The sequence below is a fragment of the Cupriavidus mimosae genome, assembly GCF_023952485.1.
In the GTDB taxonomy this organism is placed as follows: Bacteria; Pseudomonadota; Gammaproteobacteria; order Burkholderiales; family Burkholderiaceae; genus Cupriavidus; species Cupriavidus taiwanensis_C.
The window spans coordinates 1-56,660 of sequence record NZ_JALHRY010000011.1; the positions used below are offsets into that span (position 1 = coordinate 1).

Annotated in this window: 49 protein-coding genes (1 of these 49 running past the window's edge); 20 read left to right on the forward strand and 29 right to left on the reverse strand. The window is 67.8% G+C overall.

Features of this window, described 5'->3' with window-relative positions; genetic code table 11:
• Positions 1 to 188: 188 nt before the first annotated feature.
• The gene (locus MKD50_RS20040; RefSeq protein WP_115706122.1) at positions 189 to 1,325 is read right to left on the reverse strand and encodes an HPP family protein; all 1,137 of its coding nucleotides are present in this window, start codon (positions 1,323 to 1,325) and stop codon (positions 189 to 191) included.
• A gap of 140 nt (positions 1,326 to 1,465) precedes the next feature.
• Here MKD50_RS20040 and MKD50_RS20045 point away from each other — a divergent pair, with 140 nt between their 5' ends.
• A complete protein-coding gene (locus MKD50_RS20045; protein ID WP_240073825.1) occupies positions 1,466 to 3,223 on the forward strand; it encodes a chloride channel protein in 1,758 nt (585 codons plus the stop codon).
• Positions 3,224 to 3,244: 21 nt separating this feature from the next.
• On the opposite strand, the gene MKD50_RS20050 is transcribed toward MKD50_RS20045, so the two are convergent.
• On the reverse strand, positions 3,245 to 3,664 hold the full coding sequence (locus MKD50_RS20050; RefSeq protein ID WP_115706124.1) for an Lrp/AsnC family transcriptional regulator: 420 nt from the start codon (positions 3,662 to 3,664) through the stop codon (positions 3,245 to 3,247).
• Between the two features lie 177 nt (positions 3,665 to 3,841).
• On the opposite strand from MKD50_RS20050, the gene MKD50_RS20055 reads away from it, so the two are divergent.
• Complete coding sequence (locus tag MKD50_RS20055) at positions 3,842 to 4,720, forward strand: dimethylarginine dimethylaminohydrolase family protein (protein WP_240073826.1); 879 nt, start codon at positions 3,842 to 3,844, stop codon at positions 4,718 to 4,720.
• Between the two features lie 16 nt (positions 4,721 to 4,736).
• Entirely contained in the window at positions 4,737 to 5,822 is a 1,086-nt protein-coding gene (gene ocd / locus MKD50_RS20060; protein WP_115706126.1) for an ornithine cyclodeaminase, read from the forward strand.
• Between the two features lie 16 nt (positions 5,823 to 5,838).
• Here ocd and MKD50_RS20065 read toward each other — a convergent pair whose 3' ends face one another.
• From MKD50_RS20065 to MKD50_RS20105, 9 genes are all read right to left on the reverse strand, one after another.
• Positions 5,839 to 6,435, reverse strand: a complete 597-nt coding sequence (locus tag MKD50_RS20065; protein WP_115679566.1) for a helix-turn-helix domain-containing protein — start codon at positions 6,433 to 6,435, stop codon at positions 5,839 to 5,841.
• Positions 6,436 to 6,849: 414 nt separating this feature from the next.
• Positions 6,850 to 8,169, reverse strand: coding sequence for a sigma-54-dependent transcriptional regulator (locus tag MKD50_RS20070; RefSeq protein WP_115706127.1), 1,320 nt, complete (start codon positions 8,167 to 8,169; stop codon positions 6,850 to 6,852).
• A complete protein-coding gene (locus tag MKD50_RS20075) occupies positions 8,159 to 10,129 on the reverse strand; it encodes a sensor histidine kinase (RefSeq protein WP_252668398.1) in 1,971 nt (656 codons plus the stop codon). The genes MKD50_RS20070 and MKD50_RS20075 overlap by 11 nt, the downstream gene beginning before the upstream one ends.
• A 166-nt stretch (positions 10,130 to 10,295) precedes the next feature.
• A complete protein-coding gene (locus tag MKD50_RS20080; RefSeq protein WP_240073829.1) occupies positions 10,296 to 11,606 on the reverse strand; it encodes a dicarboxylate/amino acid:cation symporter in 1,311 nt (436 codons plus the stop codon).
• Between the two features lie 519 nt (positions 11,607 to 12,125).
• Positions 12,126 to 13,118 carry a formimidoylglutamase gene (gene hutG / locus MKD50_RS20085; RefSeq protein ID WP_252668400.1) on the reverse strand — a complete coding sequence of 331 codons (993 nt, stop codon included), beginning with the start codon at positions 13,116 to 13,118 and terminating at the stop codon, positions 12,126 to 12,128.
• On the reverse strand, positions 13,115 to 14,434 hold the full coding sequence (locus tag MKD50_RS20090; RefSeq protein ID WP_115706131.1) for an MFS transporter: 1,320 nt from the start codon (positions 14,432 to 14,434) through the stop codon (positions 13,115 to 13,117). The genes hutG and MKD50_RS20090 overlap by 4 nt, the downstream gene beginning before the upstream one ends.
• A 100-nt stretch (positions 14,435 to 14,534) precedes the next feature.
• On the reverse strand, positions 14,535 to 16,220 hold the full coding sequence (gene hutU / locus MKD50_RS20095) for a urocanate hydratase (protein ID WP_252668402.1): 1,686 nt from the start codon (positions 16,218 to 16,220) through the stop codon (positions 14,535 to 14,537).
• 272 nt (positions 16,221 to 16,492) lie between these two features.
• On the reverse strand, positions 16,493 to 17,194 hold the full coding sequence (gene hutC, locus MKD50_RS20100) for a histidine utilization transcriptional repressor HutC (RefSeq protein WP_172582611.1): 702 nt from the start codon (positions 17,192 to 17,194) through the stop codon (positions 16,493 to 16,495).
• 103 nt (positions 17,195 to 17,297) lie between these two features.
• Positions 17,298 to 20,681, reverse strand: coding sequence for a diguanylate cyclase (locus MKD50_RS20105; protein WP_252668404.1), 3,384 nt, complete (start codon positions 20,679 to 20,681; stop codon positions 17,298 to 17,300).
• Between the two features lie 398 nt (positions 20,682 to 21,079).
• Between MKD50_RS20105 and MKD50_RS20110 the strand changes: the two genes are divergently transcribed.
• Both MKD50_RS20110 and MKD50_RS20115 read left to right on the forward strand, forming a co-directional pair.
• Complete coding sequence (locus MKD50_RS20110) at positions 21,080 to 21,478, forward strand: nuclear transport factor 2 family protein (protein WP_252668406.1); 399 nt, start codon at positions 21,080 to 21,082, stop codon at positions 21,476 to 21,478.
• 98 nt (positions 21,479 to 21,576) lie between these two features.
• On the forward strand, positions 21,577 to 22,464 hold the full coding sequence (locus MKD50_RS20115; protein ID WP_115706134.1) for a c-type cytochrome: 888 nt from the start codon (positions 21,577 to 21,579) through the stop codon (positions 22,462 to 22,464).
• Here the strand turns inward: MKD50_RS20115 and MKD50_RS20120 are convergent.
• The gene (locus MKD50_RS20120) at positions 22,461 to 23,564 is read right to left on the reverse strand and encodes an acyltransferase family protein (protein WP_252668408.1); all 1,104 of its coding nucleotides are present in this window, start codon (positions 23,562 to 23,564) and stop codon (positions 22,461 to 22,463) included. The genes MKD50_RS20115 and MKD50_RS20120 overlap by 4 nt on opposite strands.
• Before the next feature lie 320 nt (positions 23,565 to 23,884).
• Between MKD50_RS20120 and MKD50_RS20125 the strand changes: the two genes are divergently transcribed.
• From MKD50_RS20125 to MKD50_RS20135, 3 genes are all read left to right on the forward strand, one after another.
• Positions 23,885 to 24,349: a (2Fe-2S)-binding protein gene (locus MKD50_RS20125; RefSeq protein ID WP_115706136.1), complete on the forward strand. Its 465-nt coding sequence runs from the start codon at positions 23,885 to 23,887 to the stop codon at positions 24,347 to 24,349.
• Between the two features lie 16 nt (positions 24,350 to 24,365).
• On the forward strand, positions 24,366 to 26,624 hold the full coding sequence (locus tag MKD50_RS20130; RefSeq protein WP_240073834.1) for a xanthine dehydrogenase family protein molybdopterin-binding subunit: 2,259 nt from the start codon (positions 24,366 to 24,368) through the stop codon (positions 26,622 to 26,624).
• Between the two features lie 201 nt (positions 26,625 to 26,825).
• A complete protein-coding gene (locus MKD50_RS20135; protein WP_115706213.1) occupies positions 26,826 to 27,113 on the forward strand; it encodes a helix-turn-helix domain-containing protein in 288 nt (95 codons plus the stop codon).
• A gap of 66 nt (positions 27,114 to 27,179) precedes the next feature.
• On the opposite strand, the gene MKD50_RS20140 is transcribed toward MKD50_RS20135, so the two are convergent.
• A complete protein-coding gene (locus MKD50_RS20140) occupies positions 27,180 to 27,611 on the reverse strand; it encodes a hypothetical protein (protein WP_252668409.1) in 432 nt (143 codons plus the stop codon).
• 382 nt (positions 27,612 to 27,993) lie between these two features.
• Here MKD50_RS20140 and MKD50_RS20145 point away from each other — a divergent pair, with 382 nt between their 5' ends.
• Positions 27,994 to 28,953, forward strand: coding sequence for a hypothetical protein (locus MKD50_RS20145; protein WP_256503812.1), 960 nt, complete (start codon positions 27,994 to 27,996; stop codon positions 28,951 to 28,953).
• Between the two features lie 30 nt (positions 28,954 to 28,983).
• Here MKD50_RS20145 and MKD50_RS20150 read toward each other — a convergent pair whose 3' ends face one another.
• Entirely contained in the window at positions 28,984 to 29,640 is a 657-nt protein-coding gene (locus tag MKD50_RS20150) for a TetR/AcrR family transcriptional regulator (RefSeq protein WP_252668410.1), read from the reverse strand.
• 246 nt (positions 29,641 to 29,886) lie between these two features.
• On the opposite strand from MKD50_RS20150, the gene MKD50_RS20155 reads away from it, so the two are divergent.
• The 4 genes from MKD50_RS20155 to MKD50_RS20170 all read left to right on the forward strand — a co-directional run bounded on the left by MKD50_RS20155 (position 29,887) and on the right by MKD50_RS20170 (position 33,641).
• Positions 29,887 to 30,192 carry a hypothetical protein gene (locus MKD50_RS20155; RefSeq protein WP_115706140.1) on the forward strand — a complete coding sequence of 102 codons (306 nt, stop codon included), beginning with the start codon at positions 29,887 to 29,889 and terminating at the stop codon, positions 30,190 to 30,192.
• 150 nt (positions 30,193 to 30,342) lie between these two features.
• On the forward strand, positions 30,343 to 31,140 hold the full coding sequence (locus MKD50_RS20160) for a citryl-CoA lyase (RefSeq protein ID WP_115706141.1): 798 nt from the start codon (positions 30,343 to 30,345) through the stop codon (positions 31,138 to 31,140).
• Positions 31,137 to 32,771, forward strand: a complete 1,635-nt coding sequence (locus tag MKD50_RS20165; protein ID WP_252668411.1) for a class I adenylate-forming enzyme family protein — start codon at positions 31,137 to 31,139, stop codon at positions 32,769 to 32,771. The genes MKD50_RS20160 and MKD50_RS20165 overlap by 4 nt, the downstream gene beginning before the upstream one ends.
• A gap of 21 nt (positions 32,772 to 32,792) precedes the next feature.
• Positions 32,793 to 33,641, forward strand: coding sequence for a dioxygenase family protein (locus MKD50_RS20170; RefSeq protein ID WP_252668412.1), 849 nt, complete (start codon positions 32,793 to 32,795; stop codon positions 33,639 to 33,641).
• Positions 33,642 to 33,653: 12 nt separating this feature from the next.
• Here MKD50_RS20170 and MKD50_RS20175 read toward each other — a convergent pair whose 3' ends face one another.
• Positions 33,654 to 34,508, reverse strand: a complete 855-nt coding sequence (locus tag MKD50_RS20175) for an IclR family transcriptional regulator domain-containing protein (protein WP_252668413.1) — start codon at positions 34,506 to 34,508, stop codon at positions 33,654 to 33,656.
• 134 nt (positions 34,509 to 34,642) lie between these two features.
• Between MKD50_RS20175 and leuC the strand changes: the two genes are divergently transcribed.
• From leuC to groL, 6 genes are all read left to right on the forward strand, one after another.
• Entirely contained in the window at positions 34,643 to 36,058 is a 1,416-nt protein-coding gene (leuC, locus tag MKD50_RS20180; RefSeq protein ID WP_252668414.1) for a 3-isopropylmalate dehydratase large subunit, read from the forward strand.
• Positions 36,059 to 36,077: 19 nt separating this feature from the next.
• A complete protein-coding gene (gene leuD / locus MKD50_RS20185; protein ID WP_252668416.1) occupies positions 36,078 to 36,716 on the forward strand; it encodes a 3-isopropylmalate dehydratase small subunit in 639 nt (212 codons plus the stop codon).
• 55 nt (positions 36,717 to 36,771) lie between these two features.
• The gene (locus tag MKD50_RS20190) at positions 36,772 to 37,764 is read left to right on the forward strand and encodes a Bug family tripartite tricarboxylate transporter substrate binding protein (RefSeq protein ID WP_252668418.1); all 993 of its coding nucleotides are present in this window, start codon (positions 36,772 to 36,774) and stop codon (positions 37,762 to 37,764) included.
• A 162-nt stretch (positions 37,765 to 37,926) separates the two neighbouring features.
• Positions 37,927 to 38,553: an isochorismate family cysteine hydrolase YcaC gene (gene ycaC, locus MKD50_RS20195; protein WP_115706148.1), complete on the forward strand. Its 627-nt coding sequence runs from the start codon at positions 37,927 to 37,929 to the stop codon at positions 38,551 to 38,553.
• A gap of 411 nt (positions 38,554 to 38,964) precedes the next feature.
• Complete coding sequence (gene groES / locus MKD50_RS20200) at positions 38,965 to 39,255, forward strand: co-chaperone GroES (protein ID WP_008644494.1); 291 nt, start codon at positions 38,965 to 38,967, stop codon at positions 39,253 to 39,255.
• A 47-nt stretch (positions 39,256 to 39,302) separates the two neighbouring features.
• Positions 39,303 to 40,946, forward strand: coding sequence for a chaperonin GroEL (groL, locus tag MKD50_RS20205; protein WP_115706220.1), 1,644 nt, complete (start codon positions 39,303 to 39,305; stop codon positions 40,944 to 40,946).
• Positions 40,947 to 41,032: 86 nt separating this feature from the next.
• Here the strand turns inward: groL and MKD50_RS20210 are convergent, their stop codons facing one another.
• Entirely contained in the window at positions 41,033 to 41,242 is a 210-nt protein-coding gene (locus MKD50_RS20210) for a hypothetical protein (RefSeq protein WP_252668420.1), read from the reverse strand.
• 26 nt (positions 41,243 to 41,268) lie between these two features.
• Positions 41,269 to 43,407 carry a TonB-dependent receptor gene (locus MKD50_RS20215; RefSeq protein WP_252668421.1) on the reverse strand — a complete coding sequence of 713 codons (2,139 nt, stop codon included), beginning with the start codon at positions 43,405 to 43,407 and terminating at the stop codon, positions 41,269 to 41,271.
• 344 nt (positions 43,408 to 43,751) lie between these two features.
• Between MKD50_RS20215 and MKD50_RS20220 the strand changes: the two genes are divergently transcribed.
• Positions 43,752 to 43,970, forward strand: coding sequence for a hypothetical protein (locus tag MKD50_RS20220; protein WP_252668423.1), 219 nt, complete (start codon positions 43,752 to 43,754; stop codon positions 43,968 to 43,970).
• 22 nt (positions 43,971 to 43,992) lie between these two features.
• Here MKD50_RS20220 and MKD50_RS20225 read toward each other — a convergent pair whose 3' ends face one another.
• The 12 genes from MKD50_RS20225 to MKD50_RS20280 all read right to left on the reverse strand — a co-directional run.
• Positions 43,993 to 44,766: a metallophosphoesterase gene (locus MKD50_RS20225; protein ID WP_252668425.1), complete on the reverse strand. Its 774-nt coding sequence runs from the start codon at positions 44,764 to 44,766 to the stop codon at positions 43,993 to 43,995.
• Between the two features lie 210 nt (positions 44,767 to 44,976).
• Entirely contained in the window at positions 44,977 to 45,948 is a 972-nt protein-coding gene (locus MKD50_RS20230; protein ID WP_252668427.1) for a type II secretion system F family protein, read from the reverse strand.
• Between the two features lie 71 nt (positions 45,949 to 46,019).
• On the reverse strand, positions 46,020 to 46,997 hold the full coding sequence (locus MKD50_RS20235; RefSeq protein WP_252668428.1) for a type II secretion system F family protein: 978 nt from the start codon (positions 46,995 to 46,997) through the stop codon (positions 46,020 to 46,022).
• 45 nt (positions 46,998 to 47,042) lie between these two features.
• Complete coding sequence (locus MKD50_RS20240) at positions 47,043 to 48,416, reverse strand: TadA family conjugal transfer-associated ATPase (RefSeq protein ID WP_252668429.1); 1,374 nt, start codon at positions 48,414 to 48,416, stop codon at positions 47,043 to 47,045.
• A gap of 65 nt (positions 48,417 to 48,481) precedes the next feature.
• Positions 48,482 to 49,675 (reverse strand): CpaE/TadZ family protein, encoded by a 1,194-nt coding sequence (locus tag MKD50_RS20245; protein ID WP_018007134.1) that lies wholly within the window; start codon positions 49,673 to 49,675, stop codon positions 48,482 to 48,484.
• A gap of 71 nt (positions 49,676 to 49,746) precedes the next feature.
• Entirely contained in the window at positions 49,747 to 50,217 is a 471-nt protein-coding gene (locus tag MKD50_RS20250; RefSeq protein WP_252668430.1) for a TadE/TadG family type IV pilus assembly protein, read from the reverse strand.
• A complete protein-coding gene (locus MKD50_RS20255) occupies positions 50,214 to 50,747 on the reverse strand; it encodes a TadE/TadG family type IV pilus assembly protein (RefSeq protein ID WP_252668431.1) in 534 nt (177 codons plus the stop codon). The genes MKD50_RS20250 and MKD50_RS20255 overlap by 4 nt, the downstream gene beginning before the upstream one ends.
• A 9-nt stretch (positions 50,748 to 50,756) precedes the next feature.
• Positions 50,757 to 52,058, reverse strand: coding sequence for a TadE/TadG family type IV pilus assembly protein (locus MKD50_RS20260; RefSeq protein ID WP_252668432.1), 1,302 nt, complete (start codon positions 52,056 to 52,058; stop codon positions 50,757 to 50,759).
• A 25-nt stretch (positions 52,059 to 52,083) separates the two neighbouring features.
• Positions 52,084 to 52,419: a hypothetical protein gene (locus MKD50_RS20265; protein WP_371925382.1), complete on the reverse strand. Its 336-nt coding sequence runs from the start codon at positions 52,417 to 52,419 to the stop codon at positions 52,084 to 52,086.
• 23 nt (positions 52,420 to 52,442) lie between these two features.
• On the reverse strand, positions 52,443 to 54,329 hold the full coding sequence (locus tag MKD50_RS20270) for a type II and III secretion system protein family protein (protein ID WP_252668434.1): 1,887 nt from the start codon (positions 54,327 to 54,329) through the stop codon (positions 52,443 to 52,445).
• Positions 54,330 to 54,399: 70 nt separating this feature from the next.
• On the reverse strand, positions 54,400 to 55,245 hold the full coding sequence (gene cpaB, locus MKD50_RS20275; RefSeq protein WP_252668436.1) for a Flp pilus assembly protein CpaB: 846 nt from the start codon (positions 55,243 to 55,245) through the stop codon (positions 54,400 to 54,402).
• Positions 55,246 to 55,287: 42 nt separating this feature from the next.
• Positions 55,288 to 56,660, reverse strand: the 3' portion of a protein-coding gene (locus MKD50_RS20280) for a DUF8689 domain-containing protein (RefSeq protein WP_252668438.1). Its footprint extends 43 nt past the window's final position; 1,373 of the gene's 1,416 nt are visible here — the last part of the coding sequence; the start codon falls outside the window, past its right edge; its stop codon occupies positions 55,288 to 55,290.

Sequence of the window (56,660 nt, forward strand, 5' to 3'; positions counted from 1 at the left end):
CGCTTGGCGCTGCCGGCCTGTGACCGGGGCTGGCGAAATCGCGCAAAGGCCAAATGCCGGGCCAGCGCAATTGTGCCCGCGCAGCAGCCGTAGGCGTCCCCGCGATACGGCCGGCAGCAGGCTGCCTACACCCTCATTGGGATTGTCCAACACCGCCTGGCATCAAGCCAAACACCCGCGCCAGTCCTTTAATCCGGTACCGCCATCACCCCGCTCTTCAACAACGCCGCCACCAGGTCCGACTGCGTCACCATCCCCACCACCCGCCGCTGATCATCGATCACCGGCGCATGATGCAGCCCGCCGTCGGAGAACGCCTGCGCCAGTTCCACCATCGGCTGCTCGGGCCGCGCCGTGACCACGGCATGCGTCATCAGGTTGCGCACGGTCCCGGCCAGACGCCGTGCCCCGGTATCGCGCTGCGCAGCAAAAAAATCGCTTTGCGTGACGATCCCCACCAGCTTGCGCGTCGCATCCACCACCGGCAGCGCCTTGATGCGGTGCCGCGACAGCAAGTGCCCGGCTTCATGCGCGGGCTGGTCCGGCGTCACCGTGATCACGTCACGCGACATGATTTCGCCGCACAGCACGTTGCCAAAGTGACGGCGATACGCGCGCAGCTGCGCCGCCACCAGGATCTGCTCGAGGTCGTCTTCCTCGATATCCAGGAATTCGCCGCGCACCTTCAGTGCCGCATCCAGGTCCGCGCGGGTTACGCCCACGCGCTGGGTGGGTGGTACGTCCCGGGTGCCATGCTGCACCGCGGGCTCGGGCGGACGATGCGGATAGCGCCGGCGCGACAAGTTGTTGAAGGCCAGCGCCATCATCAGCAGCAGCATCGAGTTGAACAGCACCGGCACCGCCACGAAGCCGAAGCCCAGCGCGCTGACCGCCGGCCCGCCGAAGACCGCGGTGATGGCCACCGCACCGCTGGGCGGGTGCACGCAATGGAACTGGAACATCAGGGCGATGGCGACGGCTACCGCGACGGCGGCGGCGAGGCCGGGATCGGGGATCCAGCGCGCGCAGGCCACGCCGACCACCCCGGCGATCAGGTTGCCGCCGATTATCGACCACGGCTGCGCCAGCGGTGAGGCCGGCACCGCGAACAGCAGCACCGCCGAGGCGCCCATCGGCGCGACAAACCAGGGGTTGAAGCCGCCCAGGGTCTGGTGGCTGATCCACTCTGTGCAGAGCAGGCCCAACAGGGCGCCGAAGCAACTCTTGAAGCGCTCCTTGCGGCTGGCAGCGACCGGCAAGGGAACAAATGTGCGCAGCCAGGCACGGGCGTTATGCGCCAGGGCGGAGACGGGGGCGGTTGGCATTCTTGTAACGGGGGGCGCTTTGGAATGGTGCACGTAATATATCACGGGGTGATATATTTGGCCGCCTTTGGTGCAGCGCAATCCCGGTGGTGGGGCATGTCGCACCGCACCAGAGCATAGAACCGCAAGGAGCCCCCAAGATGTCGTCTGTCATGCCGGTCGAAAAACGCGACTATGCCGTCAACCGCCGCCTGCTGCTGCTGTCGGTAATCGCGCTGGGGATCGGCGCGCTCAGTACAGTGGCGGCGGATGTGCTGGTGAACCTGATCCGGTTTTTCACCAACCTGTTTTTCTACCAGACGCTGTCGCTGGCGGAGCGTTCGCCGGCGAACCATGCGCTGGGCGCGTGGGTGATCGCGGTGCCGGTGGTGGGCGGCCTGGTGGTCGGCTTGATGGCCCGTTACGGCAGCGACAAGATCCGCGGCCATGGCATTCCCGAGGCGATCGAGGCGGTGCTGTTCGGCAAGAGCAGGATGTCGCCGCGGGTGGCGGTGCTCAAGCCGCTGTCGTCGGGCATCGTGATCGGCAGCGGCGGTCCGTTCGGTGCCGAAGGGCCGATCATCATGACCGGGGGCTCGCTGGCGTCGCTGCTGGCCCAGTACCTGCACCTGACCGCGGGCGAGCGCAAGGCGCTGCTGGTCGCGGGCGCTTGCGCCGGCATGACGGCGATCTTCGGCACCCCGGTGGCGGCGGTGCTGCTGGCGGTGGAGCTGCTGCTGTTCGAGCTGCGCCCGCGCAGCCTGCTGCCGGTGGCCTTGGCATGCGCGGTGGCGGGCTTCCTGCGGCCGCTGCTGTTCGAGGCCGGACCGCTGTTCCCGCTGCAGACCGCGGCGGCGGGCACCCCGGCGCTGCTGTCGTGCGTGCTGGCCGGCCTGTTGTGCGGCGTGCTGGGCGCGGGCCTGACGCTGGCGCTGTACCGCACCGAGGATGCGTTCGCGCGCCTGCCGCTGCACTGGATGTGGTGGCCGGCGCTGGGCGGGCTGGTGGTCGGCATTGGCGGCTATTTCGAGCCGCGCGCGCTGGGCGTCGGCTATGACGTGATCGGCGACCTGCTCAACAACCGCATCGCCATCGAGATCGCGCTGGCGCTGCTGGCGGTCAAGGCCGTGATCTGGATCGCGGCGCTGGGCTCTGGCACCTCGGGCGGCGTGCTGGCGCCGCTGCTGATGCTGGGCGCGGGGCTGGGCGTGGTGCTGGCGCCGTGGTTGCCGGGCGGTTCGCCGCAGCTGTGGGCGCTGGTGTGCATGGCCGGGGTGCTGGGCAGCGTGCTGGGGGCGCCGCTGACCGCAATCGTGTTCGCCTTCGGGCTCACCCATGACACCCAGGCGCTGCTGCCGCTGCTGCTGACCACCGCGGTGGCGTACGGTTTCTCCGTGCTGGCAATGAAGCGCTCGATCATGACCGAGAAGATCGCCCGGCGCGGCCTGCATATCTACCGTGAATACAGTGTCGATCCGCTCGAGCGCGCCCATGTCGACGAACTGATGACGCGCGAGGTGGTAGCGATCGACGCCGACCTGCCGGTCGCGGACGCCATGGTGCGCTATTTCGGCGAGCACGCCGCGCATCGCGCCTACCCGGTGGTGGCCGACGGGCGCGTGCTGGGCATGCTCGAGCGGGCCGCCATACGGGGCCTGGCCGCCGGTGAAGTGCCGCCCGGCCTGCGCTGCCGCGACCTGCTCAGCGCGCCCGCGCATGTGCTGCTGCCAGGCCAGACCGCGCGCGCCGCCGCCGGCAGCATGGCGGCGCTGAGCGTGGCGCGCCTGCCGGTGGTGGAAAGCGTGGAAACCATGCGCCTGGCCGGCATCGTGTCGCTGCGCGACCTGCTGCGCCCGAGCGGCCACGTGTTCCATGAAGAATCGCGCCGCGAGCGCCTGCGCGGCCGCGCCGCCGCCTGAAGCGGCGGGGCCTGAGCGGCCTTACTTGTAGGTCGACAGCAGGATGCTGGTCTCGGTGGCGCTGATGCCGTCGATCAGCCGGATCCGGTCGAGCGCGCGGTCGAAGGCCTCGAGCGTGTCGGCGCGCAGCTCGGCGATGATGTCCCAGCGGCCGTTGGTGGTGTGCAGCGCCTGCACGTTGGGCTCGCCGCGCAGCGCCTGCAGCACGGTGCGGGTCTTGTTGCCGTCGACGGCGACCGTCATCCAGGCGCGGATGCGGTGCGCCTCGGCCTCGGGCCGCAGGCGCACGGTGTAGCCGACGATGAGCCCTTCCTGTTCCAGTTTGTCGATGCGGTTCTGCACCGTCGCGCGCGATACGCGCAGCGCCTGCGCCAGTGCCGTCACCGGCGTGCGCGCGTTGTCGCGCAGGAGGGAAATCAGCTGCTGGTCGGTGGCATCCATGGGGCGGGGCGGGGATAACTGGCAAAGCGCCAGGGGCACGTGGCATTTTACTTAATGGTAGGCGCAAACTGGGCAGTTTGCTGGCTTTTGGCTAACGCGGACTTACACCAGAATTCAATCGAGCGATGGATTTCCCGACGGAATTCCACCGCCCCGCCACGCTAACCAGGAGCCGCCGTGATCCAGACCCCGACAATTTTGCTAGTCGAGCCCACCTTCTACGACGTGTCTTACAGCATCAACCCGTGGATGGACCCGGCTGCGTGGGCGCGCGATCCGCACGGCATGCACCGCAATGCGATGCAGTCGTTCCACGCGCTGCGCGACGCACTCGGGCGCGCGGGCTTGGCGGTGGAGGTTGCGCCCGGCGCGCCGGGACTGCCCGACATGGTGTTCCCGGCCAACGCCGCCGTGGTGCTGGACGGGCGCGCATTGCTGGCGCGCTTCCGCTATCCGCAGCGCCGCGGCGAGGAAGCGCCGTTCGCCGACATCTTCGGCAAGCTGCGCGAGCGCGGCCTGCTCGACGAAGTCGCGCTGCTGCCGGAAGGGTGCTACCAGGAAGGCGCGGGCGATTGCATCTGGGACGCGGGGCGCGGCCATTTCTGGGCCGGCTTCGGCCCGCGTTCGTCGCACGAGGCGGCGCTGGCGGTGTCACGCTATTTCGGCAGGGACGTGGTGGCGCTGGAGCTGGCCACCGAGCAGAGCTATCACCTCGACGTGTGCTTCTGCCCGCTGTCTGGCGGCGAGGTGCTGTACTACCCGCCGGCCTTCAGCGCAGCGGCGCTGCGCGAGTTGCGCGCGCGCGTGCCGGCGCGGCTGCGCATCGAGGCCAGCGCCGACGACCTGCGCCATTTCAGCGTCAATGCGGTCAACCTGGACGACCAGGTGGTGATGACCCGCACCACGCCGCACTTGCGCACCGAGCTGGGACGGCGCGGCTACCAGTTGCATGAGGTCGACCTGTCGCCGTTCATGCTGTCGGGCGGCGGCGCCTATTGCATGACCCTGCGGCTGGACCGCAGCAGCGGTCGCGGCGTCGCCGCGGCGGCCGCCTGAACGCAGGGAGAGGGTCATGAAGAACACCGTCCGATCATTGTTTCTCGATGCCACCGACGTCGCCCGGCTGGTGGCCACGATCGGCCCGCAGGCGGCCATCGTCGACCTAGCCGTGCAGGTGCGCCAGGCGTTCGCGCGCTGGGCCGATTTCGACAAGTCCGCGCGGCTGGCCAGCCATTCCGCCCGCGGCGTGATCGAGCTGATGCCGGTCAGCGACGGCAGCCAGTATGCCTTCAAGTACGTCAACGGCCATCCGCGCAATGCACAGCACGGCATGCCCACGGTGATGGCGTGCGGCCTGCTGGCCGAGGTGGAGACCGGCTTCCCGCTGATGCTGGCGGACCTGACGCTGGCCACCGCGCTGCGCACCGCGGCCACTTCGGCGCTGGCGGCGCGCGCCATGGCGCGGCCCGGCGCGGGGACCATGGCGCTGATCGGCAATGGTGCGCAGGCAGAGTTCCAGGTGCTGGCCTTCCATGCGATGCTGGGCGTGCGCGAGATCGCCGCCTATGACATCGACCCCGCCGCCAGCGCGCGGCTGATGCGCAATCTTGCCGCCGTGCCCGGCCTTGCGATCCGGCGCGCGGAGTCGATCGAGGCCGCGCTGGCCGGCGCCGACATCGTCTCGACCGTCACCGCCGACAAGACCCGCGCCACCATACTGACGCCGGAACTGGTGCGGCCCGGCATGCACCTGAACGCGGTCGGTGGCGATTGCCCCGGCAAGACCGAGCTGCATGCCGACATCCTGCGCCGCGCGCGCATCGTGGTGGAGTACGAACCGCAGACGCGCATCGAGGGCGAGATCCAGCAGTTGCCTGCCGACGCGCCCGTGACCGAGCTGTGGCAGGTGCTGGCCGGCCAGGCCCCTGGCCGCGCCGCGGCCGACGAGGTGACCGTATTCGATTCGGTGGGGTTTGCGCTGGAAGACTATGCCGCGCTGCGCTGGCTCTACGCCGCGGCGCAGGCGCACCGCGCCGGCACCGCGGTAGAACTGGTGGCGATGCCGCCCGATCCGCGCAACCTGTACGGCTGGATGCTGGCGCAGGCGGATGGCGCCGGCGCCGGCCGGCCAGTGCCACGGCCGGCGGCAGTGGCCTGAAGCGTGACCCGGGGCTTCAGGCGGCGCGGCCCATCATCAACTGCGCCCGCAGGAAGCCCTTGACCTCTTCGAGCGAGGGCGTCTTCAGGAACACCATGATGCCCCAGTGCTGCAGGGCATCGGCCACGCCGTCATAAGCCTGGCGGTTGGTGATGACGGCGAAGATCACGTGCTGGCTGGCGAAAAAGTTCTGCAGCTTCTCGACGGTGGCCGACTCGGCATCGTTGAGCTCGTCGACGTAGTAGAGCACCACGCGCGGATGCTCGCTGACCGAGGTAATGACGGTGTCGAGCACATCGTCCACCACCACGCTCTTGAGAGGAAGGCCCCATTTGGCCAGCTGGCCGTGGATGCGCTGCGCCTCCTGGTGGTTGGGATGGAACACCACAAGGTCGAGCCCGTGCGGCGACGCCGACTCGGGTCCGATGCGCGTCGCCAGCAGGCGATGCACGGTTTCCTTGTGGATGCGCCGATGGCCGCCGTTGGTCTTCCAGGCCCCCAGTTCGCCGCGCTCGACCATCTTCTGGACGGTGCCCAGTGAGACGTTGAGCAGTTTTGCCGCTGTCCGCGTGCTGTAGTAAGGCTTTTCAGCCAGTGCCGGATCAAGTTTCATCCCATCACCCGTAGTCCATAGGCAGTCGCGCCGTCATGGCGCACGCGGCCCCTGGCACTGGCGCCGCGCGTTTGTCACTGCCAACAGTTGACTGACCCTGTGTGCCCGGCCCGCTCCCCCGCCGGCCAGGCTGCTTTTTGTGGTTGTTTTGATCTTTTGTGCATTTCCAGCAAGCGCAGCGCGATCCCCAATGTTGGAGGTCTCGATGCTGGATTTGCTGGAAGCTAATAATATGCCGCAAACGACAAAGTATCTGTAGGAAAAAACATAAATCTGCGGGGCTTTTGTTTTTTAACGCACATTGAGTGCGTTGTGATGACAACAGGCTGTCAGTGCAGACCTGCCAGCTTCGTCATGGTTCCCATGACTGCAATGTCTGCAGCGCATGCTGAATTCAGCGGGTGCTTCACAGCTTCACAATCCGTGCTTGCGCACCTTGTCGAACAGCGTGGTCTTGGCCACGCCCAGCGCTTCGCTGGCGCGACTGAGGTTGCCGTCGTGGCGGCGCATGGCGTCGGCAATCAGCGCGCGCTCGAACTGCTCGACGGCCTGCGCCAGCGGCATGGCCTGCGGTGCGGTGGCGCCCTGGCCCGGGTTGCAGCCAAGCCCCAGCACATGGCGCTCGGCGAGGTTGCGCAGCTCGCGCACGTTGCCGGGCCACGGGTAGGCCACCAGCGCCGACAGTTCCGCGGGCGTGGCCGGCACCGCGTCGCGCTCGAAGCGCAAAGCGGCCTGCGCGACGAAATGTTCAAACAATGCCGGCACGTCCTCGCGCCGCTCGCGCAGCGGCGGCAGCTCCAGCGTGATCACGTTGAGGCGGTAGTACAGGTCGGCGCGGAACTGGCCGGCATCGGACAGCGCGCGCAGGTCGGCCTTGGTGGCGGCCACCACGCGGGTGTTGACCGGCACCGGCTGGTTCGAACCCAGGCGTTCCACCACGCGCTCCTGCAGCACCCGCAGCAGCTTGATCTGCAGCGGCATCGGCATGCTCTCGATCTCGTCGAGAAACAGCGTGCCGCCTTCGGCATGCTCGACCTTGCCGATGCGGCGGCGCGCGGCGCCGGTGAAGGAGCCGGCCTCGTGGCCGAAGATCTCGCTTTCGAACAGCTGCTCGGGCAGGCCGCCGCAGTTGATCGCGACAAAGTTGCGCGCGTGGCGCTGGCTGGCTTCGTGCAGGCAGCGCGCCACCAGTTCCTTGCCGGTGCCGGTCTCGCCGTGGATCAGCACGTTGGCGTCGGTGCCGGCCAGGTCGGCGATCAGCCGCCGCAGCCGCTCGACCGCGGGCGAATGGCCGATCAGCCGGGTTTCGAGCTTCTCGCGGCCCGCCAGCCGTTCTCGCAGTTCTGATACTTCCAGCGCGAGCCGGCGCTGCTCCAGCGCGCGGCGCGTGGCATCCACCAGCTGCTCGGGCGAGAACGGCTTTTCCAGGAAGTCGTAGGCGCCTTGCTTCATCGCCTGCACCGCCAGCCCGACGTCGCCGTGGCCGGTGATCATGATCACCGGCAGCGCGGGGTCGCGCGCGCGCAATTGCGCCAGCAGCGCCATGCCGTCCTGGCCAGGCAGGCGGATGTCGCTGACCACCACCCCGGCGTAGCCGGGGCCAGCCTCGCGCAGCGCGGCCTCGGCGCTGCCGACGCCGCGCGTGGCAATGCCTTCCAGGCGCAGTGCCTGCTCGCAGCCCAGGCGCACGTCGGCATCGTCTTCGACCACCAGTACGGTCAGATCAGCCGGCATGTTCGGCATCCTGTGAATGGGATTCCAGCACCAGCGGCAGCACCAGCGTGAAACAGGCGCCGCCGTCCGGATGGTTGGTGGCGGACAGGCTGCCGCCGTTCTCGTTGAGGATGCCGGCCGACAGCGTCAGCCCCAGCCCCAGCCCCAGCCCGGCGGGCTTGGTGGTGAAGAACGGTTCGAACAGCCGCGCGAAGGCTTCCTCGGACAGGCCGGCGCCGTTGTCGCGCACGGTCAGGTGGACCATGCCGCCGGCCACGTGCGCATGCAGCGCGATGCGCGGGCCGGGCTTGCCGGCCACCGCGTCGAGCGCGTTGCCGAGCAGGTTGACCAGCACCTGTTCCAGGCGGTTGGGGTCGCACACCACCGCCAGCGCCGGGTCGACATCGCGCTGGAGCGCCGGCTGCACCGCGTCGACGCGGGTCTGCAGCAGGAACAGCGCGTTGTCCACCGCCTCGGCCAGCTTCGCCTGGCGCCTGCCGTTGCCGGCCTTGCGCGCGAACGACTTGAGCGCGCCGGTGATGCGGCCCATGCGCTCGACCAGGCCGATGATGGTGTCGAGGTTGGCGCGTACCGTGGCGTAGTCGCCGCGCTCGAGGAACTTGCCGGTATTGCCGGAGATGGTGCGCAGCGCCGCCAGCGGCTGGTTCAGCTCGTGCGCGATGCCGGTCGACATCTGCCCGACCGCGGCCAGCTTGCCGGCCTGCAGCAGCCCGTCCTGGGCCTGGCGCAGCACGGTCTCGGCACGGATGCGCTCGGCGACTTCAGCCTGCAGGCGCTGGTTGGTGGTGGACAGGTCGGCGGTGCGCTCGGCCACCTTGCGTTCGAGTTCGCTGTTGGCCGCCTCCAGCGCCGCGCGCGCCGCCAGGCGCTCGTTGATGATGCGCCGGCGCACGTTCCAGGCCGCGCCCAGCAGCAGCACGAAGGCGGTCAGCACGCCGGCCAGCGCCGCGGTGTTGAGCGCGGCCACGCGCGCCTGCGAGGTATTGGTCAGCAGCGTCAGCTGCCAGTCGGTGCCGGGTAGCGCGGCATGCTGGGCCAGCATCGGCGGGCCGCGGCGCAGTCGCACCAGCTCGTCGCTGCTGCTGCCGTTGCCGTTGTCGAGCTTGCGCACCAGGTCCAGCGGCAACTGCGGAAGCGGCGCGCGGTTGTACTGCAGGCTGCGCGCCAGGCGCTCGCGCGCCTCGGCCGACAGCGGGCGCAGCGCGGCCAGCTTCCACGACGGGTCCGAGGCCAGGATCACCACGCCGTTCTCATCGGTCAGCAGCATCTGGCTGTCGGCGCCCTGCCAGCGGTTTTCCAGCGGCTCCAGCCCGATCTTGACCACCGCCACGCCGACCGGGTTGTCGCGCTCGCCCAGCGGCGCCGACAGGTAGTAGCCGGATTCGCTGCGGGTGGTGCCGACGCCGTAGAAGCGGCCCAGCTGGCCCTCCATGGCCGAGCGGAAATACGGGCGGAAGCTCAGGTCTTCGCCGAGATAGCTGTCCGGGCGCTGCCAGTTGCTGGTGGCCAGCACCTTGCCATGCGCATCCAGCACGTAGATCACGCGCGTGCCGGCGCGGGTATTGAGGGCGCTCAGGTATTCGTTGGCGCGCGCGGTGCGCGCGGCGTCGTCGGGGCGCAGCAGCAGCGCGGCGATGCGCTCGTCCAGCGACAGCAGGCCGGGCACGTAGTCGTAGTGCGCCAGCTCGCTTTCCAGCGCCTGCGTGTACAGGCGCAGCTGGACCTGGCCGCGTTCGGCCTGGCGCGCCAGCGCGCTGTCATAGGTGTAGCGGTAGCCGAGCGCGCCGGCCAGTCCGACCAGCACGGCCAGCGCCAGCAGCGCCAGCAGCGGCGCGGCGCCGCGCAGGCCGTGGGGCAGGCGCGGGCGATTGGCCGCGGCGGGGGCAGCGGGGGCCGCCGAAGCCGCTGGGCTGGCGGCGGCGCGGGGGGTATCGCCGGGAGGGTGTAGCGGGCCGGTCATCAGGTGTTGGGCGAGGCAGGTGGCATAGCCGCCGCGCCGGCAATGGCTGGAGCCGGGCGCGGGAGCCTACTTTTACCACACCAATGGGGGGTGCCGGCCGCCGCAATGCAAAAAGGCCCGGTTGCCTGATCGGCAACCGGGCCCCTGGCACGCCAGGCGGACAGTGTTACTTGGCCGCCAGGGCCTGGGCAGGTGCCAGGCCGGTGGTGGTATCCGCGGCGGGTTCATCCTCCTCGGACGTTACCGGCGCGCCGATGGCGCCTTCGCTTTTGGCGACGACGGCGGTGGCAATCGCATTGCCAAGCACATTGGTCACGGTGCGACCCATGTCGAGTACGTGGTCGATGCCCAGCACCAGCAGGATGCCGGCCTCGGGCAGGCCGAACATCGGCAGCACGGCGGCGACCACCACCAGCGAGGCACGCGGCACGCCGGCGATGCCCTTGCTGGTGACCAGCAGCACCAGCAGCATGGTGATCTGCTGGCTCAGCGACAGCTGGATGCCGTACACCTGCGCCACGAACAGCGCGGCAAACGAGGTGTACATGATCGAGCCGTCCAGGTTGAACGAGTAGCCCAGCGGCAGCACGAAGTTGGTGATGCGCTCCTTGACGCCGAAGCGGGTCAGCTGGTCGATCACCTTGGGGTAGGCCGATTCGCTGCTGGCGGTGGCGAAGCCGATCATCAGCGGTGCGCGCATCCCCTTGAGCAGGCGGAACACGTCGCGGCCCAGGAAGCAGTAGCCGCCGGCGATCAGCGCCATCCACAGCAGCGCCAGCGCCAGGTACAGGCTGCCCAGCAGCTTGGCGTAGACCACCAGCACGCCCAGGCCCTGCGCGGTGATCACGGCCGCGATCGCGCCGAACACGCCCACCGGGGCGAACGCCATCACGTAGTTGGTGACCTTCAGCATCACGTCGGCCAGGCCCTCGATGCCCTGCAGCACCGGCTTGCCGACGCCGTCCTTGACGGTGCCCAGCGCAAAGCCGAAGAACAGCGAGAACACCACGATCTGCAGGATCTCGTTGTTCGCCATGGCCTCGACGAAGCTCTTGGGGAACATGTGCGCGATGAAGTCGCGCAGGTTCAGCGCCCCGGTCTTCAGGTTCGAGCTGGCGTCCGCCGCCGGCAGCGCCAGGTTCATGCCGTGGCCGGGCTGCAGCAGGTTGGCCATGACCAGGCCGAGCAGCAGCGAGGTGACCGAGGCACCGATGAACCACATCATCGCCTTCATGCCGATGCGGCCGACGGCGCGGCCGTCGCCCATGCTGGCGATGCCGGCCACCAGCGTGGCGAACACCAGCGGGCCGATGATCATCTTGATCATCCGCAGGAAGATGTCGGTCAGGATGGACAGGTGGTTGGCTATCGATTTGGCAGTGGCGGCGTCCGGTGCCAGGTTGTGCGCGGCGGTGCCGGCCAGCACGCCTAGCAGCATCGCAATGAAGATCAGGGTGGGCAGTCGATTCAGTTTCATCGTGGATCAGGCCTGTGCGACCGTTCCCGGTGACGGGACGGGCGACTGTGTATTGCAGGAAGGCTGGGCGACGTCGGGGCGCCGGGCCGGCCGTGTCAGGGTTCAGCGCGGCAACAGGTGCCGGGGGTGCGCCGGGATGGCGACGGGGGTGGGCAAGGCGGGGTCGGTCATGGGTGTGTCCTCCTTTGTTTTTTGGCATCGGCCGGGACGCTGGGGGCGTGCCGGCGTACCTGTCTGGCGCTGTGAGCGGCGGCCTATATTGCACGCGCCGTGCCAGCGCGAAGGTCGCGCGGAGGCGGTGCAAGCTCTTGAATGCAAAGGAGAAAATGATGTGATGCCGGCGCACGGTTCGGGAAACCGGATCGGATGCGCGGAGGGGCGTTCGGTAATCCGAACGTGCGGATAGGTGTAAACCCGAGGGATTGGGTAGTGACAACGACCGAAAGAGAGCGGGTTTGCTCCCTCTCCCCGTGAGGGGAGAGGGAGTACACCGTCGGGGCGTTGGCGGTGGTGGTGGTTTCAGCCGCCCAGCAGGCGATAGCACAGCCTTGCCGCGACCCGGGCGCCGCAGCCGTCACGGTCGTACCGCGGGTTGAACTCGGCAAGGTCCGCCACGCGCAGCTTGCCGCTGTCGCGCAGCAGCGTGGCGATGGCCTCGACCACCGCCAGCGGCACGCCGTAGGCGGCCGGGGCCGAGACGCCGGGCATGACTGCGGCGGGCAGCACGTCGAGGTCGATGCTCAGGTAGACGTGGTCGGCATCGGCAACCCAGCGCTCCAGGTCCGCCAGGCGCGCGTCGAGGTGGCGCTCCTGCATGTCGGTGTCCTCGACATGGCGCACGCCCAGCGCGTGCGCGCGCGCAAACAGCGCGGCGGTGTTGGACAGCCGGCTGACGCCGAGGCAGGCGTAGTCGAACGGCAGCCCGCGCTGGCGGCAGTCGGCGGCGATCTGGTCGAAGGGCGTACCGGAGCTGCCGGGGCGGCTGGCGCGCAGGTCGAAGTGCGCGTCGAGATTGACGATCAGCACGCGGCCGCGGTCGCCGCGCGCGTCCAGGTGCATGCGCAGACCCTGCCACGTGCCCCAGGCCACTTCATGGCCGCCGCCCATCACCAGCGGCCAGGCGCCGACCGCCAGTTCGGCGGCCACGGCTTGGCCGAGCCGCTGCTGCGCGGGTTCCAGCGCATCGCCTTCGCAGTGGATGTCGCCGCCGTCGATCAGGCGGCCGATGCCGTGTGCCGGCACGCCGGCCAGCGCGCGGCGAATCTCGCGGGGGGCCGCGGCTGCGCCGGAGCGACCCTGGTTGCGTACCACGCCGGCGTCGCAGCAGAAGCCCAGCAGCACCGGCACGCCGGGCGTGCGCGGTGTGGCGGGGCCGGCGACGATATCGAACAGGCGGCGCGTGTCGCCGGCCTCGCCGGTATCGCGGCGGCCGCGCCAGACCGTCTCGTGGCCGGCGGCGGCCGTGGCGGCCGCGGCGTCGGTCGCCGGCGCGAACTCTGCCAGGTCGCTCATTTCAGCCGGCGCCCCAGCGTTTCGGGCACCATCAGCAGGCCGAGCAACGACACCAGGCCGCAGCCGATCACGTACAGTGCCGGGGCGTTGGCGTTGCCGGTGGCCTGGATCAGCTGGGTCGAGAAGTACTGGGCAAAGCCGCCGAAGATGGCGATGGCGACGCAATAGGCGATCGACAGGCCGGTGGCGCGCAGGCGCTTGGGCAGCACCTCGCTGACCAGCACCATCGACGCCGGCGCGGTCATCGACATCGGCACCGACAGGCACGCCACCACCACCAGCAGCCGCGCCAGCGAGGGCTCGGCATTGATCAGCACGAAGGCCGGGTAGACCATCGCCAGCAGCGCCACGCGCGACCACAGCACCACCGGCTTGCGGCCGACGCGGTCGGCCAGCCAGCCGGCGAACGGCGACAGCGCCACCTGCACCGCCGCGGCGACGCAGCCGGCCCAGATGCCCAGCGACAGCGGCATCTTCAGCACGCTGACGGCGTAGTTGCTGAGGTAGTAGACGACGATATAGGTGGAAGAGGCCAGGCCGATCATCAGCAGGATGCTGGCAAAGACCTCGCGCGCATGCTGGCGCAGCAGCGGCCATTGCGCGGCGTGCTCGCCGTGGTGCGCGGGCGTGGCGGTCTCTTCCAGGCGGCGGCGGATCAGCAGGCCGACCGGGATCACCAGGATGCCGATCAGGAAGGCCAGGCGCCAGCCCCAGGATTCCAGCTCGGCCGGAGCCAGCAGGTTGCTCAGCACCAGGCCGGTGACGGCGCCCAGCAGCGCCGCCAGGCCCTGGCTGAAGGGCTGCCAGGCGGTATAGAAGCCGCGCGTGCGGTCGTCGGCGTATTCCAGCAGCAGCGCGGTCGACGCGCCCATCTCGCCGCCGATGGCGAAGCCCTGCACCAGCCGCGCGATCACCACCATGATCGGCGCGAGGATGCCGATCTGCGCGTACGACGGGGTCACCACAAAGATCAGCGAGCTCAGGCCCATCAGCCACAGCGTCAGCGCAACCGCGGGCTTGCGCCCGGCGCGGTCGGCGTACATGCCGATCAGCAGGCCGCCGAGCGGACGCATCAGGAAGCCGACGCCGAAGGTGGCGAACGACATCAGCAGCTGGCCGGTGGGGTTGTCGACGGGGAAGTACAGGCGGCCGATCAGCGTGGCGAAGAAGCTGTAGACCACGAAATCATAGAATTCGAGGCCGTTGCCGATGGTGATGGCGGCAATGGCGCGGGTGCGCGACAGGGCTGGAGTGTGGGCGCCGGCCTGGGCGCCGGCTACACCATCGTAGGCGGGCGCAGTGGTATTGGATGGCATGCGGATTGTCTCCCGGTGAGGCTTGGTGTAATCAGCTTGTTTTCTCCCCTCTCCCACGCAAGTGGGAGAGGGGAGAAAACATCAGGTTCTTGAGCTTTGCTCAGCCGCGCAGCATCGGCAGGTCCAGGCCCTGCTCGCGCGCGCAGTCGACGGCGATCTGGTAGCCGGCGTCGGCATGGCGCATCACGCCGGTGGCGGGGTCGTTGTGCAGCACGCGGGCGATGCGCGCGGCGGCTTCATCGGTGCCATCGCACACGATCACCACGCCGGAATGCTGCGAGAAGCCCATGCCCACGCCGCCGCCGTGGTGCAGCGAGACCCAGGTGGCACCGCTGGCGGTGTTCAGCAGCGCGTTCAGCAGCGGCCAGTCGGAGACGGCGTCGGAGCCGTCCTGCATGGCCTCGGTCTCGCGGTTGGGGCTGGCGACCGAACCCGAGTCGAGGTGGTCGCGGCCGATCACGACCGGCGCCGACAGCTCGCCGCTGCGAACCATCTCGTTGAAGGCCAGGCCAAGCTTGGCGCGCAGGCCCAGGCCGACCCAGCAGATCCGCGCCGGCAGGCCCTGGAAGCTGATGCGCTCGCGCGCCATGTCGAGCCAGCGGTGCAGGTGCGCGTCGTCGGGGATCAGTTCCTTGACCTTGGCGTCGGTCTTGTAGATGTCCTGCGGATCGCCCGACAGCGCGGCCCAGCGGAACGGGCCGATGCCGCGGCAGAACAGCGGGCGGATATAGGCGGGCACGAAGCCGGGGAAATCGAAGGCATTGGCCACGCCCTCTTCCTTGGCCATCTGACGGATGTTGTTGCCGTAGTCGAAGGTCGGCACGCCCAGCTTCTGGAAAGCCAGCATGGCTTGCACATGCGCGGCCATCGAAGCCTTGGCGGCCTTCACAACCACGGCCGGCTCGCGCTGTGCGCGCTCGCGGTATTCGTCCCAGCTCCAGCCGGCGGGCAGGTAGCCGTTGAGCGGGTCGTGCGCGCTGGTCTGGTCGGTGACCATGTCGGGGCGCACGCCGCGGCGCACCAGTTCGGGCAGCACTTCGGCTGCGTTGGCGCACAGCGCGATCGAGATTGCCTTGCCTTGCGAGGTGTAGCGGTCGATGCGGGCCAGCGCGTCGTCGAGGTCGGTGGCCTGCTCGTCGACGTAGCGGGTCTTCAGGCGGAAATCGATGCGGCTCTGCTGGCATTCGATATTGAGCGAGCAGGCGCCGGCCAGCGTCGCGGCCAGCGGTTGCGCGCCGCCCATGCCGCCCAGGCCCGCGGTCAGCACCCAGCGGCCCTTCAGGTTGCCACCGTAGTGCTGGCGGCCGGCTTCGACAAAGGTTTCATACGTGCCCTGCACGATGCCCTGGCTGCCGATATAGATCCAGCTGCCGGCGGTCATCTGGCCGTACATGGCCAGGCCCTTGGCGTCGAGCTCGTTGAAGTGCTCCCAGTTGGCCCAGTGGGGAACCAGGTTGGAGTTGGCGATCAGCACGCGCGGGGCGTCGCGGTGGGTGCGGAACACGCCGACCGGCTTGCCCGACTGCACCAGCAGGGTCTGGTCGTCTTCCAGGCGGGTCAGGGCCTCGACGATGCGGTCGTAGCATTCCCAGTTGCGGGCGGCACGGCCGATGCCGCCGTAGACCACCAGTTCCTTCGGGTTCTCCGCGACCTCGGGGTCGAGGTTGTTCATCAGCATGCGCAGCGGGGCTTCGGTCAGCCAGCTCTTGGCGGTCAGCGTGGTGCCGCGCGGGGCGCGGATCTCGGTGTCGCGGAAACGGGTGGATGGGGTGGTGGTCTGGGTCACGGGAAACTCCTTCGGACTTGCGGGTCTGGAACGCGCGCTTTGGGTCAACGCATAGGCATGTATATTCCTGTATATACAAGTTGGGTTGAATCGGGGTATTCCCGAAGAGCGTTGGCTGCAATTGTGTCGTTTGAGGCGCTTATGCGCGCGACCGGCGGCAGTCGGCGTCCAACCGCCTGCTCGATTACCTGGACCCGAGAGGCAGCGCGGCGACGGTGGTCGGGATCACGATCCGCGCAGCGTAAGGGCCAGCGCGCCGGCCGCTGCAAGGATCAGGACGTGAACCGGCCTTCCAGCCGATGCAGCGAACCGGGATGCACCAGCCGCACCGATGTCACCACGCGGCCGGCGGACCAGGTGCGGCGGCGGATCAGCAGGCACGGCTCGCCGCGTTCGATGGCGAGCAGCTCGCACTCTTCCGGCAGCGCCAGCACGGCCTCGACCACATGCTCGCCCTCGGTCAGCGGGGCGATGCGCGACAGGTACTGGTAAGGGGTTTCGCTGCTGAAGTCCTGCGCCAGGTAATCGGGGGCGACCACCGCATTGACATAGCGGTCTTCCAGCTGGATCGCCACGTCGTCCTCGTAGTGGACGATCACCGAATGGAATACCCGCGCTTCCAGCGCAACCTCCAGCGCCGCGGCCTGCGCCGGGCCGGCGCGCTCGGCCGCCAGGCTGATCACGCGGGCGCGATGGCGGTGCCCGCGCGCGGCGATGTCGTCGGCGATATTGTTGACCGCATACAGCGCGGTGCGCCGCTTGGGCTCGGCGACGAAGGTGCCGACGCCCTGCAGCCGCACCAGCATGCCCTCGGCGGTCAGCTCGCGCAGTGCGCGGTGCACGGTCATGCGGCTGACGCCGAGCGCCTCGACCAGCTCGGTCTCGGACGGCACGCGGTGATGGGGCGGCCAGCTGCCGTCAGCAATCCGGCTGCTGATGTGCTGCTTGACGCGCGCATACAGCGGCGCCGGCATCGGGTCGGACACGAGCGACAACGGATTCCCCTTGGTTTCGGCCAGGTGGCCACGCGAACAGGCGCCGAATGTATCACGGTCGCTGCGTGGGCAGACCGGCTGGCTATGAGGCCTGCGCGTTGCGCTGCGCGTAGCCGGCCAGGAACACGTCCAGCGCCACCGGCCGCCCGATCGCATAGCCCTGCGCGTAATCGACGCCGATCGTGCGCAGCGCATCGAGCGTGCGTTCGTCCTCGACCCACTCCGCCACCGTGCGCACGCCCAGGCGGTGGCCGATGTCGTTGATCGAGCTGACGATCTCGCGGTCCACGGCGTTGTCGGCCAGTTGCCGGATAAAGCTGCCGTCGATCTTGAGGAAGTCCACCGGGAACTGCTTCAGGTAGGCGAACGACGACAGGCCCGAGCCGAAGTCGTCCAGCGACACGGTGCAGCCGGCGCGCCGCATCTCCGCCACCAAGCGGTTGGCCGCGGCCATGTTGTTGATCAGCGCGGTCTCGGTGATCTCCAGCCGGATGCGGCTGGCGGGCAGGGCGCTGGCTTCCAGCTCGGCATGCAGGAACGGCAGCAGGAACGGCTCGCCCAGCGAGTTGGCAGACAGGTTGATCGATACCGACAGCCCCGGCACCGCGCCCAGCCGCTCGCCGTAGCCGCGCAGCACGTTGCGGATGACCCAGCGGTCGACGTGGCCCATCAGGTCATAGCGCTCGGCGGCCGGAATGAAGGCGCCGGGCAGGATCAGCTCGCCGTGCTCGTCGACCATGCGTACCAGGATCTCGATATGGCGGTGGCCGCTGCCGTCCTCGCCCGGTTCCGGCTGCAGCGCGCGGATCTCCTGCGCGAACAGGCGGAAGCGGTTGGCCTCCAGCGCCGAGTGGATGCCCGCGGCCACTTCCAGCTCGCGGTGGTGGCGGCGCGCGTCGCTTTCGTCGCGGCGGTATACCGAGACCCGGCTGCGGCCCGCGGCCTTGGCCGCATAGCAGGCCACGTCGGCACGGCTCATCAGCTCGCTGACCGGCGGCACGTCCAGGTCGATGGCGGCGATGCCGATGCTGGCACCGACGTCGTACACGCGCCCCTCCCACGGGAAGCGGCGCCCGCGGATGGCGTCGATCACGCCCTGGCACACCTGCTCGGCCTGGTCCACGGTGCAGTCCTTGAGCAGCAGCGCGAACTCGTCGCCGCCCAGGCGCGCCAGCACGTCGTCCGGTCGCACATGGTTGCGGATCATGTAGCCCAGCTCGCGCAGCAGCACGTCGCCGGCGCCGTGGCCGGCGGTGTCGTTGACGATCTTGAAGCGATCCAGGTCGATAAAGCACAGCGCCGCGCGATGGCCGTGCAGCCGCGCCGCGTCGCATGACTCGCGCAGCCGCTTTTCGAACCAGGTCCGGTTGGGCAGGCCGGTCAGCGCGTCGTGCATGGCCGAGCGTGCCAGCTCGCGCTGCAGCGCGCGTGCGGCGGTGATGTCCTGGAACACCAGCACCGCGCCCAGCACCTCGCCGCGCGCGGTCAGCACGGGTGCGGCCGAGTCCTGCACGTCGTGGCGCTCGCCGGTCAGGCTCTGCAGCACCGCGCCTTCCTGCAGGTAGGCCGGCGTCAGCGTGCGCAGGCAGGCCTCGACCGGGCTCGGGATGGGCTCGCCGGTGCTCTCGTCGACGATGCGGAAGACCCGTTCCAGCGGCAGCCCGCTGGCGGCGGCCATGGTCCAGCCGGTCAGCTGCTCCGCGATCGGGTTCATGAAGGTCACGTGCATGGTGGCGTCGGTGCAGATCACCGCATCGCCGATCGAGCGCAGCGTGATATGCAGGCGCTCCTTCTCCTCGAACAGCGCCTCGGTCAGCCGGCGCTGCTCGGTGATGTCCCAGTTGGTGCCCACCAGCGCCTGGGCGGTGCCGTCGGCGCCGCGGGTCGCCATCGCCATGGCGCGCACGTGGCGCACCTCGCCGCCCGGGCGCACGATGCGGTATTCGGTGTCGAACGCCGCCTCGCCGCGGATGGCCCGGCGCATCTCGCCGCGCACGCGGCTGACATCGTCCGGATGCAGCAGCGCGATCCATTGCTCCGACAGCGGCGCGCCGCCGGCGGGGTCGGTGCCGTGCAGCGCGTGCATGCGCGCATCCCAGGTGATGCCGGCGCCGGCCAGGTCCCACTCCCAGATGCCCACGCCGCCGGCTTCCACGGCCAGCTGGATGCGCCGCGACAGCCGTTCCAGCTCTTGCTGCGCCAGCTTGCGCGCATGGATGTCTTCCACCTGCGTGATGAAATGCTGCGGCTCGCCGGTCTGTTCATCGCGCACCAGCGAAACCGCCAGCAGCACCCAGCGATAGTGGCCGTCCTTGTGGCGGTAGCGTTTTTCCAGGCGATAGGCCTCGACCTTGCCCGACAACAAGTTGGCGACCTGGCGCAGGTCGCCGGTCAGGTCGTCGGGATGGGTCAGCTGCTGGTAGCTCAGTTCGCGCAGTTCGGCCGCGCTGTAGCCAAGCAGCTCGGTCATGGCGCGGTTGACGGTCTGCCAGCGCCCGTCCATGTCGACCAGCGCCATGCCGATGGCCGAATGCTCCATGGCCTGGCGAAAGCGCTTGTCGCTGCTGCGCAGGCTGGCGCGGCCGTGCCGGTTCTGCTCGGTCAGATAGGCGATGCAGACCGGCAGCACCATGATGACGGCCGCCGACAGCGGTACCGCTTCATGGCGGTGCGACAGCAGCATCAGCGCCTGCAGGCACAGCGTGGCTACCAGTGCCAGCAGCGCGGTGGCAAACGGATTGCCGGCCAGAGCCAGCAGCACCAGCGGCAGCGACATCGCCGCGAACGGGTCATGGCCCTGCCACTGCGCGAACGCGCCGATGGCCAGGCTCACCGCCAGCGCGCCTGCCTGCGGCGCCAGCATCGGCCGCGCGGCCGCGGCGCGCACGCGCACCCGGGTCATCGACAGCATCAGCGGCAGCAGCAGCGCCATGCCCAGCGCGCTGGCCTGCCACCAGGTCCACCACACCGGCGCGAAGCGGGCGCCTTCGACCGCGGCGATGGCCGCCGCGCCGGCGGTGGCGCCGACCGTCGGCGCCAGGATGCCGCCGACCGCCAGCATCACCGCGAACGCGGCCAGCGGGCCGTGGCGTCCGGTCACGCCATGCCGGTCCAGCAGGCGCAACAGCAGCAGCGCGGACAGTATCTCCGCCAGGTTGGCGCCGGTCAGCATCAGCGCCGTGCCGACGCTGTCGCCGGCGCCGTGGTTGGCCAGCACGCTGGCTACCAGCATGCCGGCCAGCAGCCATGGCGCCTCCGCGCGCGGCCGCTGCAGCAGCAGGCCCAGCCCGAACGCATTGGGCAGCCACACCGAGGCCACGGTACCGGGCAGCCGCGCCAGCCACAGCGCCGCCGCCGCCAGCACAAAGTAGCAGGCGCCGGCCAGCAGCAAGGGCAGCCAGCGGCGCGGCGCGGCGGAAGGGGCTGGGGCGGCCGGGTGGCTCGGCGGGGCCGTGTCGGGCGTCATGGACGAGAACGAGGCAAAGGCGGTGCGATGCGGGTTGGAAGGAGGCGGCGTGACCGGCGCGCCCGGCGGCATGCCCCCCGGAACGCCCGGACAGACTGCCGCCCAGCGTAGGGGCAATGTAGCGAAGATAAGCGCGTGGCCATTGGCAGGACAGGGGGCAGGTTGGGGGTTACTTGCCTCTGGTGTCGGGGGCGATTTTTTGGTAGGGGCCGCAATTCCGGTGCGAGCGGGCCGGTCCGGGCTGCCGCATGCCTCGCCGATCTGCCCCCGATCAGCCCGCCGATCTGCCGCCGATAACCTCCCCGGTAATCGCGCCGCCGCGCCCCCGCGCCGATCATGCAGCCATGGCCTGACGCCAGGCCCCGAGAGCCTGACCACCCAACCCCAAGGAGAATGCCATGTCCGCTGCCACCCAGTCCCCGCAGGCTGAACACGCCGCCACGCTTGCCGACCGCTACCTCGCGGCCTGGAACGAGACCGATGCCGCGCGCCGGCGCGAGCTGATCGTGGCGGCGTGGACGGAAACGGCTTGCTATGTCGATCCGCTGATGCGGGGCGACGGCCATGCCGGCATCGATGCGATGATCGCCGCGGTGCAGGCGAAGTTTCCCGGTTTCCGCTTTACCCGCGTGAGCCCGGTCGATGCGCACGGGGAGCACCTGCGCTTTACCTGGGAGCTGGGCCCCGCCGGCGAAGCCGCGCTGGTGGTCGGCACCGACTTTGCCACGGTGTCGGCCGACGGCCGGCTGGCGCGCATGACCGGCTTTATCGACCGCGCCCCGGCCGGGCTCGCCTGAACGCCGCCGGCGCTGCGCTATGTTGCCTTTCCCACCGACAGCCCCCGGGGCACTGGCCGCAAGCTGCGGCATCCAGTGCGGCGGACAGGGGAAGGCAAATGGCGCGGGTTCTGCGGATGGCGGCATGGGGGCTTGCCGGCACGGCAGTCGTGGTGGCCGCGGCGGCGTACGGCGCGGCATGGGTAGGGGAGCGCAAGGCACAGCGCGTGGTGGAAGTCCCGGTCGCCCCCGTTGCCATCCGCGAGGATCCCGCCGCCATCGCCCACGGCAAGTACCTGTATGAATCGCGCGGCTGCATGGAATGCCACGGCGCTGGCGGAGGCGGCAAGCAGGTGATCGACGACCCCGGCGGCCTGCGTGTGCGCGCGCCGGACCTGACCCGCGCCAACCCGGCCATCGCCGCCTACCAGCCGGTGGACTGGGTGCGCAGCATCCGCCATGGCGTGGCGCCCTCGCTGCGTCCGCTGCTGGTCATGCCCAGCGAAGACTACAACCGGCTCAGCGACGAGGACCTCGGCGCGCTGATCGGCTACCTGCGCAGCCTGCCCGCGGCGATGGGCGCGCCCGCGGAGATCACCATGCCGTGGCTGGTGCGCGCGCTGTATGGCGTGGGGGTGGTGCAGGACGCGGCGTCCAAGATCGACCACAGCCTGCCGGCGCAGGCCGCGCTGGTGCCGGAGCCGACGCCGCGCTATGGCGCCTACGTGGCCAACGTCTGCCTGGGCTGCCACGGGCCGGCATTCCGTGGCGGCAAGATCCCCGGGGCGCCGCCCGACTGGCCCGCGGCCGCTGACCTGCGCCCCGTGCCCGGCGGCGCGATGGCCCGGTATCGCGAGCCCGCGGCGTTCATCGAGATGATGCGCAGCGGCAAGCGGCCCGACGGCACCGCGCTCAGCCGGGTGATGCCGTTCGATTCCTTCGGGCGCATGAACGATACCGAGCTGACGGCCCTGTACCTGTTCCTGGCGGGCTTGCCGCAATCCTAGCCACGGGCCAGCCGCCGGCCCGCCGCGATGCCGGGCAACTCGACCCAGCGGTGCAGCAGCCAGGCCAGCGCCAGCGCCAGGCCGGCATCGATGGCAAAGCGCAGCAGCTGCATGGCGGTCTGGTCCGGGCTCAGTTCGGGAAGCAGGCGCTTGACCGCTTCGATCACGGTGGGATGTGTCAGGTACAGGGCGTAGGACAGCTCGCCCAGCCAGATCAGCGCGCGCGGCACGCGCAGCATGCCGGTGTGCTCGGCGGCGACCACGCCGGCCACCAGCAGCGCCGCCGGCAAGCCGCGTCCCGCCAGGCTGAAATCCGGCCCGACCAGCGGCAGCGAGAGCGCGAACGCCGCGCTGCCGATTGCCAGCATTGCCAGCGCGGACGCCGGTGTCAGCAAGTGGCGCCAGCGCGCGTAGGCCCATGCCAGCGCGCAGCCCAGCAGGAATTCGAGCACCAGCGGATTGCTGACCATGGCCAGCCACGGTGAAGCGAACGCATAACCCTGGGCGGGATCGGCCACCAGCGTGCCGAAGCGCCACCACGGCAGCACCAGCGTGAACAGCGCGAACACCCCCAGCACCACCAGCAGCGCGCGCCGCCCGGCCAGCAGCAGCCCGAGCGCAAACACCGCGTAGAACGCCAGTTCGTAGTTGAGCGACCAGCCCACGTACAGCGCCGGATAGCCGTAGTAGGGCGCATGGCCGGTGGATGTCGGCAGGAACGCCAGCGACGCGGCGAACAGCGCCGGCGTGACCGGGTTGAGCAGCAGCGCGTGGATTGCCGACATGGTCCAATACGGCGGCGCCAGCCGGCACAGGCGCCGGATCATGAAGCTGAGCGGGCGCTCCGGCCGGGGCCGGGCCAGCACCGCGACCCAGGCGATGATGAAGCCGCTGATGACGAAGAACACATCGACGCCGACATGGCCGCGCTTGATCACGTTGTGGGTCAGCCAGTTCAGCACCGGCGCGTTGGCGCCGCCCAGCGTGAGCCCGGAGTGGTAGATCACCACCATGGCGGCGGCCAGTCCGCGCAGGGCCTGGATGCTGTCGAGCCGCGCTATCGAAGGTGACGATGCGGTGCGAGTGCGGGCCGCTGACAAGGCGGCCGTGCCGGGCGCGGCAGCGGTGTTCGGAGCCGAGGCCGTGCCGGCTGCGGGAAACGAATTTTCTGGAATAGTCGATGGCACTGTTTCAGCGGCGGGAACCGGATCACACCGGAATCCCGCCGGGATGGCAAGGCAATCCATGAGGGACAGCCGTTCGTTGCACAAAGTTCGTGCAACCGGCGCTGACGGGCACGTTAGTGCGCAAAGCGTCCGGCAAGGTGCCGAAAATTGCACTATCCTCACTTGTCCGTTGCGCCAGGCTGCGGCGCACAGGCAATGACCAGCGGGCAACGTACCCAAGGAGTGTCCCCCAAATGACCACCCTCTCCATCAACGTCAACGGCAAGACCCGTGAAGTCGACGTGGACCCGTCCACGCCGCTGCTGTGGGCGCTGCGCGACAACCTCGAAATGACCGGCACCAAGTTCGGCTGCGGCATGGCCGCGTGCGGTGCCTGCACGGTGCACGTCAACGGCCAGGCCACGCGCAGCTGCGTGACGCCGGCCTCCGCGGTCGCCGGGGCGCGCATCACCACCATCGAAGGCATCGGCACCGACCGCGTCGGGCGCGCCGTGATGGACGCCTGGCTCAAGCACGATGTCGCCCAGTGCGGCTATTGCCAGAACGGCCAGGTGATGAGCGCCGTCGGCCTGCTGCGCAGCAAGCCGCGGCCCACCGATGCCGACATCGACCAGGCCATGGCCGGCAACCTGTGCCGCTGCGGCACGTACCAGCGCATTCGCGCGGCGATCAAAGACGCCGCCCGTGCGCTGGCCTGAGCAGGAGCGAACCGATATGCGTATCCGAGGCATCGAAGCCCTGGCTGGCGGCCAGGCAGGCAACAGCGGCGAAGCACGTGCCGACGCCGGCGTGGCGACGCTCGACCGCCGCAGTTTCTTGAAGCTGACCGGCCTGGCCGGCGGCGGGCTGGCGCTGGGCGTGGCACCGCTGGCGCAGGCGCAGGAAGGCGCCAAGCCCAAGGCGCCGCCGGCACCGCCGCAGGCGTTCCTGATCATCGCGCCGGACAACACCGTGACCGTAGCGGTGAACCGGCTTGAATTCGGCCAGGGCGTGCATACCGCGCTGCCGATGGCGCTGGCCGAAGAGCTGGATGCCGACTGGCGCAACGTGCGCGCGGCACTCGCCCCGGCGGGCGATCCGTACAAGGACCCCGGCTTCGGCATGCAGATGACCGGCGGCTCCACCGCGCTGAACCACTCGTTCCAGCAGTACCGCGAACTGGGCGCGCGCGCCCGCGCGATGCTGGTCGCGGCCGCGGCGCAGCGCTGGAAGGTCGATCCGGCCAGCTGCAAGGTCGAGCAGGGCGTGATCTCGTCCGGCAGCCAGCGCGCCACCTTCGGTGAGCTGGCGCCGGCGGCGATGGAGCTGCCGGTGCCGCAGCAGGTCACGCTGAAGGACCCGGCGCAGTTCCGCATCGTCGGCAAGCCCACCCCGCGGCTGGATGCGCGCGGCAAGATGGAAGCGACCACGCCGTTCGGCATCGACACCCGGCTCAAGGGCATGGTGGTGGCGGTGGTGGCGCGACCGCCGCGCTTCGGCGGCAAGGTAAAAAGCTTCAGCGCCGACAAGGCCCGTGCGGTGCAGGGCGTGCGTGGCGTGCTGCAGGTGCCGGTCGACCGCGGCGGCAGCGGCGTGGCCGTGATCGCCAGCGGCTACTGGCCCGCCAAGATGGGCCGCGATGCGCTCGAGCTCCAGTGGGAGGACGCCGGCTCCAAAGTATCATCGCAGGCCTTGTTCGATGAATACGCGAAGCTGGCCGGCCAGCCGGGCACGGTCGCGCGCGCGGGTGAGGGCGATATTGCCGCGGCGATCCAGCGGGCGCCGCGCAAGATCGAGGCCGACTTCCGCTTCCCGTACCTGGCGCACGCGCCGATGGAGCCGCTGAACTGCACGCTGCAGCCGGAGGTGGCCGGCGGCAAGGTGCAGTCGGTCAAGGTCTGGGTGGGCTCGCAGTTTCAGACCGTCGACCAGGCCGCGGTGGCGCGCACGCTCGGGCTGGCGCCGGACAAGGTGGTGCTCAACACCATGATGGCCGGCGGCGGCTTCGGCCGGCGCGCGGTGCCGACCTCGGACTACATCGTCGAAGCCGCCAACGTGCTCAAGGCCTGGGTCGCCGCGGGCCATAGCGAGCCGCTCAAGGTGGTGTGGAGCCGCGAGGACGATATCCGCGGCGGCTACTACCGCCCGCTGCATCTGCACCGCGCCCGCATCGGCCTGGACGCGCAGGGCAAGGTGGTGGGCTGGCAGCACACCATCGTCGGCCAGTCGATCCTGAAGGGCACGCCGTTCGAGCCCTTCATGGTCAAGAACGGCGTCGATGCCACCATGACCGAGGGCATTGTCGAGAACGACTACGACCTGCCGCTGCAGATGTCGGTGCACCACCCGCAGGTGGACGTGCCGGTGCTGTGGTGGCGCTCGGTCGGCAACACCCACACCGCCTTCGTCAAGGAAACGCTGGCCGATGAAATGGCTGCGGCCTCGAAGCAGGATCCCGTGGCATTCCGCCTGGCCCGGCTCGACGAGAAGAAGCACGCGCGCCACCGCGCCGCGCTGCAGCTCGCCGTGGACAAGTCCGGCTATGGCAAGCGCAAGCTGCCCAAGGGCCATGCCTGGGGCGTGGCGGTGCATGAGTCGTTCAACACCGTGGTGGCCTATGTGGTCGACGTTTCGGTGGTGAAGGGCGAGCCGCGCGTGCATCGCGTCACCGCCGGCGTGCATGCCAACCGCGTGGTCAATCCGTTGTCGGCCGAGGCCCAGATCCAGGGTGCGTGCGTGTTCGGGCTGGCCATGACCCGGCCCGGGTTTGCCATCGAGATCGAGAACGGCGCGGTGAAGAACAGCAACTTCGCGGACTATCCGCCGCCGCGCATCACCGATGCGCCGGTGGTGGACGTGTTCTTCGTGCCGTCTCAGGAGAACCCAACCGGGCTGGGCGAACCCGGCGTGCCGCCGATCGCGCCGGCGGTGGCCAATGCGCTGTTCACGCTGACCGGCAAGCGCCAGCGGCAATTGCCGTTTGTGATGGCCTGAGCGCGGCCGGACGGCACTGGCGCTGTTGTAATCGCGCCAGTGTCCGCCCGGCCGTGGCAGCACCTATTGCCTTTGCGGGGCGAGCCGCGTAGAACGGGGAAAACCGCGCGCCAGGCTGCGCGGCAAGAGTGACCCCCGCATCGCCCCCGCCGCCGCGTATCGCCCGGCCCGGGTGCCGTGCCCGGAGACCGAGGTGTGATCATGGAGACCCAGGAAAGTACCCTGACGCTGGCGCTGATGACCGAGCCCGCGCGCATCCGCATCTGCCGCGCTTTGCTCGAGGCTGGCGAGGCCGGGCTGCCGGCCTCCGACCTGGCGCAGGTGGCGCGACTGAGCCTGGGGCGCGCCGGCCATGTGTTCTCGGAACTGGTGCAGGCCGACGTGCTGGCGCTGTCGATCCAGGAGCGGCGGGTCTGCTACGTGCTGAAGGCGCGGCGCGCCGTTACCGAAGCGCTGGGCTATATCGACGCCAGCGGACTGGCCGACTGACACGGCAAAACGGGCCCCGCGGGGCCCGTTTGCATTGGTGCGGCGGTGTGCGCCGCGACCGCTGCGTCACTGCTTGGGCGCGGTCATTTCCTGGCGGGCGGCAGCGTCCGCAGCCTTGTTCTCGACCTTTTTCTCCTGCTTGGCAGCGCCGACTTCGTCCTTGTATTCGCCCTTGGCGGTCTTTTTCTTCGCCTTGTATTCGGCGGCAGCCTCGCGGCGCGCCTCGCGACGCTCGACCAGCGGGTCCTTCGGCGGCTGGATCTGGGTCACGCCGGGAGCGGTGCCCTGGCCGGCGGGGCTGGCCGCGGTGGCCGGCACGGCAGGCGTTGCAGGGGTTGCGGGCGTTGCCGGCATGCCCTGCGCGGCGGGGGTTGCCGGTGTGGCGGGGGTGGCAGGCGTGGCGGTCTGTGCGAGGGCCGCGGCGCAGCTGAGGCCTGCCAGGCCTGCCGCAATCACGCTGGCGATTCGGGTATGGCGAGCGGGTTGTTTCGGATCCATGGAATACCTCCAGGGTTAGGGTCGGAAGCGCCGGCCTGTGGGGCCCGGCGCGACGTATGCCGCACATGTCGGCCTGGCGGGCCTGCGGCGACAAGGCCAGTCTAGGCAGCGGCCAGGCTTGGCGCTGTCGGGCTGGCGCCGATGAGATGCCGGAATTGCTCCTACAAGCGCGCCGTCGCGGCCGCGAACACCGGTTTCAGGCATCTTTCATTTCCTTTAATTCCGCGGCAAGAAGATTCACTTCTGCAGACGCGGCAGTTCCGCCACCATGGCCCCCAGACAGCGTGACGCCACGGTCCGCCAGCCTGGACCAGCTGCCGATGACGCTGTTGTCACGATGCTGACATAGCGTGCAATGGCCCAGGACCGGATGAGGGAATCGATGCGAGCGCAAGGCCCCCTGGTGTTGATGTTGCTGGCCGGCCTTGCGGCCGCGCCGGTGCCCGCGCTGGCGCAGACCGAGCCGGCGTTTCGCGTGGTCGGCACCAATGTGCAGAAGCACGCCAGTGCGGTGCTGACGCTGATGTCGTTTGCGGTCGTACCGGACCTGGCGTCGAGCTCGCTTTCCATCAGCAGTGCCAGCACCGACAACCCTGACCTGACCCTGTGGCAGCTCGGCGGGGGCTTTACGCTGAGCCAGTCGTTTCCGCTCTATCTGGAAGGGTCGATCGCCTACAACCGCTACGACCCCGCCTTTGTTGCCTCCAACGGGCTGGAATCCCGCAAGCTGCCGGCCAAGTGGAACACCTTCGCCGGCACCGTTGGCGTCGGCTGGGATTTTCCGCTGATTCCCAGCAAGGAGCTGGTGTTCCGTCCCATCTTCAATGCTTCGCTCGGCCGCGTCGCCAGCGACCTGTCCATCGCCCAGTTCGCGGTCGAGCACAAGACCGAGCGCGACATCGCCTTCCTCGACGACGGCGTCATGAATGCCTATGGCCTGGGCGGATCGGTGATGCTCGACTGGGAAAGCCACCGCGACAACCGCGATATCGACGTGGAATTGCGCTATACCAACATCTACCTGCGCAGCTTCGGCGACTCGTCCGGCCTGGAGGCCTCGTCCGTCGCGCAGACCGCCAGCCTGTACGCGCGCTGGCGCGCGCCAACCGGGTTGCGCGCGCTCGACCGGCCGGTGCGCTACGTGCTGGAGCTGTCGCACTCGCATTACCTCGGCAACCAGGCGGGGGCGCTGGGGTTCAACTACCTCACCACGCTGGGCACCGGCCTGGAACTCGACACCAGCGCCCACGAAGTGTTCGTGACCCGAATTCGCGCGGTGGTGCGCTATGTCTTCGGGAACAACGTCTCGGGGGTGTCGTTCGGGCTTGCCGCGAGCTTCTAGCCCTGCGCGCCTGTCCCCGCAGCGCCGGGGCTACCGCTTCCGGGCACAGCCGACATCGACGGCCGGCACGATTACCGCAATGGCGTCACGCACCAGCGCATCGATCTCTGTGTCGTCCGGACGGATGCCGGTGGCCAGCGTACGGTGCAGCACGCTGGCCAGCACCATGCCATGGAACAGCCTGGCGCTGACCTCGGGGCTGGCCGAGAGCCGCGTGCCTGTGGCCTGCTGGCTGCCAAGGAACGCCGCCACATAGGCGCAGGTCGCCGCCGGGCCGCGCGTATACCAGGCGTTACCCAAGGCCGGAAAACGCCGCGATTCGGCAAAGATCAACCGCAGGAAGGCCAGGTGGCGTTCCTCCAGCAACGACTGCAGGAAGCTGTGGGCGATCTTGTCGAGCCCCTCCGCCGCCTCGCAGTGCGACACATCCACGCTCTTCTCGGTCTTTTCAAGGAAGCGGTCGCATAGCCGTTCCACCACCGCCACGAACAAGCCGTCCTTGCCGCCGAAATAGCTGTAGACGTTGGTCTTGGAGCCCCCGCATGCCTTGACGATGTCGTCGAGGCTGACGCCGTCGTAGCCGTGCTCGAGAAACATGTCGGCAGCGGTACTGAGGATCAGGGCGCGCTTTTCTTCGCCCCGGCGGGTCATGCGCTGGGGCGGGCGGTGCAGGGGAGTAACGCTCACGGGTGATGCCATCGGAGTAGCAGGGGTAGCAGGGACGGGCGCCGGCGCCACGTGCAGTCTACCAAATGCTTGCGCGACCCAAGTGCGCGCCGATGCGTTGTGCCGTCCTTCAAAAAATTTGAGCAACCCTTTCTGATTTATTTAGTACCGTACGGTACGGTTTTACTATGTTTGGATCGCGGGACGCGCGGGGCAGCAGGCCCCGGCCGACACAAGAGTTCTACTTAGATTGGAAAGGAGCAAGTGATGAAAAAGGCATCGATTGGCGCAATCCTCATGGTGGTGATGGCGGCCGGGGCGCAAGCTGCCGTGCGCGCCCCGGACGTCTACACAAACGGGGGGCATGTCGCCGAGGCCCTGCAGCGTTCGCAGTCCGGCCGCCTGGCCGACGAACAGTTCCGCCGGATTGCCGTGCGCAAAGCGGATCCGTTCACGGACGGCGCGCGACAGATGGATGTGTTCACCGACGGCGCCGTGCGCCAGGTGGATCTGTTCACGGATGGCGCGCTCGCCAGGACTGGTAGCGCCGACCCGTTCACGGATGGCGCCTGAGCGGGAAGCCGGTCCTGCCCGAAGTGCAGTCCCGGTGCATGTGGCGATGGCGCGGGTGAGGGTTTACCGTTCTTGCGGAGGCCCGCACCCCCACCTAAAATAATGCGCATACCGCATTACATTGCGCATAGCGCAAAAATTGGAGGCAACGTGACGGACGCGAAACACTCCCGGGCAGCCGGGCAGACCAGCATCGCGCAGGTGGATATCCACGGCGTGTCGGTACATGGCAAAGACCTGAGCGAGGCCCTGATCGGCAAGACCGGCTTCACTGCCTACTTCCTGTTCCTGCTGACCGGCCGCGAGCCCGACGCAAAGCTGGTGGCAATCACCGATGCCTGCCTCGTCGCGATCGCCGAGCATGGCCTGGTGCCCTCGGTGCAGGCCGCGCGCATGACGCTGGCCGCCGCGCCGGATGCGTTGCAGGGCGCCGTGGCGGCTGGCGTGCTGGGTTGTGGCTCGGTGATCCTGGGCGCATCGGAAACCGCGGGCCAACTGCTCGCGGAGGTGCTTGCCGGCCGGGAACACGGCACGCTGGCCGAGAGCGCCAACTCGGTGGTCCGGGCCGTGCGCCAGGCGCGCAAGCCGCTGCCCGGCTTTGGCCATCCGACGCACAAGCTGGGGGACCCGCGCGCGCACCGGCTGCTGGCCATTGCGCGTGAGCTGGGCATCGCGGGCGACCACGTGGCCGCGCTGGAAGCGGTCGCAGCCGCGGTACCCGAGCACTACAGCAAGCCCCTCCCGCTCAATGTTTCGGGCGCGATCCCCGCGGTCCTGCTGGACGCCGGCTATCCCGCCACCGCGCTCAAGGGCGTGCCGCTGCTGGCGCGCGTGGCCAGCCTGATCGCCCATCTGCAGGAGGAACGCCGCCAGCCCATCGGCTTCATCCTGGCCGATGCCGCCGAACACGCCATCGCCTACAGCGCCGCGCCGGCGCAAGCATCATGAACGCGCCCGCCAGCCACATCGGCACGATGGCGCCGCTCGAGGTGCTCCGGCAGTACCCGGCGCACGACTTCACGCTGACCGGTTTCCTCGCGGCCCGCGTGGCGGCGCATCCGGACAAGCCGGCGTTGCTGTTCGAGGGCGAGACCTGGAGCTATCGCAAGCTCGAGGCCCGGATCGCGCAGGCCGCGCAATGGCTGGCGCAGGCCATGCACGTGCGCCGTGGCGACCGGGTCGGCGTGCTGTCCCCCAACCATCCGTCCACGGTCGTGCTGATGTTTGCGCTGGCGCGCATCGGCGCGACCATGGTGCCGGCCAACCCGGAATACCGCCTGGACGAGGCGCTGTACGTGTTCCAGCATGCGCAGGTGTGCGGGCTGGTGTGCGCGCCGGCCACGCTGGAAACCGGCGCGGCCATCGCCCGCGCGCTCGGCGGCGAAGTGTGGCTGTGCGCCAACGAGCCAGGCGACCATGGCGTGCCGACGCTGGCGCAGTCGATGGGGGCGGACACCAATGAACTTGCCGACCACGGCAGCGACCGGGACACCGCGCTGATCATCTACACCTCCGGCACCACGGGCTTTCCCAAGGGCGCGATGCACAGCCACCGCGGCTATGTACTGACCGCCGAGGCCTTCGTCGGCCGGCTGCAGCTGCAGCCCGACGAGCGCGTGATGTGCGTGATGCCGCTGTTCCACATCAATGCGCTGATGTACTCGGTGGGTGGGGCGCTGGCTTGCGGCGGCTGCCTGGTGCTGATGCGCAGGTTCTCGGCGTCGTCGTTCTGGCGCTTTGCCGCCGAGACCGGCGCGACGGAGGTAAACCTGGTCGCGGCGGCCGGCAGCATCCTGGCCCGGCGCCCGCGGGCCGAGTTCGTGCCCGGTCACCGCATCACCAAGATGTTTATCGCGCCGCAGACCGGGGAAATGGTGCGTGTGATGAAACAGGAGTTCCACGTGCCGTGCCTGATCGAGTGCTACGGCATGACGGAAATCCCGGGCGTGATCGCCAATCCGTTCGACGGCCCACACAAGCTCGGCACCATGGGCCTGATCTCGCCCCATCCGGATCCGGCGGTGCCGGTGCCGCAGGCCCGCATCGTCGATGACGAGGGCGGCGAAGTGGCTCCCGGCGGCGAGGGCGAATTGCTGATCCGCACGCCCACGCTGATGCAAGGCTACTACCGCGACCCGGCGCAGACCGAGGCGGCGTTCCGCGACGGCTGGTTCGCCACCGGCGACCTGGTGCGCCAGGACGAGGACGGCTACTACGTCTTTGTTGCGCGCAAGAAGGATGTGATCCGGCGCAAGGGCGAAAACGTGTCGGGCGCCGAGCTCGATCGCATCTTCGGCGAGCACCCGGCAGTGGAAGAAGCGGCGGCCATCGGTGTGCCGGCGGAACTTGGCGAGGAAGAAATCCTGCTGGCGGTGCAGTTTCGCCCGGGCCAGTCGGCCGATGCGGCCGAACTGCTCGACTGGGCGCGCGGTCGCCTGGCCGTGCACAAGCTGCCGCGTTATATCGCCACCGTCGAGGCGATCCCCCACACACCGACGCACAAGCCCGCCAAGCACAAGCTGAAGGCCGACCGGACACTGCTGGCGCGCGCGGTGGATCTGTCAGCCACGGGCCAATAAGCGCGAACCAAGGAGACAACCATGAGCACCCAGGACAACTACACCCTGCAGCGCGCGCTGGCCGCCATGTGCACCGGCGCGCCAGGCGCGGACGCTACCCTGCAGGCGCAATTCGGCGTGGCGCTTCGGCATTTCCACGCCATGCTCGACGAACTGCAGCTGACCGATGCGCAGCTCTACCGCATTGCCGCCTGGCTGGGTCGGGTGGCCGCGCAGGATGAGCTGATCATGCTGTGCGACATGATGGGCCTGACCATGCGCGCGCTGGACCTGGCGCGCACCGGCAAGCAAGCCACGCCGCAGAACGTGACCGGCCCGTTCCCCAAGGACCAGGTTGCCGAAGGCAGCAACCCCTGCCACCTGGCGACGGCGGAGGAGCCCGGGCAGCGGCTCGAGGTGCGCGGCCGCGTGCTGGATGCGCGCACGGGCCAGCCGGTGCCGGGCGCGACGCTGATCGCGTGGCAGCCCAACCAGTTTGGGCGCTACGAGAACGAAGACGACTCCCAGTCGGAAGACAACCTGCGCGGCAAGCTGCGCTGCGATGCCGAGGGCGGCTTCCGGATCTTCACGGTGCGGCCGGGCGGCTACATCATCGGGCGCGAGGACACGGAAGTGGGCGTGCTGATGCGGCGCCTGGGCCGCAACCGCCAGCGCGCGCCGCATATCCACTACCGGGTGGTGCAGCCGGGATACCGCACGCTGACCTCGCAGATCTATTTCAAGGGCGACCCCGCCAACCCGGTCGACTGCATCTTCTCGACCATCGACGACCACATCGTCGAGGTCGGGCCCCATCCGGAGCGAGACGGCAACCAGCTGGTGATGCTGGAGGTGTTGATCGAGCCCGAGATGGCGCCAGTGGCGTTCTGAGCCGTGCGCAGCTCAGGAGGCCGCCAGGATCGAATGCGCCAGCGTGGGCGCGCGGCGGATGGCGGCTTCGATCATCGCGGCCGCCTCGCGCAGTGCCGGCAGCCGTGTCGCGACCAGCTCTTCGGGGCTGGTGCGCTCGGTCTCGGTGGAGCAGTTGATGGCGGCGATCACGCGCTGCTGGGGGTCGCGCACGGGCACGGCGATCGACAGGACGTTGAGTTCGAGCTGGCCTTCCTGGACCGCATAGCCCTGTTCCAGAGTGCGTGCCAGCGCCGCGCGCAGCGCATCCGCATCGCTGAGCGTCTTCGGCGTGAATTTCTGGAACGGTGCCTGGTCCAGGACCTTGTTCTGCTGGGCCTTGGGCGCATGGGCCAGCAAGGCAAGGCCGAGCGAGGTGCAATGCACCGGCAGCCGGTAGCCGACCGAGGCGCGGAACGCGATGCGCCGCTGGCTGGGCACATGCGCCAGGTAGACCACGCTGTCGCCGTCGAGGATGGCGAGCGAGACCGAGTCGCGGAAGCGCTCGGCCACTTCCTGCAGGAAGGGCTGGACGATGTCGCGCAGGTTCATCGAGCTGAGGAAGGCGGCACCCAGCGACAGCACCTTGGGCAGCAGCACGAAGCGCCGCCCGTTGGCGCCGATGTAGCCCAGCGCCTGCAGCGTCAGCAAGGCACGGCGCGCGCTGGCGGGCGTCATGCCGGTGGCCTGGGCGACTTCGCTGAGCGTCATTTCCGGCGTGGTGTCGGTAAACGCCTGGATTACCGCCAGTCCGCGCGCCAGCGCCGCGACGTAGTCGCGGTGGCCTTCTTCGAGCTTGCGCGGAGTGTCGTGGTCGACGGGGGCGGTGGGTTTGGCGGCGGACGTCATGCACGCATTCTATCCGCAACGTCCAGGCCGGAACAAAAGGCGGGCGCCGTGGCCGGCGTCCGAGCGGCGCCAGAGCGGTGCCGCAATGGGGAGGCGTGCCGCAGCACTGAATCGAGGACCAGCAAGGAGACATCATGACCGAACCCAACCGCCCCGCGAGCCTGCTCGACAAGCTCTGGGCCAGCCACGTGATCCACCAGGAAGCCGGCGGCCCCGCACTGGTCTATATCGACCGCCACCTCGTCAACGAGGTGACCAGCCCGCAGGCCTTCGAAGGGTTGCGCCTGAACGGGCGCAAGGTGTGGCGCGCCGCCTCGGTGCTGGCCACCGCCGACCACAACGTGCCCACCATCGCGCGCAGCCAGGGCATCGCCGATCCGGTGAGCCGCGCGCAGGTCGACGCGCTCGACCGGAACTGCGAAGAGAACGGCATCGCCAACTTCGGCATGGACGATCCGCGCCAGGGCATCCTGCATGTGGTGGGGCCGGAACGCGGCGCGACCTTGCCCGGCATGACCATCGCCTGCGGCGATTCGCATACCTCCACCCACGGCGCGTTTGCGGCGTTCGCGTTCGGCATCGGCACCTCGGAAGTGGAGCAGGTGCTGGCCGCGCAATGCCTGTGGATGAAGAAGCCGAAGTCGATGCTGGTACGCGTGGACGGCGAGCTGGGCAAGGGTGTTGCCGCCAAGGACATCGCGCTCGCGCTGATCGGTCGCATCGGCACGGCCGGCGCGACCGGCCATGTAATCGAGTTCGCCGGCAGCACCATCCGCGGCCTGAGCATGGAAGCGCGCATGACGGTGTGCAACATGGCGATCGAGGCCGGCGCCCGCACCGGCATGGTCGCCGTGGACGAGACCACGCTGGAGTACCTGCGCGGACGGCCGCAGGCCCCGCAGGGCCGGATGTGGGACGCGGCCGTCGAATACTGGCGCACGCTGCGCAGCGACCCGGGCGCGACCTTCGACGCTGTGGTGGACCTGGATGCCACCACCATCCGCCCGCACGTGACCTGGGGGACGTCGCCGGAAATGGTGGTGCCCGTCGGCGAGCGCATTCCCGATCCGCGCGACGAGCGCGACCCGGTGCGGCGCAAGGGCATCGAGGCGGCGCTGCGCTACATGGGCCTGCTGCCGAATACGCCGATCGAAGCGGTCGCGGTCGACAAGGTCTTTATCGGGTCGTGCACCAACGCGCGTATCGAAGACCTGCGCGCCGCGGCGGAAGTCGTGCGCGGCCGGCATGTGTCGCCGCGCATCCGGCAGGCGCTGGTGGTGCCGGGCTCGGGGCTGGTCAAGTCCCAGGCCGAGGCCGAGGGGCTCGATCAGGTCTTTGTCGCGGCGGGCTTTGAATGGCGCGAGCCGGGCTGCTCGATGTGCCTGGGCATGAACGACGACCGCCTTGCCGCGGGCGAACGCTGCGCATCGACGTCGAACCGCAATTTCGAAGGCAGGCAGGGACCGGGCGGGCGCACCCACCTGGTGAGCCCACAGATGGCGGCCGCGGCCGCCGTCGCGGGGCACTTCGTCGATGTCCGCGCGTTGTAACAGCAGAGGAAGCCGAGCCATGAAAGCCTTTACCACTCTGGATGGCCTGGTCGCGCCGCTGGACCGCGCCAATGTCGATACCGATGCCATCCTGCCCAAGCAGTTCCTGAAATCCATCCGTCGCAGCGGCTTCGGCCCCTACTTGTTCGACGAATGGCGCTACCTCGACCACGGCGAGCCCGGGCAGGACTGCAGCGCGCGGCCGCTGAACCCGGACTTCGTTCTGAACCAGCCGCGCTACCGCGGCGCGTCGATCCTGCTGGCGCGCGAGAACTTCGGCTGCGGCTCCTCGCGCGAGCATGCGCCGTGGGCGCTGGAAGACTTCGGCCTGCGCGCGCTGATCGCGCCGAGCTTTGCCGACATCTTCTACAACAACTGCCTGAAGAACGGCCTGCTGCCGATGGTGGCGGCGCCGGAGGTGGTCGACCGCCTGTTTGCCGAGGTGGCCGCCACGCCGGGCTACCGGCTGCAGGTGGACCTCGCCGCGCAGCAAGTCATCACGCCGGCCGGGGAGGTGATCCCTTTCACGCTCGACCCGTTCAAGCAGCATTGCCTGCTCAACGGGCTGGACGATATCGCCCTCGCGCTGCGCCACGCCGCGCAGATAGACGCCTACGAGCAAGCGCGGCGGCAGCGCGAACCCTGGTTGTTCAATTGAACGGACATCCGGCCGCACGAGCCGGAAAACCCCGACAACGACAGATGGAGACATGATGAACTGGAACACTCACACCCTTCGCGCACTGTGCGCCACCGTGCTCGGCCTGGCCTGCTTCGCCGGCGCAGGTACCGCCTTGGCACAGGCCTATCCCGCCCAGCCTATCCGCATGGTCGTACCGTACGCACCCGGCGGTACGACCGACATCATCGCCAGGCAACTGGCCCAGCGCATGTCCGAGAAGCTGCGCCAGCCGGTGGTGGTAGAGAACAAGAGCGGTGCCAACACCGTGATCGGCGCCGACGCGGTCGCCAAGGCGCAGCCCGACGGCTACACGCTGCTGCTGACCAACGACGCCACCTTCGTGCTCAATCCGGTGGTGCTGCCATCGGTGTCCTACAACGTCGCGCGCGATTTCGCGCCGGTGGCGGCGATCGGCTATGTGCCGCTGGTGATGGCGGTATCGGGCAGCCTGCCGGTGGACAGCGTGAAGGAGCTGGCGGCCTATGCCAAGGCCCGCCCGCAGGCGCTCAGCTACGGCTCGTTCGGTGCCGGCAGCCAGCCGCACCTGATGGGCGCGCTGTTCAACAAGCTGGCCGGCACGGACCTCGTGCACGTGCCGTACAAGGGCTCGGCGCCCGCGGTGGCCGATGTCGTCGGTGGACAGATCCTGATGACCTTCCCGGCGCTGCCGACGATCCAGAGCTTCGTCGCGGCGAAGAAGCTCAAGGTGCTGGCGGTCAGCGGCGACAAGCGCACGCGCGCATTGCCGCAGGTCCCCACCTTCGAAGAGGCCGGCTACAAGGAAATGAATATCTCCGCGGTCTACGGCGTGCTGGCGCCGGCCAAGGTGCCGCGCGCGGTGGTCGACAAGCTCAATGCCGCCATCCGCGAGATCCTCGACGAACAGGATTTCGTGGAGAAGCACTTTGCGGCGCAGGGGATGGTGCCGATGAAGCTGACCCCGGAACAGTTTGCGCGCTATATCGAAACGCAGACGCAGCAGACGCGCAAGGTGGTGGCGTTGTCGGGGATCAGGGTCGAGTAGGCGAGGCTGCGCCGCATGGCCCGCGACAGTCCATGCCGGTTCGCTCTTTTCCGCTAGCGCGAGAAGGATGGGGCAACGGCGGCATGGATGGCAACGCCGCTTGCGCAAGATTTTCACCACGCGTGTCCAACGGAACCGGACGCGCATTCATAGGAGCGGAAGATGAGCAAGACCTACAAGCGTTTGGACAAGAGCCAGGCAGCGGTACTGATGGTGGATCATCAGGCCGGCCTGCTGTCGCTGGTGCGCGATATCGAGCCGGACAAGTTCAAGAACAACGTTCTCGCCATGGCGGATCTGGCCAAATATTTCAAGCTGCCGACGATCCTGACCACCAGTTTCGAGGACGGGCCCAACGGGCCGCTGGTACCTGAGCTCAAGGCGATGTTCCCCGATGCGCCGTTTATTCCGCGCCCGGGGCAGATCAACGCGTGGGACAACGAAGACTTCGTCAAGGCGGTGAAGGCGACCGGCAAGAAGCAGTTGCTGATCGCCGGGGTGGTGACTGAAGTCTGCGTGGCATTTCCGGCATTGTCCGCGATCGAAGAAGGCTACGATGTGTTCGTGGTGACCGATGCATCCGGGACGTTCAATGAGGTGACGCGCGAATCGGCGTGGCACCGCATGGCCGAGGCCGGCGCCCAACTGATGACGTGGTTCGGCGTTGCCTGCGAGCTTCATCGTGACTGGCGCAACGACATCGAAGGACTGGGGACTTTGTTCTCCAATCATATTCCCGACTATCGGAACCTGATTACGGCGTACACCACCGTGAAGGGCGGCAAATAACATCACGCCGGCCATCGGTAAAAGAGCGCGAAAGGCGGTGCCGGGCAGGCCAGCAAGCTGGCGCGCGAAGCCCCGGCGCCGCGCTGGCCGATGGCCAGGCAGTAAGGCATTATTCTGCTGGCGATGCGGCGCGAGTCCGATTCGTGCCGCAGCGTCGACATATCGCGATGATCGACAGCATCGCCTGGGGCGCCATCCTGCGCCCCGAATCTCCACGTGCGCTGCGCCCGTCCCCCGGGAAAACCCGTATTCGGCCCCTGTCTTGAAATGCCCCTACCCCGTCCCTATAATTAGCACTCGTCAGGGGTGAGTGCTAACAGCCCTCTGCGAGACCTGAACATTTCTGACGGCCGTCGCCTCGGTAGCCGGCCGATTTGTGATCAAAAACACACTTTGTATCTAGGAGTCCGTATGAATCTGCGTCCTCTGCACGACCGCGTGATCGTGAAGCGTCTGGACAACGAAACCAAGACCGCGTCCGGTATCGTGATTCCCGACAACGCTGCCGAGAAGCCCGATCAAGGCGAAGTGCTGGCAATCGGTCCCGGCAAGAAGGATGACAAGGGCAACAACATCGCCCTGGACGTCAAGGTCGGCGATCGCGTGCTGTTCGGCAAGTATGCCGGCCAGGGCGTGAAGGTGGATGGCCAGGAACTGCTGGTCATGCGCGAAGAAGACATCATGGCCGTGGTCAACAAGTAATCCGTTACTTGTAGCCCCACCCGTACAGATTTCAGGAGATTCAGAACATGGCAGCAAAAGACGTAGTGTTCGGCGACGCCGCCCGTGCCAAGATGGTCGAAGGCGTGAACATCCTCGCCAACGCAGTCAAGGTGACCCTGGGCCCGAAGGGCCGCAACGTGGTGCTCGAGCGCAGCTTCGGCGGCCCGACCGTGACCAAGGACGGCGTGTCCGTGGCCAAGGAAATCGAGCTGAAGGACAAGCTGCAGAACATGGGCGCCCAGATGGTCAAGGAAGTCGCTTCCAAGACCAGCGACAACGCCGGTGACGGTACCACCACCGCAACCGTGCTGGCCCAGTCGATCGTGCGCGAAGGCATGAAGTTCGTCGCCGCCGGCATGAACCCGATGGACCTGAAGCGCGGCATCGACAAGGCTGTCGGCGCTGCCGTCGAAGAGCTGAAGAAGATCAGCAAGCCCACCACCACCAGCAAGGAAATCGCCCAGGTTGGCGCGATCTCGGCCAATAGCGACGCCTCGATCGGCGAGCGCATCGCCGAAGCCATGGACAAGGTCGGCAAGGAAGGCGTGATCACCGTCGAAGACGGCAAGTCGCTGGCCGACGAGCTGGAAGTCGTGGAAGGCATGCAGTTCGACCGCGGCTACCTGTCGCCGTACTTCATCAACAACCCGGAAAAGCAGGTGGTCCAGCTGGACAGCCCGTTCGTGCTGCTGTTCGACAAGAAGATCAGCAACATCCGCGACCTGCTGCCGGTGCTGGAGCAAGTGGCCAAGGCCGGCCGTCCGCTGCTGATCATCGCTGAAGACGTCGAGGGCGAAGCCCTGGCGACCCTGGTGGTCAACAACATCCGTGGCATCCTGAAGACCGCCGCCGTCAAGGCCCCGGGCTTCGGCGACCGCCGCAAGGCCATGCTGGAAGACATCGCCATCCTGACCGGCGGCACCGTCATCGCCGAGGAAATCGGCCTGACGCTGGAAAAGGCCACCCTGAACGACCTGGGCCAGGCCAAGCGCATCGAGATCGGCAAGGAAAACACCATCATCATCGATGGCGCCGGCGACGCCGCTGCGATCGAAGGCCGCGTGAAGCAGATCCGCGCCCAGATCGAAGAAGCGACTTCGGACTACGACCGTGAAAAGCTGCAAGAGCGCGTGGCCAAGCTGGCCGGCGGTGTTGCCGTGATCAAGGTTGGCGCTGCCACCGAAGTCGAAATGAAGGAAAAGAAGGCCCGCGTGGAAGACGCCCTGCACGCCACCCGCGCTGCGGTGGAAGAAGGCATCGTCCCCGGCGGTGGTGTGGCCCTCCTGCGCGCCCGCGCTGCGATCTCGGCCCTGACCGGTGAAAACCCGGACCAGAACGCCGGTATCAAGATCGTGCTGCGCGCGATGGAAGAGCCGCTGCGCCAGATCGTGCTGAACGCTGGTGAAGAAGCTTCGGTCGTCGTTGCCAAGGTCATCGAAGGCAAGGGCAACTACGGCTACAACGCCGCTTCGGGCGAGTACGGCGACCTGGTCGAAATGGGCGTGCTGGACCCGACCAAGGTTACCCGCACCGCACTGCAGAACGCCGCTTCGGTGGCTTCGCTGATGCTGACCACCGACTGCGCCGTGGCCGAAACGCCGAAGGAAGAGTCGGCTCCGGCAATGCCGGGCGGCATGGGCGGCATGGGCGGCATGGAAGGCATGATGTAAGCCATCCCCAGCCTACTGCCCGTGTGGGCAGGCTGCGATGAAAAAAACCCCCGCGGGCGCGAGTCCGCGGGGGTTTTTGTTTGGGTCTAGCCGCGCTCTGCCGGATGTACCGACACAACCCGCGCCGGCACATGCACGCGCGCGGCCAGCATCGGTACCACCGCCACGGCGTAGGCCGCGGCAACGAGGAAGTAGGTGGATTGCAGGCCGAGCGCCTGCGTACCCCAGCCCCCAAGCGCGATACCAGCCACATGCGACAGCTGGATGACGCGGATCCGAGAGTCCTGGTCGTGCATGCCGTATCTCCCGCAGTCGCCGCCGTTCAGAAATCCACCGTGGCCGACAGCAGCACCGTGCGCGGCGCCGCCAGTGAAAAGCCACCCCATGAGGTCACGCCTGCCCAGTAGTCGCGGTCGAACACGTTGAGCACGTTGGCGCGGAACGTGGTGGCCTTGCCGCCGATCCTGGTGGTGTAGCGCGCGCCGACGTCAAAGCGCGTCCAGGCCGGCAGGCTGGCGGTGTTGGCCTGGTTCACGTACTGCCGGCCGGTGTAGAGCATGGCGCCGGTCAGCGTCAGGCCCGGTACCCACGGCAGGTCCCACTCGGCACCGAGGTTGGCCTGCAGGTCCGGCACGCCGATCGCGGTCTTGCCGACACTGGCGGCGGTCGGGGATCTGGTGATCTCGCTGTCGATCAGCGTGACGCCTCCAAGCAGGCGCACGCGCGGCACCACTTCACCGAACACGTTGAACTCGAGCCCGCGGTTGCGCTGCTCGCCATTGACGGAGAACACGTTGTTATCGAGCTGCCCGGTGGGCTTGGCGATCTGGAAGGCCGCCAGCGTTGTGGTGAAGCGGCCGAAATCGAACTTAGTGCCGATCTCGTACTGGTTCGCCTTGTATGGCGCAAAGGCTTCGCCGGCGTTGCTGGCCGTGGGCGGCGCCACGTCGCCGCGGCTCAGGCCCTGAATGTAGTTGGCGTAGACCGACCAGTGCTGCGTTGGCTGCACCACCAGGCCCACCATCGGCGTGGTGGCGCTTTCGTCGTAGTAGGTCGAGACCGCGCCGGTAGCCTGGTTGTAGTTGCGTGTCCTGACGCGTTGCTGGCGCAGGCCCAGCGTCAGCAGCACGCGTTCGTCAAGGAGGGACATGGTGTCGGACAACGCCACGCCGCTCAGGTCGGTGGCGGTCAGGCGCGGCACCGTCGACGGCGCCTGCAGGTTCTGCGCGGTCTGCATCACCGGATCGTAGATGTTGGAGGCCACCGGCGTGCCCGAGGTGAACGCGCGGTCGAAGCGCTCGGTATAGGCGCTGGCCTGCAGCGTGAGCGCATGTTTGACCGCACCCGTGGCAAAGCGTGCGCGCAAGCCGCCGTCGAAGGTGCCGCGGTCGACCTTGAATTTGTAGAAGGTGGGGGTGCTCAGGGTATCGCCCTGTGCATTGGTGATGATCGGCGTGGTGCCGAAGACCCGGTCGACACGGCTCCACCCGCCGCCGGCGCTGGCGAACGCCGTCAGTGAATCGTTGACGTCGTACTCAGCATGGAACAGCACCGCTTCCTCGCGGCCCTTGGAATACTCCCACGGCTGCGTGATATTGCGCCGGCCGTCAGGCGCTCCCGGAACCGCCAGCCCGGGCGAAATCATCAGCGGCCGCCCCGGCGCATCGATGCGCTCCTCCTGCGCCAGCACGTCCAGCGACGCGCGCAGCTGCTTGCCGCGATAGTCCAGCGCGAGCGCCCCCACCGGCGCCTTGCGCGACTGGTTGTCGGCGGTGGTGTCGCCGTTGTAGTAGCTGCCGTTGGCACGGATGCCCCATTCGCGGTCCTCGCCGAAGCGGCGTGCCACGTCCACGTGACCGCCGAATTGCGTGTCCGACGCGTAGGTCGCGGTGAACCGGGTCAGGTCATCGCCGGCGCGCTTTGGCACGATGTTGATCACGCCGCCCACGCCGCTGTTGGGCGACATGCCGTACAGCAGCGCGGCGGGACCCTTCAGCACCTCGACGCGTTCGGCGTAGTCGGTGAATACGCGGTAGCTGGGTGCAATGCCATACAGGCCGTTGAAGGCGATTTCCCCCGAGTTGGATTCATTGATCGGAAAGCCGCGGATGTAGAACGTGTCGATATTGGCCCCCGCCAGTCCGGTGGCGCGCACCGAGGGGTCCTTGCTGAGCGCCTCGGCCACGGTGGCGGACTGCTGGTTCTGGATCAGCTCGGCGGTGTAGCTGGTCAGGTTGAAGGGCGCCTTCATGATGGTGGTGTCGCCCAGCATGCCGAGCCTGCCGCCGCGGGCGACCTGGCCGCCGGCATACTGCGGCGGGACCTGGTCTGGCTCGGCGCTGGCGCTGACGGTCACCTGCGGCAGGGTCGGCGCTGCCGGCCGGGGTGCGGTGACACCGCCGGACGTGCCAGCCTCCTGCGCGCTGACCGCTTGTAGCTGGAACGTGACCAGCACACCCATCAGCAAATGCGACGGCGCGAGCAGCGGGCACCTGCGTGGGCAGCGCGGCGCAGCAAGACGAGCAAGGCTGGCGCGCACGCGCCCCCGGTGGTTCGTGACTGACATGACAAAACCTCTTTGCTACGGAAGGAAGTCAGGTAGGGGGGCAACGGCCGCGCCTTCTGTGTGCGCCGCAAAAAATGGTATTGCAAATGCGAATCGTTATCAACTAAATTGAGTGAAATTCGACTCGATCTGCCGGAACCGTCAAAGCACTACGCCGAGGTCGCCATTCCGAAACCGGAAATTTCCGCAATCCCAGGGCCAGTCCAGAAGCAGCAGATGGACCCGCGGGGCTGCGCGCGGTGCTGTGCATCCAGCTGCGCTACGACAACGCGCGCGTGCGCGTGCGCGACTGGAACACCGGCGAGCCGTTCGAGATCGCGCGCATCTTCCGCACCATTGCCGCCGGCGCGCTGTTCCCGTACAAGATCACGCGGCACTTCTTCGAGCCGCGGCTGCCGGACACTTCGGTGCAGCTGGCGCGGCTAAGGGATCGCCGCGTGAGCCGCGCGTCCCCATGACGAGCGCAAACGCGTGACCGCGTCAGACTTCAACCACGCAGCACCAGTCGAAGGCTTTGTTCTCCACCTCGCCGGTACGGCGGCTGACATAGCCGCGCGGGTTGCACACCACGCGCGAGTTGTCGACGCAGTAGTCGAAGCTGGTGTGGGTATGGCCGTGGATCCACAAATCTGCCTGCGCCACCAGGTCAGGCCGGCGTGACAGGAAGCCACCGGAGACCAGGTCGTGAGAGAAGCGCGGATCCAGGCTGCCGAGGTCCGGGCCGTGGTGCGTGACCACGACCGTCTTGCCGGCGTAGGGCCGCGCCAGCTGCGCCTGCAGCCAGTCGGAGGCGGCCAGGTGGCGTGCCAGTGCGTCCTGCGGCGTGAACTGGCGCATGTGGCCATCGTCGCCGCGGATTTCGATCAGCCGGTGGTCGTACATCGCTTTCGCGCACGCCTGCATCGCCTCGTCGCGCCGGTCGGTGCCGAACAGCGTGTAGTCGGTCCACCAGGTCGTGCCGATGACGCGCACGCCGTCGAATTCGGCCACCTCGCCATTGAGCAGGCGTACACGGGGATGTTCTGCCGCGGCCTCGGTCATCTGCTGGTCGACGGTGTCGAAATTGCTCTCGTAATACTCGTGGTTGCCCGGCACATAGACCACCGGCTGGCTGAACGTACCGATGGCCCAGTCGATGCCGTCGCGGCCGTTGGCGATATCGCCGGCCAGTATCACCAGGTCGGCGTCGCACGCGGGTACGGACTGCGGCAGGTTGTGTTCGATGTGGAGGTCGCTCAGGATGCGTAGCTTCATCGGGACTCCAGGCGGGTAGGGCGCACTGCAAGGACGCGGCGCCGGCAGGGGGATTGCCTGCATTCTTCAGAAGCAAGACCGTCCGGTCAAGCCCCGCAACTCGCCCGGCAAAGCAAAAAAGCCCGGAACCTGGGTTCCGGGCAAGTGACTGTCTTGCCGGCATTGCACCGGGAGACAGCCGGGGGAAACTGTCGCGGTTTCCCGGGGGATTTATCCTCCTTGTCCTGCCATGGTTGGCAGCAGCACGCGATAGATCTGGATGAAGGCCGGCCCCAGCAGCACCAGCAGCAATGACGGGAAGATTGTGAAGATCAGCGGGAACAGCAGCTTGAGCGCAATCTTGGCGGCCTGCTCCTCGGCGCGCATGCGGCGCTTGGTGCGCAGCATGTCGGACAGCACGCGCAGCGACTCGCCCAGGCTGGTGCCGAAGCGGTCGGCCTGGACCAGCATCGACGCAAACTTGTCCACGTCTTCGACGCCGGTGCGCAGCGACAGGTTGGTGAGGGCCTTTTCCTTGGAGAAGCCCGAGCGCAGTTCCAGCAGCATCAGCTGCAGTTCATCGGCCAGCACCGGGCAGCGCAGCGCCAGCTCGTCGGCCACGCGCATCAGCGCCGCATCCAGGCCGAGACCGGCTTCGACGCAGACGGTCAGCAGGTCGATTACGTCGGGGAATTCTTCGAAGACGGTGCGTTGGCGTTGGGAGACCTTGCGGGCGAGGACTATGTTGGGGAGGTAGTAGCCTATGGCGCCGAGCAGAGCCAGCAGCGCGAACATCAGGTTGCGCTCCTGGAGCGCTGGCTGGCCGCTAAGCGCGAGGAGCCCGATAAATGGCAGCACCACCGCCAACACCGTCTTTGCGCCAAAATACAGCGGTGCAGCTTGCGCGCCGCGCCAGCCGGCGTTCATGAAGCGCACGCGCAACTGTGAGTTCTCCCAGCCTTCCTTTGGCAACGACAGGCGCGACACGGGCCTGGACCACTGAACCAGTTTGTCGATCCATGCGTGCTGCCTCCCTGCGTCAGGTACCAGCCCGTTCTGGCCGGCGAGCTGTTCCATGCGGCCGCGCATGCGGTTGGGCGAGAGCACGTACAGCACGCCGAACACCGTGCCGAACGCGGCAACAAAGATCAGGCCCAGTATGAGGAGCTGGTCGGCCTGCAACCCCTGGATAATGCCTTGCATGATGGACTCCCGTCAGGTGGCTGTCCTTGCCTTGTATAGTTCTGTGTCGCCGTTGCTCGCTGGTTCGCACGTCATACGCGGATGCGGATGATCTTCCGCATCCACAGCACGCCCATGGACATCGAGAACAGCGCGCCGCCCACCATCTGCAGGCCGATCGGGTCTTCCCACAGTACCCGCATGAATCCGGGGTTGACCACCAGGACCATTCCGGCGGTACAGAAGGGCAGCAAGCCGAGGATCCACGCGGACAGCCGGCCTTCTGCGGACAGCACGCGGATCTTGTCGAACAGCTTGAGGCGTTCTCGCACCAGGTTGCCGATGGTGTCGAGGATTTCGGCCAGGTTGCCGCCGCTCTCGCGCTGGATCAGCACCGCGATGACGAAGTAGCGCAGGTCATTGACCGGCACACGCATGGCTAGATTGGTCATGGCTTCGTCCAAGGCCACGCCGTAGTTGATCTCTTCGAAGGTGGTGCGGAACTCCGGCCCGATCGGGGCCTTCATCTCTTCCCCGACCATGCCGAGCGCGCCGCTGAAGGCATGCCCAGCGCGCAGCGCGCGGCTGATCATGTCGACCGCGTCCGGCAGCTGCGCTTCCAGTTTCTTCAACCGCTTCTGGCGCAAGCGGATCACGTGCAGCACGGGCAGTATCCCGGCCAGCGCGGCGCCGGCAAGCATCAGCGGCAACGGTACCGGCAACAGCGGCACCAGTGCCACCGTGCACAGCACCACCAGCCCGCAGTAGCCCAGCAACTGGGCCACGGACCACGTGCTGCCGGACTGCTCCAGCCAGCGGTCTAGCGTGCCGATGCGGGGCACGCTCATCAGCAGCTTCTCCATACGTGGCGATTCGCTGAGCATGCGCTTTTTCAGTATCGACAGGCGCTCGGCACTGATCTGCCCGCCCGCGGACAGCGCTCGCAGCCGCGCCTCGATGCGCCTGGCAGCGGGGCCGTGTACGTTGTTCCACCACAGATAGATGCCTTCGACGCACAGCACTACGGCAACGAACAGCAGGATGCCGAAGGCATAGAAGATCGTACTCATGTGTATCTCCCCCGGAATGCTTGACTTGGTTTCGAGCCATGCGGGTCAGACGTCGTATCGCTTGGCTGGGTCATAGGTCTCATCTGGCAGGCCGACGCCGAATACGCGCAGCCGCTCGGCAAACTTGGGATAGACGCCGGTGGCACGGAAATGCCCGCGCACCGTGCCATCCTTGTCCACCCCGGTGCGCTGGAAGGTGAAGATCTCCTGCATGTTGATGATGTCGCCCTCCATGCCGGTGATTTCCGAGATGCTGATGATCTTGCGGCGCCCGTCGGTCAGGCGCGCCGCCTGCACGATCACGGTGATGGCCGAGGCGATCTGCTGGCGCATGGCCTTGGCGGGCATGGTCAAGCCGGCCATGCTGACCATGTTCTCCAGGCGCGTCAGTGCGTCGCGCGGCGTGTTGGCGTGGATCGTGGTGAGCGAGCCTTCGTGGCCCGTGTTCATCGCATTGAGCATGTCAAGCGCTTCGCCGCCGCGCACTTCGCCCAGGATGATGCGGTCAGGACGCATCCGCAGCGCGTTGCGCACCAGTGCGCGCTGGTTGATCTCACCCTTGCCTTCGATATTGGGCGGGCGCGTTTCCAGCCGCAGCACGTGGGGTTGGCGCATCTGCAATTCAGCCGCATCCTCGATGGTGATGACGCGCTCGTCTTCAGGGATGAAGCCCGACAGGATATTGAGCAGCGTGGTTTTGCCGCTGCCGGTGCCGCCCGAGACCAGCACGTTGACCTTGGCGGTCGACAGCGCTTGCAACAGTTGCGCCATCGGCGGCGTCAGGCTACGCAGGTCGACCAGGTCGGTGACCTGCAGCGGATTGACGGCAAAGCGGCGGATCGACAGCAATGGGCCATCGATCGCAGAGGGCGGAATTATTGCATTGACGCGCGAGCCGTCGGGCATGCGCGCATCCACCATCGGGCTGGTTTCGTCGATGCGGCGGCCCATGCGCGAGACGATCTTCTCGATCACCTTCATCAGATGAGCGTCGTCGTAGAACACCACGTCGGTAAGCTCGAGCTTGCCGCGCCGCTCGACGTAGGTCTGGCGCGACGTGTTGACCAGGATGTCGGAGACGGTGGGATCCTTGAGCAGCGGCTCGAGCGGGCCAAAGCCAAACATCTCGTCATAGATTTCAACGGTAAGCTGGCGGCGCTCGTTGTCGTTGAGCAGCACCTTCTGCTCGTCGATAATCAGATTGACCAACGCAGCAATTTCCTGCCGCACCTGCTCCTGCGGAAAGCGCGCGAGGCGCTCCAGCTCGACCCTGTCGAGCACGGTTTCGTGCACATCGCGCTTGAGTGCGTGATAACCGGGCGAGGTCGACGTCCTGGACTGCCCGCCGAATTGAATCGATGCGCTGCCATTGGCGTGGAAGGCGGGTGCGGCGGTGGCCAGCTGTTCGCGAATTGACATGATGGTTCCCCTTGTATTGTGTTCTTGCGCGTTGCCGTGCGTGCTGTGGAATCGCAGCCCGGCGCTCACGTGCTCTTGGCGCGCAGCATCAGCCGACGCAAGGGCGATACCGCCTCGGACCGCACGCGCCGTTCAGCCTCGGGGCTGGCGGCAAGCTGCGTGGCCATCGCCTGCAGTGCCCGTGCAACGCCGCTGCGCCGGCTTAGCTTGGCCACGGGCTCGCCATGGCTGACGGATTCCTCGACCACCGACGGATCGTCGGGCAGTGCGAACGCGACCTTCATCCCGAAGATGTCTTCGATCGACGCGCGCGGCACTTCGTTCTTGCGCCCGGTCCGGTTCAGCACCAGGCGGATCTTGTCGGCGGGATAGCGCAAAGCGCGCAGGATCTCGATCAGACGGCGTCCCGGCGGACCGTAGGCGATGGCGGGTTCGGCGACGACGCAGATGCGGTCGCTGTGGTCGAGCATGCTGAGAGACACCGGATCGATGCTCTGGCCGATATCGAAGATGACGAAGTCGTACTTCGGTTGGAGCACCGACAGGATCCACTCGAGCTTGTCCTTCTGCAGCTGGCTCGCCTTGACCGGATCGCGGGCACCGGCGAGCACGTCAAAGCCGTTCTCTACATGCACCAGGCAGGCTTCCAGGAAGGCGGCATCGGCGCGCTCAATCTGGTCGCAGATGTCGGGAAGGGTGGAAGGGGGCGTCTTGTCGCTGACCAGGTGAGTCAGGTCGCCGAAGTGCCGGTTCAGGTCCACCACCAGCACGCGCTTGCCCAGATGGCGAGCCAGCGCGTCGCCCAGGTTGGCGCAGACGAAGCTGGTGCCGGCGCCGCCCTTGCAGGAGATCACCGAGATGACCTGCGCCGAGTCTTGCTCGCGCGGCACGTGCGTGGCTTCGACGCGCTTGAGTGCCTCGGCGAACTGGGCCTTGTCCAGCGGCCAGGAGAGCACGTCGCGGATGCCTGCACGCATGGCCTTGATCAGCACCTCGGAGTCCGGCGCATGCGTGACGAGGATGCACGGCAGGTCGGGGTGCTGCTGGCGCAGTGTCTCGATTGCCAGCATCTGTCCGGGGCCGACGGCTGACACTTCCAGGATCAGCAGGTCAGCCATGCGCAGGCGGCTGGCATGGAACGGAAAGCGGGCCAGGCTTTCGTGCAGCAATATGGCCTGGAAGTTGCCGACCATGGTGCTGAGCCGGTTGATTTCGGCCAGCCGTTCGGCGTCTTCGGATGCGATCAGGATCTTCAGCATGATGTCCTCGCGGTGCGCTGGTCGGTACGGGTAGGAGGTCTGGGTTCGGATCGGGATGGGTGAGCAGGGCGTCAGCTGCAAACCGTGCCGCCGGTGGCTGTGCGCAGGCTCTCGCGCGTCATGGTGGTGGTGAACGGCGGCATGCCCAGGCTAAGCGGGACCAGCGGTATCACCGTGTTCACCGTGACGCCGGTCACGTTGACACTCACGCTCTGGCAGCTTGCACGCGCGGTTGCCGCATCCGAATCGCAGCCCACGGGTTCATAGGCCAGGCTGATGTTCGAGTTCTGCAGAAGCGGCAGCATCTGTCGCATGCGCGTCTTGATGACGGCGTCGCCGGCGTCGCATACCACCGCCATGCGTGCGCCCAGCCTTGTCGCCTCGGCCGCCGTGTTCCAATAAAACAGCACGCGCGAGAACTCGGCGATGCCAATCAGCAGCGTGAAGAAAACCCCTGCGATCAAGCCGAACTCAACCATGGTGGCGCCTCGCTGGTGTGACGGCGTGCGCGCCGCAAGGCAGGACGGGGCGAACGGTTTCATAGCACTTGCCTCATGACGGTGGTGATGTCGCCGAAGGTCATCCCGGCCACATCGATAAAGGACTGCAGCGGGGTGTAGCCGAAACCGGTAACACGGACCGCCACCAGGTTCACGGTGCCGGCCGGCGTGCCGGCGCCGCCAGGGTTGTCGTAGGTGTTGACGTTATTGAACGACTGGCCGGGACATCCGCTAGCATCCACGCGGTCGCAGATCACCACCATGGAAGTGGTTAGGCCCGGAGCGAGCGTCGCGCCGCTGCAGGCGCTGTTGCCGTACACCGCCAGGCATTTGGCAGCGGCGGCCGGATAGCTGACGTCGTCCGGCGAGAACTGCGAGAGGTAGCGTGCCGCGGTGCGGGTCGCCTTGGTCAACGTGTCGTACTGGTAGATCGCGCGCCCGAATTCAGCCACGCCGCACGCCATCAGCAACATCGGAGCCAGCAGGATGCCGAACTCGACGGCGGCTACACCCCGCTGGCGCTTCGATGCTGGCTGGTGCTGTTGTTTGCGCGACATGAAAAGCCGTTTCATGACCATCTCCTATTGCACGAGCACCGGCACCAGCGGGCCCACGCCGCCACCAGCCCCCGGCATGCCTTGCGTGGCGCAAGGGCTGCCGGGCATGGTCGAGGTGCCGCGGTATTCCAGCCGCACGGTGTCATTGCGGCCGCCCTTCTGCATGGGTTCCACCATGAGCAGGCAAGCCCAGCCGGTGACCGGTACCTTGTGCACGCCGCCGGTGCCGAAGGTGGAGCAATCGACGATCGGCGCAAGTACCAGCCTGCGGTCGGCACCCGCCTCATGCGTGGCCTTGGCCGACGCATTGCCCTGCGTGTCGAGGCCTGTGGTGCCATCGCCCTGGTAGGCGCGGTAAGCACCGCGAGCGGCGAGGAAGTTCGGCTGGGCGTTGCCGAGGCTGTCGCTGGAACTGCCGTTGTACGCGTTGAACTTGGCCGTCCACGTGGCATCCGTATAGGCAAAGCCGGTGAAGTCCGTCACGCCCACGGTCTTGCCGGCTTTGACGATGCCGAAGCGGCTGTTCCATTCGTCGGCCAGCGACGCCTTGTCACCGGTGGTGCCGATCTCGGTGCCGGTGGAAGGGAGGTTGCACTGGCCCGCGCCCTTGAGCTGATTGGCCAGATCCTTGGCACTGCTGCCGCCCGTCAGGTCGGCCCAGCCGAAATTGCCGCCACCGTAGGCCACGCTGTCCTTGTCCGCGGTGCCGGACTTAGTGGTCAGCCACTGGCCGATGGTGTAGCCGCCCGGCACGGGCGGATTGGCCGTATCCGCCCGGCAAACGAACACTGGAATCGCGCAAGCAGTCTGCGCAGAGGTGGTGGTCGCCACAGCGAACGCAGCCACCGTGCTAGGCCCGATATCGATGCCTGGCATGGCATTGAGTACGTGCGCGAACCAGTGCGCGATGCCCACACGGGAAACATCGCAGCGGACGTACTTGATGGTATCGAGTGGGTAGCTGACCGAGTCCTTGTCGAGGAAGGGATTGTCGAGGGAATCGGTATAGGTCACGCTGCTACTGGCGACCAGTTGCACCTGTTCCTGCTGGAACAGGGCTTGGTTGCGCGAGCCGGCGGTGATGCCGGCCGCCTCCGACACGATCAGCGGCGTGGCGCCGGTGAGATCCCGGGCCGCGGCCAAGGCGCATGCGTCGGCACTGTTCTGCAGTTCGCTCTTGGCCACGTACAGCTTGCCCAGATCGAGCGCCAGGCCAACCATGCCGACCAGCACCACGATCACGATGCCCATGATGATGGCCACAGCGCCGCGCTCGCGTGCGCGGCGAGTCGCCAACGTGGTGCCGTGAAACGTGGGTCTGGTCATGATGGTGCTCCCGGTATCGTGGTGATCAACGTGCGCTGCCGCCCATGCCGATGCCGCCGTAGCCACCGGCGCCGAAGTCGATGGTCATGGATTGCGAGCCGCCTTGCTGTGGCTTCGACAGCGAGCGGTCGAAATTGCGCATCGCCGCCACAGCGGTCTTGCCATCGGTACCCGTGACAGTGGGGAGTCCCGCTGGCGCGTCTGGATTGATGATCTGCATCTGCGTGACGGTAGCCAGCGCCACGCCGCGCTGGTGGTCCCACACCGGCGTGGATGTCATGCACGCGGACAGCGTCAGGCTGGCGAGGGTGCCGAGCGCCAGGGTGGTGGGGGCGCGCGAAAGCTTGAGGTTCTTCATGATCGTTCTCCTATGGGCGCGGCAAGTCAGTTGCCGCCCGGGCCGTTGCGCCCTGCGGTGCTGTCGGTAGCGGCCGCCCGGGTGAGCGCAAGACGTGCTGCGGTGGCTTCGATGCGGGCGATGCGCGCGGCGGTGTCCTCGGCCGGCGGGGCGGCCGCAATGCGCGCTACTGGCGCCGGCGCCGTCTTGCCCGGCCTGGGTGCCTCAGCGACGGCCAATGGCATTGCCGCTGGGACGACCGGCTCATTAAGCGGACGGCCGGTGGGCACGGGGCCCATCGATACGGACGTCGGGGCGGCTTCGCTGCGCGGTGCCGATGGCGCGGTGGCAGGTGCTCCAGCAGGTACCGCCGGCTGCGACGGTGCAGGCGCTGGCGCCGGCATCTGCTTGCCGCTGCCTTCCATATTGCCCATGAAATACAGGGACAGCGGATTGGGCGTCGAGAAGCTGTCGGTCGGCAGCGGGTAATTGTTCGTTTGCATGGGCTTGACCAGGCGCGGTGTGATGATGAACACCAACTCGGTCAAGTCTTGCTGGTACTGCGTGCTGCGGAACAGCGTCCCTAGCACGGGTACTTCGCCGGCACCTGGCAGCGCCTTGAGCGAGCCGCGCGCGCTGTCGGTCAGCAGACCGCCGATGGCAAAGCTCTCGCCGTCTCGCATTTGTACGGTCGTGGAGGCGCGGCGGGTGGTGATAACTGGCAGGATGGTCTGGCCTGCGAGGGTGCCACCCCGTATGGTGGCGCCTGTGGGCGACAGTTCGGACACTTCAGGCGCGACCTTCAGATGGATGCGGCCGTTGGCCAGCACGGTGGGCGTGAACTTCAGACCTACACCGAACTCTTCTTCCTGCAGCGTGACGGTGCCGGCTCCGTTCAACACGTTGGACTGCGCCACGGGAATATAGATTTTGCCGCCCGCCAGGAAGCTCGCCTCCTGGCCGCTGATCGTGACCAGGTTCGGTTCTGCCAGTATCTTGACCAAGCTGTCGTTCTTCTGCGCATCCAGTGCGATGTCGAACGGTCGGTTGTTGGCCTTGCTGGCGAAGATCGCGGTCGACGCGCCGGTCAGCAAGGACGTCACCAGTCCGCCGCTCCAGGAACCGAAGCCGCCCTGCAGGTTGACCGTCGAACCAAGCTGGTTCAGCAGTGTCTTGGATACCTCCGCCACCTTGACTTCAAGCATCACCTGCTGCGGTGTGTCGACCGACAGCATGTTCAGCACATTGCCCTTCCTGTTGCCGTTGCCGTCGGCGCTGTGCGCCGCGTTGGCGTAGGCCTGGGCGATTTCCATCGCTTGCTGTGCGGCCTGCGCATTGGTGACGCTGCCCGTCAGCACCAGGTTATCGGCGGCCGTGGTGACGCGGATGCCCGGTTCGCCCGGCAGCAAGTGTCCGAGCGAGGTCTGCAGGCCGCCGGCATCGGCGTTCACCACCACATTGATGATGCTGCACGAGCCGCTGCGGCCCTGCACGATCATGTTGGTAGTGCCGACGCTACGGCCCAGCACATATAGTGTCTGCGGGGACACCATGGTGGCCTGTACCACGTTCGGGTTGCCAAGTGTGCGATTGCGCACGGCTTCGGGTAGCGGGATCAGTTGGGACTTGCCGACCGGCACTACCACGCTGGATTCATTGCGAATCGCTCCCGTGCAGTTCGGCCCCCGCGCCTCCGCAGCCGGCACTGGAGCCGGCGCGTTGTTTTGCGCGACCGCCGCAGGGCCTCCAGGAGTCATGCTGATCGTCATCTGCATGGGACCTGCAGGCGCCTTGGCGGCCGCCGGCGCGGTCGTCTTGGCCAGGTTGCCCGCCTCCATGGCAGCCTGCGCGGCCGCCGCGAGCGGTGTGCAGAGAATGGCGGTCAGCACCAGCATGCGGGTGCCGCCGGCGGTGTTGGTTCGGTTGCGGTTCATTTTGGATCTCCCCCCGGAGCGTGTTGCTTGGCTGGTTTGACGAAAATTGGCCGGTTCGTGGCACGAACGCTCAGAAGCATTCGATGCCGCCCTGCATGCCTGCCAGCACGCCGATGCAGTTGCCGGACCGCGCGGGCTGTGCCGCCACCGTGCGGGTCTTGACCACGGTGCGGGTAGCGGTCTGAGTCACCACCTTGACGGGTGCCGGTTCTGGGGCCTTGCCCAGCAACGTGCCCTTGGTGGCACCGCCGGTGTTGATGTCGGCGACGTCCATCTGGTTACGCAGCACCAGCGACAGCGTGCCCACGCTGCGCGCCACATCCAGCTTCTCTGCCTGCTCCGGCGTGACTTCCAGCGTTACGGCGTTGACCACCTTGGGCTGGGTGTCATCGCGGCTTACCTGCTGCGCCACCGCCAGCACCAGGATCTTCTCCAGCACGATCTTGGAGATGCTGCCGGCCTGCGCGGTCTTGGCTTCTTCATTGGTGTTGACGATCACGTCGACGTAGTTGCCAGGCAATGCGAAGCCTGCCACGCCGACAACATCGTTCACGCGCACCGTGATGGCACGCTTGCCGTCGTTGATCACGGCGGACAGGCCGCCCTTGGTGCCGACCGGCGCGAGCTTGGCGTCGAGGACGGGCTCGCCGCGCTGCAGGCTGGTGCGTACCACGCGGCCTTCCAGCGCTTTGACGTCTTCGAATGCGCCGGGCGGCACGCTGCCCGATGGCCAGCTGACCAGCCGCAACTGACTGCCGTTGAGCGGCTGGCCCAGGTTCAGGTCGACGGTGGCGACGACCACCTGCTTCACCGCGCTCGAAGACTGCTGCACCAGCCAGCGCGACGCCGATACCACTGCCGCTACGCCGGCGACCAGCGCGATCAGCAGCATCAGGATTGCACGTGTGTTCTTCATGATGACTCTCCCTGCAATGGTCCGTTTCGGGTGGTTGCCGTATCAGCCGGCGGCGCGGTTCCCGTCCGGCCAGCGATGGGCCAGGCCGGGCGGCGGGTTCTCGAGTGCCGGTCGCAGTCCGTAATAGCTCTGCCAGGCGTTGAGCAACGCTTCTTCAGTGATGTGCGGAGCGGCGCCGTGGTAGCGCACGTCCGATGCCACCAGCCGAAGCAGGTCCCGCGGGATGCACGCGAGCAGCGGCGTGTCCGCGGAGAAGTGCAGCACCTGTACCAGGAAATCGAGGACGGCATCGCTGCTGGTCAGGCCGAAATCGGTGGCGGTGCGCTGGTACACCTCGCGATAGTCATCCTGGGACAGCGGACCCACGTAGAGCTTGCTGCCGAGCCGGCGCAGGAACGCGTCGTCGGCCAGCTCGGACGGTTCCAGGTTGGTCGAGAACACCGGCCAGACGTCGAACGGCACCGAGAAACGCACGCCCGTGCGCAGGGTGAACATGTCGACATTGCGGTCCAACGGCACGATCCAGCGGTTGAGCAGTTCGGCCACGCCTACCAGCTGGCGGCCCAGGTCGTCGACGATATAGATGCCGTTGTTGGCCTTCATGTGCGGCGGGGCCTGGTAGAAGCCGGAGGTGCTGTCGTAGCGCAGGTCGAGCATCGACAGCGTCAGTTCGCCGCCGGACAGCACCACCGGGCGATGGCACAGGACCCAGCGGCGGTCCAGTGACCGGTGCGCCGGCGATGCCTCGTTGTCGTCGAACGGCTTGTGCACCAGCGGATCGAAGACCTGGATGATTTCGCCGGCCACCGTGATCGCATGCGGCACGGGTACCGCGCCGGGGAGCAGCACGCCCAGGCGCTGCGCCAGAAAGGTCTTGCCGCTGCCTGGCGGGCCGTAGATCATCAGCGCGCGGCAGGTATTGAGGGCCATGCCGATCGCGTCGAGCAGTTGCAGCGGGACGACCAGGTCATGGAACGCCGCCGTGACATCAGCTTTGGTCACCGATGCCTGGGTCACTGAATGCCGCTGCACGGCATCCAGGTAGGCGGCCAGCGTGACTGGCGCCGCTCCGGTGTAGCTGCAGCGCGCCGTGGCTTCGGCCGCGCGGGTATAACCCGCGTCGGTGAGGCGGAAGCGTACGTCGAGGTCGCTGCTGCCGCGATGCGCGATCTCGAGCAGCCGCTCGCGCACCGCCACGGCGGCCACTTCGTTGACTGCGGTAGCTGGCAGCTTCAGCGTGTCGGTCAACACCGCCAGCGTGACGGTGCGATGCAGGTAGGCGGCTTTGAGGAGCAGGCTGAGCAGCAACGAGATATCCAGGCCGGTTTCGGCGATGCTCCGGGGCAGCACATGCCAGGGCGGCACTGGCGCCGAACGGTGGTCGGCGTGCCCGTTGCGGGCGGGCGGCAACGGTT

What these genes read in the sequence shown, in the direction of transcription:
- MKD50_RS20245 (WP_018007134.1), bottom strand. Translation starts at nt 49,675, where the DNA reads ATGCTGAAGATCCTGATCGCATCCGAAGACGCCGAACGGCTGGCCGAA.
- MKD50_RS20175 (WP_252668413.1), bottom strand. Translation starts at nt 34,508, where the DNA reads ATGACGTCCGCCGCCAAACCCACCGCCCCCGTCGACCACGACACTCCG.
- MKD50_RS20250 (WP_252668430.1), bottom strand. Translation starts at nt 50,217, where the DNA reads ATGAAACCGTTCGCCCCGTCCTGCCTTGCGGCGCGCACGCCGTCACAC.
- groL (WP_115706220.1), top strand. Translation starts at nt 39,303, where the DNA reads ATGGCAGCAAAAGACGTAGTGTTCGGCGACGCCGCCCGTGCCAAGATG.
- MKD50_RS20050 (WP_115706124.1), bottom strand. Translation starts at nt 3,664, where the DNA reads ATGGATGCCACCGACCAGCAGCTGATTTCCCTCCTGCGCGACAACGCG.
- MKD50_RS20045 (WP_240073825.1), top strand. Translation starts at nt 1,466, where the DNA reads ATGTCGTCTGTCATGCCGGTCGAAAAACGCGACTATGCCGTCAACCGC.
- MKD50_RS20190 (WP_252668418.1), top strand. Translation starts at nt 36,772, where the DNA reads ATGAACTGGAACACTCACACCCTTCGCGCACTGTGCGCCACCGTGCTC.
- MKD50_RS20155 (WP_115706140.1), top strand. Translation starts at nt 29,887, where the DNA reads ATGAAAAAGGCATCGATTGGCGCAATCCTCATGGTGGTGATGGCGGCC.
- MKD50_RS20255 (WP_252668431.1), bottom strand. Translation starts at nt 50,747, where the DNA reads ATGAAACGGCTTTTCATGTCGCGCAAACAACAGCACCAGCCAGCATCG.
- MKD50_RS20070 (WP_115706127.1), bottom strand. Translation starts at nt 8,169, where the DNA reads ATGCCGGCTGATCTGACCGTACTGGTGGTCGAAGACGATGCCGACGTG.
- MKD50_RS20210 (WP_252668420.1), bottom strand. Translation starts at nt 41,242, where the DNA reads ATGCACGACCAGGACTCTCGGATCCGCGTCATCCAGCTGTCGCATGTG.
- MKD50_RS20240 (WP_252668429.1), bottom strand. Translation starts at nt 48,416, where the DNA reads ATGTCAATTCGCGAACAGCTGGCCACCGCCGCACCCGCCTTCCACGCC.
- MKD50_RS20165 (WP_252668411.1), top strand. Translation starts at nt 31,137, where the DNA reads ATGAACGCGCCCGCCAGCCACATCGGCACGATGGCGCCGCTCGAGGTG.
- MKD50_RS20105 (WP_252668404.1), bottom strand. Translation starts at nt 20,681, where the DNA reads ATGACGCCCGACACGGCCCCGCCGAGCCACCCGGCCGCCCCAGCCCCT.
- MKD50_RS20270 (WP_252668434.1), bottom strand. Translation starts at nt 54,329, where the DNA reads ATGAACCGCAACCGAACCAACACCGCCGGCGGCACCCGCATGCTGGTG.
- MKD50_RS20135 (WP_115706213.1), top strand. Translation starts at nt 26,826, where the DNA reads ATGGAGACCCAGGAAAGTACCCTGACGCTGGCGCTGATGACCGAGCCC.
- groES (WP_008644494.1), top strand. Translation starts at nt 38,965, where the DNA reads ATGAATCTGCGTCCTCTGCACGACCGCGTGATCGTGAAGCGTCTGGAC.
- MKD50_RS20110 (WP_252668406.1), top strand. Translation starts at nt 21,080, where the DNA reads ATGTCCGCTGCCACCCAGTCCCCGCAGGCTGAACACGCCGCCACGCTT.
- ocd (WP_115706126.1), top strand. Translation starts at nt 4,737, where the DNA reads ATGAAGAACACCGTCCGATCATTGTTTCTCGATGCCACCGACGTCGCC.
- hutG (WP_252668400.1), bottom strand. Translation starts at nt 13,118, where the DNA reads ATGAGCGACCTGGCAGAGTTCGCGCCGGCGACCGACGCCGCGGCCGCC.
- MKD50_RS20080 (WP_240073829.1), bottom strand. Translation starts at nt 11,606, where the DNA reads ATGAAACTGAATCGACTGCCCACCCTGATCTTCATTGCGATGCTGCTA.
- MKD50_RS20260 (WP_252668432.1), bottom strand. Translation starts at nt 52,058, where the DNA reads ATGACCAGACCCACGTTTCACGGCACCACGTTGGCGACTCGCCGCGCA.
- cpaB (WP_252668436.1), bottom strand. Translation starts at nt 55,245, where the DNA reads ATGAAGAACACACGTGCAATCCTGATGCTGCTGATCGCGCTGGTCGCC.
- hutC (WP_172582611.1), bottom strand. Translation starts at nt 17,194, where the DNA reads ATGCCGGCGCCGCTGTATGCGCGCGTCAAGCAGCACATCAGCAGCCGG.
- MKD50_RS20040 (WP_115706122.1), bottom strand. Translation starts at nt 1,325, where the DNA reads ATGCCAACCGCCCCCGTCTCCGCCCTGGCGCATAACGCCCGTGCCTGG.
- MKD50_RS20170 (WP_252668412.1), top strand. Translation starts at nt 32,793, where the DNA reads ATGAGCACCCAGGACAACTACACCCTGCAGCGCGCGCTGGCCGCCATG.
- MKD50_RS20140 (WP_252668409.1), bottom strand. Translation starts at nt 27,611, where the DNA reads ATGGATCCGAAACAACCCGCTCGCCATACCCGAATCGCCAGCGTGATT.
- MKD50_RS20215 (WP_252668421.1), bottom strand. Translation starts at nt 43,407, where the DNA reads ATGGGTGTGCTGGTCACGTTCCAGCTACAAGCGGTCAGCGCGCAGGAG.
- MKD50_RS20090 (WP_115706131.1), bottom strand. Translation starts at nt 14,434, where the DNA reads ATGCCATCCAATACCACTGCGCCCGCCTACGATGGTGTAGCCGGCGCC.
- ycaC (WP_115706148.1), top strand. Translation starts at nt 37,927, where the DNA reads ATGAGCAAGACCTACAAGCGTTTGGACAAGAGCCAGGCAGCGGTACTG.
- MKD50_RS20065 (WP_115679566.1), bottom strand. Translation starts at nt 6,435, where the DNA reads ATGAAACTTGATCCGGCACTGGCTGAAAAGCCTTACTACAGCACGCGG.
- leuC (WP_252668414.1), top strand. Translation starts at nt 34,643, where the DNA reads ATGACCGAACCCAACCGCCCCGCGAGCCTGCTCGACAAGCTCTGGGCC.
- MKD50_RS20235 (WP_252668428.1), bottom strand. Translation starts at nt 46,997, where the DNA reads ATGAGTACGATCTTCTATGCCTTCGGCATCCTGCTGTTCGTTGCCGTA.
- MKD50_RS20125 (WP_115706136.1), top strand. Translation starts at nt 23,885, where the DNA reads ATGACCACCCTCTCCATCAACGTCAACGGCAAGACCCGTGAAGTCGAC.
- MKD50_RS20115 (WP_115706134.1), top strand. Translation starts at nt 21,577, where the DNA reads ATGGCGCGGGTTCTGCGGATGGCGGCATGGGGGCTTGCCGGCACGGCA.
- MKD50_RS20130 (WP_240073834.1), top strand. Translation starts at nt 24,366, where the DNA reads ATGCGTATCCGAGGCATCGAAGCCCTGGCTGGCGGCCAGGCAGGCAAC.
- MKD50_RS20145 (WP_256503812.1), top strand. Translation starts at nt 27,994, where the DNA reads ATGCGAGCGCAAGGCCCCCTGGTGTTGATGTTGCTGGCCGGCCTTGCG.
- leuD (WP_252668416.1), top strand. Translation starts at nt 36,078, where the DNA reads ATGAAAGCCTTTACCACTCTGGATGGCCTGGTCGCGCCGCTGGACCGC.
- MKD50_RS20075 (WP_252668398.1), bottom strand. Translation starts at nt 10,129, where the DNA reads ATGACCGGCCCGCTACACCCTCCCGGCGATACCCCCCGCGCCGCCGCC.
- MKD50_RS20225 (WP_252668425.1), bottom strand. Translation starts at nt 44,766, where the DNA reads ATGAAGCTACGCATCCTGAGCGACCTCCACATCGAACACAACCTGCCG.
- MKD50_RS20230 (WP_252668427.1), bottom strand. Translation starts at nt 45,948, where the DNA reads ATGCAAGGCATTATCCAGGGGTTGCAGGCCGACCAGCTCCTCATACTG.